Here is a 57671-nt window from a genome sequence, read left to right on the forward strand (position 1 = left end):
TCAGAATTTTCAGCGCAAGCACTTTTTGAATAATTTAATAAAAAAGTCATTCAAACGTCATGTTCACCGAAAGGGTATGTAGTTTTAGACTCATTTTTGATCAAAGGCAAGCAAAGATGGATATTTTTTATCCACCTTTACAATTGATGTCGTATTCGGGGAGATCAAGAAATTTGCTTTTGCTCTTGGCGACGCCTGATTTCGTATACCAATGCCAAAACAATTGTCAGTGCGATCAACACTAACCCCAGCGCATTCACTGCAGGTGTCAGTCCCGTACGAACTTTAGAAGCGATGTAAACCGTTAAAGTAGTGTCGTAACCTTTTACAAACAGCGTGGTGTTGTAATTCTCAAACGATTGTAAGAAGGCAATCGCCGCCGCGGAGTAAATCGCAGGTTTAAGATACGGCAGAAGAATCCGTCTAAAGGTTTGCCATTGATTGGCACCCAAGCTAAGCGCTGCATTTTCCAACGTGCGATCAAATCTTTGTAACCGCGCCAACACCATGAGCATGACATAAGCAGTAATAAAAGTGGTTTGAGCGATTACCGTCAGCAGGATTCCACCATTCACATCTAAGCCGCGCCAGAAAATCAAAGCAGAAATCCCCACAATGACGCCAGGGGTCAACAAGGGGGACATCATCAGCGAATAGGCAAAGGTTTTACCTCGCCCTTGGTAGGTAGACAGAAACAAAGCGCAACAGACACCAATAGGCACAGCAACAATCAATACTCCCATCGCCACAATAAAGCTGTTCCCTAGGGCCTCCCACATAGCGCCATCTTGGGCTAGCGCATCAAACCACTTCAAGGTTACTCCACGCCAAGGGGAAATCGTCGGGAAGCGACTATCATTAAAAGTTGCTAATCCCATCACAATCAAAGGTGTGAATAAGTATAGAAAGAACACGCCAATATAGAGTCGCACGCCATATTTAAAAATCGTCTCAGACTTCATCGTGCAATGTCCCCCAAGCCCACTTTAAATACCTTCATCACCAAACCGATAAAGCCAATACAAATCATCAACAAAAGGAATGCGTAAGCCGCCCCTTGGTTCCAATCGCCTCCTTCAAAGAACCAGTTGTAGATAATTTGCGTAAACCAGCGACTGCCCGGTGAGCCTAGCAATGCCGGAACGGCATAACTTCCGGCCGCAAGCATAAAGGTCATGATGCACCCTGTTGCAATGCCCGGCTTAGCATGTGGCACAATCACGCGATAATGGGTACGTATCCAACCCGCTCCCAAATTGCGCGCTGCTTTGATTTGATTGCTATCGAGACTTTCAATGGCGTTATAGATGGGAAAGATCATAAATAGAATATAGGCATACACCATGCCTATTAGCACACCACCATCGCCGGATAAAAACCGCACAGGTCGGTCAATTAAGCCAAGCCCTAGCAACAGCGCATTCAATGGCCCCTTGTAAGCCAAAATGATGTACCAAGAGAAAGTACGTAGAATCTCATTAATCCAAAACGGAATAATCAGCAACAGCAGACATAGCGCCGATTGCTTCGGTGTAGCCACCTTGGCTAAGTAGAAAGCTAGCGGGTAACTAACCAACAACGTCAGCACTGTCACCAATACACTCGACCAAATCGTTTTAAAGAAGATCGATAAATGGATCGTATTCCCAAACAAGGTTGAATAATTATCTAACGTGTACTGATCTTTCGGGCCACCAATTTCACTCGGCAATAAATTCGGCTTAAACGAGTAATCCACCATCAAGATTTGTGGCAGGATCACCATACCAATTAGCCACACAGCAATAAGCGCCACGATGCCAACCGATAAAGGTCCACCAAAGCGAGCTTTCAGCTGGTTAAACATCGCCCGCCTCCCCCGCCATCACAATGGCATCTTGGGCGCGAAAAGACAGCACTTGGTTACGCCCCGCCACCATATCCTCTTGATACTGATTGGCACGTAATTGAATATTCAACGGCGTTTCGCCCGCTTGACTACTTAGGGTGAGATAAGAGCCTTCAAAGTTCACTTCCAACAAAGTCGTCGCCAACTCAAAATCGGCTCCCGACCCAAGCTGAAGAGATTCTGGACGGACAAATAAGGTTGCTTGTTGACCCACTTCAATGGGACTTAACACTCGCCCTGCCAATTTACCTAATGGACCCGCATCAATAACGGCTTCGCCAGCACGACATTCAATCACTTTACCTGAGATGATATTGTTTTCGCCAACGAAGGACGCCACGAACGGCGTTTGCGGATTTTGGTATAAGGCAATAGGATCGGCGACTTGCTGCAACTTACCCGCTGACATCACCGCCACGCGATCAGACATGGTCAGTGCTTCGCCTTGATCATGAGTGATGTAGATAAAGGTAATGCCGGTTTTGCGCTGAATCTCTTTCAACTCAGTACGCATATGTTGGCGCAGTTTTAGATCCAAAGCGGATAGCGGTTCATCGAGTAACAACACCTGCGGCTCAACCGCTAGCGCGCGAGCGATGGCGATACGTTGTTTTTGACCACCGGAAAGCTCAGAAACCTTTTTATTGCCACTTCCCTCAAGCGCCACCAGCTCAAGCAGTCGGTCCGACGTTTTCTTACGCTCTGCTTTGGAGACACCACGCACCTCCAAGCCAAATTCAATGTTCTCTGCCACACTCATCAAAGGAAACAAGGCGAGATTTTGAAAAATCATCGAGGTTGGGCGTTTATTCGCTGGCACGCCTTTCATGTCATGACCGCCGATGCGCACTGCGCCTGCGCTTGGATCCAAAAAGCCACTGACCATATTTAGAATGGTGGTTTTGCCACAGCCCGATGGCCCTAAGAAACTAAAGAACTCCCCTGATTTGATGTGAAGATCCATTTGCTGCACTGCAGTAAAGTCTCCGAAGCGCATGACGACATTGTCTAAATGAACACTGCTGTCCATAAGCCCTCTCGCATTTTCTCGTTATCATTTTGAAAGACAAAAAGCCCGCTGGCGAACCAGCAGGCTTTTTAAAGACCCAATCGAGTATTACGCTGATAAGTAACGATCTTGATACTCGTTACGCAGCGCCACATACCAAGGCTCTTGGATTGGCCACCACCATAGGTTGGCCAAGTCCTCTTGCGAGTAAGAGTTATTGAAGAAATCTTTGGTGGCTTGCGGCAGCAAGTCCGCAGCGCCTTTCGCCGTCGAGTTATAACCAGTAGCTTTTACGAACATGGCACCCGCTTCAGGTGTGTAGTACCAGTTGATAAACTCGTACACCGCATCAACGTTGTTAGCGTTCTTCGGAATCACAAAGCCTTCCATCCACGCCAAGGCACCTTCTTTTGGTGCGCCGTAAGCAATTGGCTCGCCTTCTTCCGCCAGTTTAAAGGCTGTGCTGTCCCATGTTTGACCGATGACCGCGCCGTTAGTACGGAAGGCACCTTGCGCTTCGTTTTCGGTTGACCAGAACTGTGCAATCATGCCCTTGTGCTGAATCGCTTCTTTTAGGATCACATCAAAGTTGGCACGCATGGCTTTTTCGTTTTTGTACGAGTCCAACAATGGGAACGGTAATTTACCCATCTTTTCTAGCCATAGCCCCAAGCCCACCAGTGCAGAGTGGCCACGCACAGTCACAGCACCGTCATGCTCTGGCTTCCAAAGGTCACCATAGCTCAAATTCTTAGGATCAACGCTTGCTTGTTCCTTGTTATAAGAAATCGCCTCTGTACCCCAGTCCGAAGGAGCGAAGTAACGCTTACCATTGACCACGCCACCAACTTCCGAACCGGACATAGCACTGTCTAAACAGCCATCCCATTTGATTCGAGTGGTATCCAGTGGCTGAACCAAGTCGAAATCCACATAGCCAGGCACACGGTCGACCGTTGGCATGATAATGTCAAAGCCCGTGCCATCGGTGGCACGCAGAGAGTTCATCAACTCATCGTTGGTGCCGTAAGGCGTAAAGGTGGCGTTGATGCCGGTCTTCGCTTTGAAATCCGTAAGCATTTCATCGGTGATATAACCCGCCCAAGCGTAGATTTTAAGCTCTTTGTTGGCCGCAATCGCTTGACTGATTGAGAATGGGGTCGCGGCAACGGCACCCGCGACGGATGCCCCCTTTAGAAACTGACGACGTGAAATTGACATGATGGCTCCTTATATCATTGTGATATTCGCACTTTCTAAAAGAGCGAATGCCGCACACTTTTATTAAATCTGTGTTTAATTATTAAGCGACGAATATGACAATTTAGTGACGAAAAAATGTACAGTCAACATAAACTGAAACATTTGGTCAATTTTTAAGCCTCAGCTATTTCTGAGCGCGAACGACAGTTGGTTACATTTCAACGTCATTTTGATTACAAATCACAACATCTGATCACACAGAAACAAATCTGTCATATTTCCATAATAAAGTAAGCCGCATCTAACACCCACTCTAGCCAATGGAAGTGAGCGGACCTTGAAAATCTCCCATGTTACTCGCGCGACAACCTTTAGTTATTTAGTGATCGCAGCAGCCCTTGCAGCATTGCTACTATGGAGTACCCAGCAATACCGTGCAGCGTTTGAGCAAAGCGATTCCTTCAACCAAGTATGGCAGGCGTCAGCTATTCAGCTTGAGCAACGCATTGAAGGCTACCTTTCTTCTGGTGAAGCATCGCAACTGCAAGATGCGGAAACCTTTATCACTGAACAGATCAAGCCAATGCTTGAGACGCTACCAGTTGCCTTACAAACCTCTTTAAATCAACGTTTAGACGCTGTCCTAGCCAATCTACAATCGGACGTACGTGCGGCGGGCAAGCTATCAGGCAACCCCTATGCGTTGGTGGAGAACAATGCTCGACAAATGCTGTTGTCATTGGATTATCTAAACCAAACGTTAAATTCTGCGACCAATACGGACGCTGAGCTATCGGTCGATTACTTAAAAGCACAAGGCAATATGTACGCGGCGTTGGCAACCTTGCAGCAAGCGTCCAATGATTTTCTAAACAGCCAAACATCAGCTAACCGAGACCTACTGCAAAACGCAAACCAGAATCTCATCGCGCAAGTAGAAGGTTTTATTGCACTGCCCGCTTGGCAAGATGCAAGCAGCTCTGAAAGTGGCGGCGGTGACGACCTTTCAGCCTTAATGGGCTGGGGCGGCAGCGAAGAAAGCAGTACCGCGGCGACCGACACCTTTGAAGAAACCAAAAACGAATTGCACACTTGGGCCAACCGTTACATGAAAGACGTGGACAACAGCCTTTCTGTATTAACACAAGCCGCGACGGCAAAAGCAGGTGTGCGTAAGCTCATCCAGCAATTAAGCCAGGAGCTGAACGAAGGCACTAAGACGATCCATGCAGCCACCGCCGCATCAGAGCGCAACGCCCTGATTGCCTTCGGTATCTTTGTCTTGATCATGGTACTGACGACCATCACCACCCACCTATTTCAAAGCCGTATTGTGGTCAATAGCGCACGTGATCTGTATGACGCGGTCAAAGCTCTTGTTGAGAGTGACAACATTCATCAGTTGTCCGTGAAAAACAACAAGAACGAGCTGACCGATGTAGCGCGTTACCTAAACCGTTATTTGGAACAAATTGCGGTTCAGCGTACGCAACGCGATACCGAGCTTAAGAATATTTCAAGCTCGTTAAATGAAATGCTGAATGCCTTTGGTCAGGTACACGACTTAAGTGTGGCCTCTAAAGAAGCACTTGAGCAAACCGTTGAACAGGCCGCGCATGTGGATACCTTAGCGAATAAAGCCGAAGTACGTGCGAAAGAAGTAGAAAGCTACGCTCATGACACCAGTGAAGCCATGGCGCTAAGTTCTAAGCAAGTATCGACACTTGAGCACGCTAACCAAACCACGGTTGAACGTCTGCAGAACAGTAAAGATGCCTTAGGTAGCCTAGAAAGCTCCGTATCGAACGCCAACTCCATTGTCGGTGGTATTCGTGATATTGCGGAACAAACCAACTTACTGGCTCTTAACGCTGCCATCGAAGCGGCTCGAGCAGGTGAAACTGGTCGTGGCTTTGCAGTGGTAGCAGATGAAGTACGCTCACTATCAGGCCGTACTCAACAGTCATTGGAAGAAATTACTTCTATTTTTGACTCACTGACCCGCTCAACATCAAACTTGCGCAAGAACCTAGAACTGATCGAATCAGCCTCTGCTGAGCAACGTACGCTGACGCTGGAACTGGGCCAATCGGCACAGGAAGTACAAGAAAAGTCACACCAATCAACCGTGTTGTCGCGTAAAGCCTCTGGTTACGCGGAAGACCAAAAGCGTAGCGTCAGTCTATTAACCGAGACGGTAGAAAAAGTCCGCTCACAGGCAGATGAATCAGAGCGTTTCCTCGCGCAAATGACCAAGAACGTGCGCCAGAAGATTGATGACATCACGACAACGCTAGGTATCCGCGCCAACTAATCATTCTTACGCGGATGCAAGGCACTCAATTGAGCAGACACAAAAAAGCCAGTGCGATGGGGGTCACACTGGCTTTTTTCATGTCGGGTACTAGGCGTGTTTAGAACAACACACGCGCCTTAATAGTACCGTCCACTTCTTTAACTTTTTCTAGGGCTAGCTCGCCCATCTCAGCGTCCACTTCCATCACCATGTAACCAATCTTTTCCGTGGTACGAAGAAACTGACCGGAGATGTTAATGTTGTTGTCTGAGAAGATGCCGTTGATCTTAGACAACACACCTGGACGGTTTTCGTGGATATGCAGGATACGGTGCTTATCCGCTTGTGCTGGCAATGCCACTTCAGGGAAGTTCACTGCGGCCGTCGTAGTACCGATATCAGAGTATTGGATCAGTTTCACAGCGACTTCAACACCGATGTTTTCCTGAGCTTCCATGGTCGAACCACCGACATGTGGTGTCAGGATCACATTGTCCAGACCGCGAAGTGGTGATACGAACTCTTCTGCGTTACCTTTAGGCTCCACTGGGAATACGTCGATCGCGGCACCCGCGATGTTGCCCGCTTTGATCGATTCCGCTAGTGCTTCTAGATCCACCACAGTACCGCGCGAAGCGTTTAGGAAGATTGCGCCCTTCTTAATCTGAGCAATCTCTTCGGCACTAATCATCATCTTAGTGCTCGCGGTTTCTGGCACATGCAAGGTAATCACATCACAGGTCGACAGTAGCTCTTCTAGAGATTTCACTTGGCGCGCATTACCTAACGGCAGTTTGGTAATGATGTCATAGAAACACACGTCCATACCCAGTGATTCTGCGAGTACGCTCAACTGAGTACCGATGCTACCGTAACCAACGATACCTAGACGCTTACCACGAGTTTCAAAGGAACCCACCGCAGACTTCATCCAACCACCACGGTGACAGACAGCATTTTTCTCTGGAATGCCACGCAACAGTAGAATCATTTCGCCTAATACTAGCTCAGCCACACTTCGAGTATTCGAGAACGGTGCGTTGAAGACAACGATACCCTTGTTCGATGCCGCCTCAAGATCCACTTGGTTAGTACCGATACAGAAACAGCCAATCGCGACCAGTTTGTTCGCGTGCTCTAACACTTTTGCTGTCAGCTGTGTACGGGAACGAATACCAATAAAGTGCGCATCCGCAATCTTTTCGATCAGCTCGTCTTCCGCTAAAGCGGTTTTATGAAATTCGATGTTTTCGTAACCAGCGGCATTCAACGCCTCAATAGCAGATTGATGCACGCCTTCTAGTAACAAAATTTTGATTTTTGCTTTTTCTAAAGAAGTGTTGCTCATGATTTTCTTAGTATCTCTATGGTTTGGGGGTTGTACAGATCCATGTTAACACACAACCAAAAACCGCAAAGCGAAACCTACTGGAATGTGCTTCATCTTAAGAGGACGAATTCTCAGTTAACGAACAATTTACATTTTAACTGCGTATTTGCACTGGCAAGCCGATGGCTTCAGCACTAGAATGGAGGTGTTTAAAAGATGATCAATGAGGTGAAACATGGCCATTGAAGGTATTAACAACAGCGTAGTAAGCCAAAGTCAGTTTGACAGCCAGCCTACTGTGCCTGCGGTTGCACCCTCAACCGTGAATGGAAGCACACAGTCCAGCGCAAGTGTTGCGCCGCCTTCTGTTGATGTGTCAGTCACCATTTCTCCGGAAGCTCAACAGCTTGCCCAAGATAATATTGCAACGACAACTGTGGCTCAAAGTAACGCGACAGACACGGCTGCCGATACAACTACGGCATCACAGTTTGGCGCTAGTGCGACATCTAATAACTCAAGCGTCGCAGCGGAAGTGAATGGCAGCTCTGGCAACACCTTGAATGCCACACCATCGAATTCCACTCAAAGTGGTAGCGTCGCATCACAGTACAACATCAGCCCAGATTCAGCACTGGGACAAACCATCAATTTCTCGGCTTAATCCCAGCACTTTTAGATAAACGGATTCTAGAACGACTTAGCGTCGCTCTAGAAAGACACCCGCTTCAACGTGGTGTGTATACGGGAATTGGTCAAACATCGCAAAGCGAGTAACTTTATGAGTGCTCGACAAAGCTTCCAAGTTATTTTTCAGCGTTTCCGGATTGCATGAGATATACAAAATCTGATCAATCTTGCGCACTAGTTCAACCGTGCCATCGTCCAAGCCTGCGCGTGGTGGATCCACTAACACTGCGGAAGGATTAAGTGTATCCATCCCTGCTTGTACCAACGCCTTAGGTAGCTCACCCTCGCCATTTAGCGCGGCTGAGACATCTTCACTGGCCATCTTCACCACCTGTACGTTGCTCATACCATTCATAGCAATGTTTAAGCTGGCGGAGTTTACCGATACTTTGGCAATCTCTGTGCCGATCACGCGATCGAAGCGGCGCGCTAAAGGAATCGAAAAATTACCGTTACCACAGTACATTTCCAACAAATCACCAGAACAACCTTGTGTCACATCCAGCGCCCATTCCAACATCTTTTCACTGATGCCTGCATTTGGCTGAGTAAAGCTGTTTTCTACCTGCTGGTAATGGTACTTACGACCATTCACCGTCAGTGTTTCCATGACGAAATCACGAGTCAGGATTTGTTTGCGCTTGCGGCTACGACCAATAAAGTGACAAGCAGGAAACAGCTCATTCAACTCCACAGCAGCGGCATGCCAAGCATCATCAATTGGCTTGTGGTAAAGCATACTGATCAAGGCTTCACCGGTGGTCGTGGTCAAGAAGTCCACTTGGAATAATTTATGTCGCAACACCGGAATATCTTTGATCGCCGCCAACAATTTCGGCATCAATTCGTTAATCAGCGTCGACGCGGCTAGAAATTGGTCGACACGAATCGGTGTACGAGGGTCTGCAGAATCAAACATTGCATAGTAAAGATCCTCCCTTTCATGCCAAATTCGGAACTCTGCACGCATACGGTAGTGACTTGGAGCACTCTCAAACACTTCCATTTCTGGCAGTTCAAGGCCAGCCATCAAAGCGTTCAAGGTCTCTTTCTTAGACTCTAATTGGGCAGAATATTGTTCAGGTTGAATCTGGTCGGGTCTCATGCAGTTATCCGCTAAAGCTGTTCATAGGTGTTGGGCGCGGCATTATACAAAGAGTCTGACTACTTTGCGAACGATGCGTAGGAGGAAACTGGCTTTATAAAAAGCCAGGGCCCAGTAGTACTTCTAATGATGCGGTTAAAGAGAATTCAGATTTATACTCGTTTTCTCGCTCATAAGTCATCTGCGGTTTGAGCTGACCGATTAACCAGTTGTCATGCAACAAGCGCTGATATTCAACAAAGTACAGAAAGCTCTCGGCATGGGGCACACTGCCCTCTTGCAAGTAACTAAATTGATAGCGCATTTTGCTTTTATCAGACAAGCGCTGGTTCAAGAAGATGTTCTCACGCCAGAAAGTATCGTCTTCGACTTCTAAGTAGGTGACACCAAAGTCAGCTCCGAACTGGTAGTCAGGCGAGAATTGACGTAGCGCCTTCACGCCATAACGAGCGCCATAGCCTAAGGTGTAATAACTAAACAAAGACTCTTCTTGGCTAATGCCCCACTCGCCCAGTGCCATATTCTGGTTAAAGGTAACTCGTACAAATGGATCGACTGGCATTTCAACCAATAAACCCATATCAATATTCGCACCCCACTCTTCTTTGAAGAAGCGCAGCATGGTGGCAAAGCGGGTATTTTGTGCAGACTGGAGAATATTCTGCCCAGGATCGTTGTCATACAAACGGTTATCTTGAGTCAGCTGATCAGCATCGGATTCGATAATCAAATCAAGACGGTTTTCAGTGTTTGGCAGATGTAGACGTGCGTCTAAATTGAAGAAACCGGATACCCCATCATTTCCTTCAATAATGGAACCAAACTTCATGCTCACAACACTTTTAGACACCGAATCATGACGTTGCCCAGAGAAAAAGGTATCCAGGCCATTAGACCATTCACCAACCGTATTAGACATATTCTCATGGGTCGACAACCACCATGCTTTATTGGAGGTTTCGGAGGTGGGCGAGATAGACTCAGCCTGAGCAATAGGCGCCAGCATAGCTAAGCAATACAACCCTGTTCGCAATCTCGACACACCCACCTCCAAATCTTCTTGTTATATTTCTTTTAGCATCGCACGAATCATTAAAGAAGAGTTCTGTGCGGCAACGGTTAGATACTCTTCAAAGCTTGCTGGCGATTCTTTATCAGCCACATCCGACAATGAACGCACCACGACAAATGGCACGGCAAACTTATGGCACACTTGCGCCACAGCGGCCGCTTCCATCTCCACCGCCTTGAGCGTTGGGAACGAAGCGCGTACCGCTGCCACTCGTTCAGCCTGGCACATAAACACATCACCGGTGCCGATTAAGCCGACTTTAGCCTTTACTTGACCGACATTCGCCACGGCTTTTTCTGCCAGTGCAATCAGTGACGCATCCGCTTGGAACGTTTCTGGCATGCTGGGCAACTGACCAATAGCATAGCCGAATGCCGTAACATCAACATCATGATGCACTACGGCATCAGAAATGATCACATCACCTACTTCTAATTCAGGATCAAAGCCACCTGCAGAACCAATATTAATCACTGCAGCAGGCTTAAAATTGGCCAGCAGCAGAGTCGTTGATACCGCTGCGTTGACTTTACCAATGCCTGATTTTAGCAACACCACGTCTTTGCCATCCAATTGACCTTGGAAGAACTCACAGCCAGCTACTTCCGTTGCCTGAACGTCCGTCATCCATTCTTTGATCACCGCGACTTCTTCGTCCATGGCTCCGATCAATCCAATCACACTCATAGTAGCTAACCTTTTCGTTTCAATGTTTGTCGTAGCATGTCAATTGCGCCGTCATTTGGCAACTGACCACCAATATCTATAAATGGCATTGTATCAGGTCGCTCTAGAAAATCCTCAAGCACAAACCATTTCGTATTCACCAGCTTAACTAAATGAAGTTTAAGCGCTTTTTGTGCCGTATCTTTATCCAACACCAATATGATCACTGGATTCGTATGACGCAACACCGACACCAAGTTAGCCACATCTTGCTCGCGGCGCGCAATAAAGTCACTTGCGCTAAGCTCTGCTTGCCAAATCACTTGGCTAATATCGCTACCGCCGACAATAATAAAATTCGTCTCATGGGTCGCCCAATCCCCCAGACTAATCGGTGCTAAATCTTTTAGAGAATCCATTTGCTGCGCCAAGCGATAAGGCATCAACTGATGCAATAGCAACGTATGTGGATCAGCCCACAATGACGGTTGTTCGGTTGTGATATAGATAATTGGCAACGCATCTCGACCACTGGATGCTTGAAGTTTCTTCACATTTTCCGATGCTAGCCCGACATCACCTAACGCAACCAGCATGGCATCATAGCGATGTCGATAGGACATGCTGGTGCCAAAAAACTCGGAAAAAGAGGAAAACACATCCATTTTTAGGCTTGCCGCGGCCAACGCATCCACCACTCGCCCGCTTTCAGCGTAGTCATTTTTAATAAAGGCGACCCGCTTATCTAGCATGGATAAAGTTTCCAGCGCAGGATCAGGCGTCAAAGCAGCCGTGAATTGAATCCGACCACTCGGCGCTTGCTCAAAGCGGCCCTTAATCATCTTAGGGGACTCTTTACGTAACCAATCCAGTGCCGGCGTCGTATCCTCAGCACCGTAAACCTTAATGACCAATCCATGTTTATCCCAGCCAATATCGATGTAACGGCCAGAAATGGTGCTGTGGTAGCAGTGCATTAGAGCGATCGAAATCAACGCTCTGTGATCAGAGGTCCAGCAATACTGCTTCTCAGCATCCGCTAGCGACAGTTCAATCTTAAATTGGCAACGCTTGCTATCCAGCAACAAGCGCTTCTCTAAGGCATCTTGCTGCTCACAGACCATTTGACCTAAGGACATTAAGGTCGCTTCCGACTCATCGGCTTTAGCAATGACATCCAGCAGCTGATTAATCGCAACCAACCACTGACTGGCCGCCTGCGGTGCCTGCACTAGCCAAGATGACTGACAGGCCAACTCTTCTATCAGCAAAGAGTACGGCGGCTGTGGACGATCCAAAACATGTTGTGGAAAGCGCTGAGTGAGGTTCCAACGCAAACGGCGCACTTCACTGACATCTTTACCAACCAGCATCACGCTGCGAAATCCATACTCATTGACAAAGGTATGCGTCTGGAATTCATAGACCTTATTTTGCTCCGATAGCGCCAGCTCAAAGCCACCACCATATTCCCCTTTCAGCGCTCTCTGAATCGATTGGTGACAGCCGATAGGCGTCATATCAAACACGGTTTTGGCACGCTCAAAGTTTGGAAAGACCGCTTTAGCCTCATCATTAAGTGAAGTCACTCGCGCCGATTCATCACAAAACAAAATCGCTGACTGTAATGAATTCAGCAGTAGCTCCAAATGCTGGTCACGCACTTTCAGCTGCACTTGAAAATGGTTCATCTGTGCCATCAAGGGCTCAAATTCTTGGAAATTAAGCGTTTCTAAACGACCTAATGCGGGCAACCCAGCAATCGGCACAAACATAATACGTTGGGCATACAGCATCACTAACCAGAACAAGATCGTCATGACCACAATCACGGTCAAGCAACCCACCAATACCCAGCGACTAAAAGACTCTAACAAGGGTCGAGCGTAACGCACCTCAACAGAGAATTTTTCTCCTACATTGGGGAGCGAAATAATCGTTTCGTGACGAATGTAATCCATCTCTTCGTTAAAGCTGCTTAGCTTTTCGACTAATAAAGCCTTGCCTAACACATCATTTATACGCAGATAATCTGCCCCTGCGCTGGTAATTAAATCGCTGGCCAAAGCCAGATTATTGTTAAGTGAAATAAAGCCGTAGAAAAAGCCACTGCCCTTGCCGTCTGGATTGTTCTCTAATGGCTTTTTATAGATCAGCAGCTCACCTTGATCAGTCGAGGTAATATGATGCCAAGCCTCAATTGGTGCGCCACTAATCAAATTGACAAAGGCATCTTGCGTATACAAACGCACCCTAGGATCCTCCATGACCTGACCCGTTTCTTTTTCAATGTAGAAGAAATCTAAACCGCCAAAGAACAACACATCATGCAACTGAAATAAGGCGTCCAGACTTTCGCCATCGCTGACCTGCTCAGCGAGGTATTTCACCTCGAAATTGGCGCGATCTAGATAGGCAGAAAAGCTCATGCGTAAGGCCTGTACACGATGTTGCAAGGCCGCCGCCGCATAATCACGCTGGGTAAAAAAATCCATCACCCATATGACTGCACAGAGAAAGACAGTGAGTACAATGAAGGGGGCTATTGCGTTACGTTTAAAACGCGTACGTAGACTTAACGTGGCCATAGGGACAAAGAATAAGGAACCGCTTGTTGAAAGGTAATCTGACGAGTTTGCTCATCCATTTCCGGCGTCAGCATTTGCGAAGACTCCATGTAAACCCTTGGTAATAAACGCGATTCGATATCGCCTTTAATCGATTCAGCTGCTGCTATAGCCACATTGTCCTTCATCTCTAAAACTGTAACCATGACCACACCTTCCTCACTGGCTTTACCTATCAATTGCTGACCCAACCAAGCATTAGTGGTCGCAGTGCTAGCGCCTCGCTCAGAAATCGCCTGAGCTACTCCTTGGGCGATATTCGGCGTGCACGAAAAAATAAAATGCGCTATGAGCGTGTCCATACTCTGTTCTAGCGCCGCATGAGCTGCATCGTAAGCGCTCTCAGCTTGATCTGATACTTGATATTGAAAGCGCACCTTGCGGCCTAAAAAGGCCAGCTCATTCACAAAAATCTGACAATAGCGCTGATTAAGATACGCGTCCTGAGTCGAAATAATATCTACGACAGACTTTTCTGGTAACACTCGCTCTAGATAACTGGCTAAGCGATGCATCATTTTCGCGCTATCAATACCAATGTATATGAGTGGTGGATGTAAACGCCAAGCGTCAAACGGTGCCAGTGCATTGAGCATCAACACCTTAATCTCATCGCGCTTTAAAATGCGCTCCAACAACGGACGATTATAATCATCGACGCCATCAACAATCAGGTAATCAAAATTCGCAGCTTCGATTTTTTTATAGGTATATAGGGTTGGATAAATACCAGCGCCGCGTTCGGTATGAAAAACATCTAGGCGAAAATCAATATTGAGTTCTTGCATGCGCCGCTTAAAGGCGACAACCCACGCCTGATTGCTGGGCAAATCAGCCGAGCCACGCAACACCACGGCAATCTTTTGCGTATCAGGTTGCGAAGCAGACATGGGAATCGGTTGGGAATGCACACGCACCGAAAGTTGCTCAATCAGCGGTTGCTGGTTGGGGTTGGCGTCTAGGAAGCGCTGTAAGCTGAAGGCCGATTGGCCATAGTTATACGCCCAAGAGTGCGGTATTAGCACCATGGTAAACAGCGTAACTATGGACAAGCGAAACAAGAGCATAATCGGCATAAGTCTTTAAGTGGTAAAGACATTCTAGCGAGAACCGCTCTGAAAGAAACACAATCGTGTCAAAAAGGCATAAAAAAAGCCGAGTCACTAAGTAACTCGGCTTTCTTTAATTTGGTGCGGAAGGAGAGACTCGAACTCTCACGCCGTGAAGCACTGGAACCTAAATCCAGCGTGTCTACCAATTCCACCACTCCCGCTTGGAATGGCGAGCATTATAGGTGAACCAATTTACAGGTCAACACTTTTTTAAAAGAAATTTAAAAAAGTTGCTCGCGCATTCTGTTGATTAGAAACGACGGCCTTTCGAGTACTCACCGTGCTCGTAACGGATCGCCATTTCTTCAAGATCCATGGTATGGATACGTGATGCTTGACCTGCAGAACCAAACGCTTCGTAACGGTCGATACAAACCGCCTTCATTGCTTTGATACTTTCAGTTAAGTATTTACGTGGATCGAAGTTACCTTTGTGCTCTGCTAGGCTGCGACGGATCGCACCCGTTGCCGCTAGACGAAGGTCCGTATCAATGTTGACTTTACGTACGCCGTAACGGATCGCTTTCACGATCTCTTCTACTGGCACACCGTAAGTTTCTGGGATCTCACCACCGAATTCGTTGATGATTTCTAGCCAGTCTTGTGGCACTGACGAAGAACCGTGCAATACGATGTGCGTATTTGGCAATTTTTGCGCAATGCGGTTGATACGCTCGATGTCTAGAATATCGCCGGTTGGTGGACGAGTAAACTTGTACGCACCATGGCTAGTACCGATCGCTACTGCTAGGGCATCGATACCTGTTGCTTCAACGAATTCAAATGCTTCGTCTGGGTCAGTCAACATTTGTGAGTGGTCTAGGATGCCTTCTGCGCCCACGCCATCTTCTTCACCTGCTTGACCAGTTTCTAGAGAACCTAGACAGCCCAATTCACCTTCTACAGAGACGCCACATGCGTGTGCGAACTCTACTGTACGACGTGTCACATCAACGTTGTAATCGTAGCTTGCTGGCGTTTTACCGTCAGCCATCAAAGAGCCGTCCATCATCACTGATGAGAAGCCAAGCTGGATTGAACGTTGACAAATTGCTGGGCTCGTACCGTGATCCTGGTGCATGACTACCGGGATGTGCGGGTAATCTTCGATCGCCGCTGCGATTAGGTGGCGAAGGAAGTGAGAGCCTGCGTACTTACGCGCGCCTGCAGAAGCTTGCATGATAACAGGCGAGTTCACCTCGTCTGCGGCTTCCATGATCGCTTTCACCTGCTCCATGTTGTTCACGTTGAACGCAGGTAAGCCGTAATCATGCTCTGCTGCATGGTCCAGCAATTGACGCATACTAATTAAAGGCATAAAAGTTTCCTCTGACAATGAAGTTGTTTGGTGTCCTTGCCGTCAACAAAGCACCCATTAATGTTTTTTTTCATGCGCATGTGTGTCACATGTAGCGGTACGCCCTGTCCGCCCTATCGTTATATTGTCATTCTGTCTAATGACAGACCGGTCACTCTCTAGTGTTAGTGATTATAGTGATGAGATGGTCTTCATGACACATCTCATCGTGCAGGGTAGTCCCTGTCTTATTCAAGTATAAGCCTTAGGCTTTACACTAATTTTGCGTGCGCGATTCCAACATAGCAACAGCTGGTAGCACTTTTCCTTCAACAAATTCTAGGAAAGCACCGCCACCGGTTGAAATGTAAGACACTTGCTCAGCGATATCGTATTTATCCACTGCTGCTAGCGTATCACCGCCACCAGCAATAGAGAAACCTTCACTATTCGCAATCGCCATTGAAAGTGCTTTAGTGCCTTCACCAAACTGATCGAATTCGAACACACCCACTGGGCCATTCCAAATGATCGTTTGCGCGCTTTCCAATAGGCCTGCAAGTTTCGCTGCCGCTTTCGGACCGATATCCAAAATCATATCGTCCGCCGCCACATCTTTCGCATCTTTAACCGTCGCTTCGGCGTCGGCAGAGAACTCAGTTGCGACAACCACGTCTTCTGGTAGTGGAATATCTACTTTTTCCATCAAGGCTTTCGCTTGTGGAATCAAATCAGCTTCGTACAAAGACTTACCGACTGGGAAGCCTGCCGCCGCTAGGAAGGTATTGGCAATACCGCCGCCGACAATCAGCTGATCCACTTTGTCAGATAGGGACTCAAGCACTGTTAGCTTAGTCGACACTTTCGAACCACCAACAATCGCTGCCATTGGGCGCGCTGGTTTCGCAAGCGCTTTTTCAAGGGCGTCAAGCTCAGCCGCCAGCAATGGGCCAGCACAGGCAACCGGTGCAAACTTACCTACACCGTGCGTTGAGGCTTGCGCGCGGTGCGCCGTACCGAAGGCATCCATCACGTAGATGTCACACAACGCCGCCATTTTCTTAGACAAGGCTTCGTCGTCTTTCTTCTCGCCTTTGTTGAAACGTACGTTTTCAACCAAAACCAGTTGACCCGCTTCTACCTCAACACCGTCCAACCAGTCTTTCACTAGTGGTACGTCTTGACCTAGAAGACCTGCTAGATGATCGGCAACAGGTTGCATTGAGTACTGTTCTTCGTACTCACCTTCTGTTGGGCGGCCCAGGTGAGACATCACAATCACTTTGGCACCCGCTTCTAGAGCAAGCTTAAGCGTTGGTAGCGCCGCACGAATACGCGCATCGCTGGTCACTTTGCCATCTTTTACCGGCACGTTAAGATCTTCACGAATCAACACACGTTTGTTCGAAAGGTCCAAATCGGTCATTTTAATTACGGTCATGCACGATTCCTCGTCGTTTTTAAAATCAGTTAGTGCTCAGCACTATCTTCCAATAATTGTTGCCAATAGCAAGCCACGTCCAACATTCGGTTCGCATAGCCCCATTCGTTATCAAACCAACACAACAGTTTGATCAAGCGGCCATCGACCACCTGCGTTTGGGTGCCATCAATAATCACCGAACGCGGATCATGATTGAAGTCTACCGAAGCATGAGCTTCCTGAGTGTAGCCTAATAAGCCAGCGTATTTAGAAGAGGCCGCCACTTGCAGTGCAGTATTAACCTGCTCAGTAGTCACCTCTTGCTCAGTACGCACCACCATATCGATTAACGAGACATTAATCGTGGGTACGCGTACCGCATTAGAGCTAATCTTGCCCGCCAGTTCCGGCATCATACGGCCAATACCTCGATCCAGTCCGGTATTCACCGGAATAATCGAACTCATAGCCGAGCGGGTTAAACGCAAATCTTTGGTATGGTAAGCATCAATGATCGGCTGGTCATTCATCGCCGAATGAATCGTTTGCGTCGCACCATGCTCCACACCACATAAACTTTGCAGCGTATCCAATACCGGAATCACGCAGTTAGTGGTACAGGATGCCGCCGAAACAATGGTTTGCTCTGCAGCGACCGTTTCATGGTTAAAGCCATAAACGATGGTTGCATCCACATCTGCCGATGCCGGTTGCGACAACAGCACTCGTGGCGCGCCCGCATCAATAAAGCGCTGAATCTGGTCGCGTTCGGTAAACACACCGGAACACTCCAACACCATATCCACGTTTAAAGCGGCCCAATCAAGCTCTTCAGGTGACTGCGCACTGAAGCACTGAATTTCGTCTTCACCAATCAACAGGCTATTGCCTTTAATCGATACTGGCTTAGGGAAACGGCCATGGGTGGTGTCATAGCGCGTCAAATAGCTAATCGTCTCGATGTCAGACAATTCATTAATCGCCACCACATGCAAACGGTCTTGGTAGCCGTTTTCATAGATCGCTCGAAGCACTGATCGGCCAATTCGGCCGTAGCCGTTAATCGCTACTCGCAACATAGTTCTCTTAAATCAAATCAATCCAACAAAAAAGAGGAGCCTGAAGCTCCTCTTTCGTTGTGAAGCCGTTAGGCGTTCAGCAGTTTCTCTGCTGTGGCTACCACGTTTTCAACCGTGAAGCCGAAGTGTTTCAATAGGTCACCACCCGGTGCTGATTCACCGAAGGTACGCATGCCGACCATCGCACCACCAAAGCCAACGTACTTGTACCAGTAGTCAACGTGCGCCGCTTCAATCGCAACGCGCTTGGTAACGCTGCTTGGTAGAACAGATTCTTGGTACGCAGCGTCTTGTGCGTCAAAGGCATCCGTAGACGGCATAGAAACCACACGAACTTTAGTACCTTTCTCAGACAACGCTTTCGCAGAATCTAGCGCTAGGGCCACTTCAGAGCCGGTCGCGATTAGGATTAGCTCTGGTGTGCCTTCGCAATCAGACAGTACGTAAGCACCTTTAGCGATGTCCGCAACTTGAGCCTCGGTACGCGCAAGAGCTGGCAAGTTTTGACGGCTGAATACTAGAGAAGTAGGACCAGAACGACGCTGGATACCCGCAGCCCAAGCTACCGCTGTTTCGGTTGCATCCGCTGGACGCCATACAGACATGTTTGGTGTCATACGCAGGTTAGCAAGCTGTTCAACTGGCTGGTGCGTTGGACCATCTTCACCTTGACCGATGGAGTCGTGGGTGTAAACGAAGATGTTCTGAATGCCCATCAATGCCGACATACGTACCGCGTTACGTGCGTATTCCATGAACATCATGAAGGTCGCGCCGTAGTTGATGAAACCGCCGTGTAGCGACGCACCGTTCATGATGCCGCTCATACCGAACTCACGTACACCGTAGAATACGTAGTTACCCGCAGGATCGTCTTGAATGCCTTTCGAGCCAGACCATAGGGTTAAGTTAGAACCCGCAAGGTCAGCTGAGCCGCCTAGTAGTTCAGGTAGCATCGCACCGAAGAAACCGATCGCGTTTTGAGACGCTTTACGGCTGGCGATGTTTTCACCTTTTTCTTGGCACTCTTTGATGTAAGCTGCCGCTTTTTCAGTGAAGTCTGCTGGCAATTCGCCTTTGATCACTCGGCGTTCAAATTCTGCTGCAAGCTCTGGGTAAGCCGCTTGGTAGGCTTCGAACTTCGCTTCCCACTCAGATTGTGCTGCGGCACCTTTGGCTTTTGCATCCCAACCTTCGTAAACGTCAGCAGGCACTTCGAATGGTGCATGAGACCAACCTAAGAACTCACGTGCTGCGGCGATTTCTTCGTCACCTAGTGGTGCACCGTGACAGTCGTGAGAACCAGATTTGTTTGGTGAACCAAAACCGATGATGGTTTTACAACAGATCAATGTTGGCTTAGACGTTTCCGCTTTCGCCGCTTCAATGGCTGCTTTGATAGCTTCTGGATCGTGACCGTCTACGTTAGCAATGACGTGCCAACCGTAAGATTCGAAACGTTTTGGCGTGTCGTCAGTGAACCAGCCTTCAACGTGACCATCGATTGAGATGCCGTTGTCATCCCAGAATGCGATCAATTTACCTAGGCCAAGCGTACCTGCTAGAGAACATGCCTCGTGCGAGATACCTTCCATCATACAGCCGTCGCCTAGGAAGCAGTATGTGTTGTGATCAACCACGTTGTGGCCTTCACGGTTGAATTGCGCCGCCAGGGTTTTCTCAGCGATCGCCATACCCACCGCGTTACTGATACCAGCACCTAGTGGACCAGTCGTTGTTTCAACGCCTTCCGTATAACCATACTCAGGGTGACCAGGAGTTTTTGAGTGCAGTTGGCGGAATTGCTTCAAATCTTCCATTGACAGGTTGTAGCCTGAAAGATGTAGCAAAGAGTAAATCAACATAGAGCCATGGCCGTTTGAAAGAATAAAACGGTCACGGTCAACCCATTTAGCGTCCGTTGGGTTGTGTTTTAGAAAGTCATTCCAAAGCACTTCAGCAATATCAGCCATGCCCATTGGGGCGCCTGGGTGTCCAGATTTTGCTTTTTGAACCGCGTCCATACTGAGTACGCGAATAGCATTAGCAAGTTGTTTACGAGACGGCATTGATCATCCACTCCTGGTTAATGTACGAAATGTCGCTTCATTCTCCACGCTAACCCTAGCACTTGCAACGGCGTCAGGCTGCGCACACCCAATAAATGAGCAAAGAGAATGAAATTGCATAAAGATGGCAGGGATCATAGCAAAAAAGCCGCCTGCGCGCCCTACCAAATCCACTTAATTGCTTGAATTTTAGTCGCTGTTACGTCATTATTTGCGCCACAGCGTCGATTTGTTTCGGCTTGCGGACGCTATATAAAATCAGCTAAACAGAAGCGGCACAGCCTGTTTAGCAAATCCATCAGCTAAGCGGGTTTTTTTATGCCTGTTTGGCGCTCTTGAGTTACATTGATAGAGGCACAAACATGTCAGAATATTCTCTATTTACCTCAGAATCTGTTTCTGAAGGTCACCCAGATAAAATCGCAGACCAAGTATCCGACGCGATCTTGGATGCCATCCTTAAAGAAGACTCCGAAGCACGTGTTGCCTGTGAAACCCTAGTGAAAACTGGCATGGTTTTAGTAGCAGGTGAAGTACGTACGAACGCGTGGGTCGACATCGAAGAGATCGCCCGTGGCGTAGTTCGTGAAATCGGCTACAACAGTTCAGAAATGGGCTTTGACTGGGAATCTTGTGCGGTTCTTAATGCCATTGGTAAGCAATCAGCAGACATCGCAGTGGGTGTTGACGAAGCTGGCGATCACGAGCAAGGTGCTGGTGACCAAGGCCTAATGTTCGGTTTCGCGACTAACGAAACAGACGTACTGATGCCTGCTCCGATTACTTACTCACACCGCTTGGTTCAACGCCAAGCTGAAGTTCGTAAAAACGGCACCCTAGACTTCCTGCGCCCAGATGCGAAGAGCCAAGTAACGTTCCGCTACGACGAAAATGGCAAGCCATGCGCGATCGATGCCGTCGTTCTATCGACTCAACACAGCGCAGCTGTGAAGCAATCTGACCTGCGTGAAGCAGTGATGGAAGAAATCATCAAGCCAGTGCTTCCAGAAGAGTGGCTATCGAAAGACACTAAATACTTCATCAACCCAACTGGCCAGTTCATCATTGGCGGTCCAGTGGGTGACTGTGGTCTAACAGGTCGTAAGATCATCGTAGACACCTACGGCGGTATGGCGCGTCACGGTGGTGGTGCTTTCTCCGGTAAAGATCCATCCAAAGTAGACCGTTCTGCAGCGTACGCAGGTCGTTACGTAGCGAAAAACATCGTTGCAGCGGGTCTTGCAGACAAGTGTGAGATCCAAGTGTCTTACGCAATCGGTGTCGCTGAACCAACTTCTATCAGTATCAATACTTTCGGTACTGGTAAAGTAAGCGACGCGCTTATCACGCAATTGGTACGTGAGCACTTCGAACTGCGTCCAGCGGGTCTAATCAAGATGCTAGATCTTAAGCGCCCAATCTACCTACCAACAGCGGCTTACGGTCACTTTGGTCGTGAAGAAGCGAACTTCACTTGGGAACGCACCGATAAAGCGGACGCGCTTCGTAAAGCTGCCGGTTTATAATTTCGCGGATTTCCGTTATAAAAGCCCTCTCAACAGAGGGCTTTTTTATTTATGCGCATTCCACGTATCCACGTCGATCTACCACTTGCTGAACACACCACCTTTGATCTGCCTGACGGCGCTTTCCAGCACTGCTGCAAAGTACTGCGCCTAAAAGAAGATCACCCCATCATTCTGTTTAACGGCCAAGGTGGTCAGTACCACGCCAAATTGGTCAACGTAGAAAAGCGCAGCGCACAAATCGCCGTGGAAGACTTTGTCGAATTACACAACGAATCCCCCCTTCTAGTGACCATTGGTCAATCGATCTCTCGTGGCGAGCGTATGGATTACGCCATACAAAAAGCGGTGGAATCTGGGGTGTATAAAATCCAGCCATTGTTCAGTGAGCGCTGTGAAGTACGCCTTAATGACGCTCGCTTAGAGAAACGTGTGCAGCATTGGCAGCAGGTGGCCATCAGCGCCGCTGAGCAATCCGGCCGCGGCGTGGTACCAGAGGTCTGTTTCCCGATTGAATTAGAGGATTGGGTAAAAGAATGTAACGATATGTTAAAGCTGACTTTACATCATCACAGTGCTCGTCCGCTAAATGAGTTTAAACAGCCTAATAATCAGCAAGTTGCACTCTTGATCGGCCCAGAAGGCGGTCTTTCAGAAGCAGAAGTAGCCCATGCCGAAGCACAAGGCTTTGCTGCTATTGCCCTAGGACCAAGGGTCTTGCGTACGGAAACCGCCCCAATTGTGGCGTTAACTGCACTAAATTTACTTTGGGGCGATATTTAATGTTTACGCTTTGTTACATCCAATTTAGGGCGTAACACTAATATCTTGTTAAAGAATTTATTCGTTTTTTAAAACTGCCGCATAAACGCATAATTTCTGCAAAAACTAGACTAAGCTTTTACAAGATCCTTTACATATTAGGTGAAGCCCATGTTCCAACGTACATTCGTTGCTAGCGCGATTGCTTTAGCAACTTCATTTTGTGCTCTGCCAGCGCTAGGCATCACACTGGAAGAAGCAACATACCAAGCTGTTGAAAACAACCCGCGAATTCGACAAGCGATTGCCCTCTTCCGTGAAAGCGTAGAGAACACTGAGGTGTCTCGTCGTAACGGCTTTTACCCTTCTGTTGACCTAAGTGCGGGTATTGGTCGTGAGCGAACTTACGACTACCAAGGCACGGGCGAAGATGTCGAGTTGACGCGCCGTGAGCTGACCCTATCACTGACGCAACCGATCTTTAACGGCTTTAATACCACTTACGACGTTAAACGTTTACACGCCGAAGCAGAAGCCAACCGCTGGAATGCGCTGATTCAAATCGAAAACAAAGCGTTAGAAGTCTCCGAGGCATACACTGACGTATTACGTAATCGCGAGCTTTACCAACTGGCCATTTCTAACCTTGAGACACACAGCCGTATCTATCAACAGATTCGTACCGCCAGTCAGTCAGGCGTTGGACGTCAGTCTGATTTCAGCCAAATCTCGGCACGTTTAGCAAAAGCGGAAGCCAACCGCCTTTCGGCACTGGATAACCTGCGTGCAGCCGAAGCCGCTTACGTCAACGTAGTCGGCGAAATGCCACCAGAAGAAATGATTTACCCAGAAGCGGATCGCTCCATGCTGCCCACTAATTTAGAGGAAGCGGTGAAGCAAGCGGTTGAGAAGAACCCAGCAATTGACTCAGCACGTTGGGATGTTGAAGCTACTGAGCATTATGTCAATCAGACCAAGTCTAACTACTACCCGCAAGTTAACTTCGTAGTAGAACGCTCATGGGACAACAACATCGATGGCCGTGAAGGTGATGACGAAGACCTGATTGCCATGTTGCGTATGAACTACAACCTGTACAACGGTGGCGCCGATAAACGTACTCACCGTGCGGCGATCCAACAAAACGTACAAGCGTCTGAGATCCATCGCAATACCACGCGTGAAGCCGAGTTGACTGCTCGTCTAGCATGGGCCTCTTACGAAGCGTCTCTAGGTTCGAAGTCTTACCTACAACAATACGTAACGGCAACCAAAGAATCGCAAGTAGCGTACGCGCAACAATTTAACTTGGGCCGACGTACACTATTGGACGTATTGGACAGTGAAAACGAGTTATTTGAAGCACGCCAAGACTACGTGAATGCGGATTTTGACGAGCTGTACGCCGAGTTCCGCCTATTGAACAGTAAGGGCGAGCTAATGCGTGCCCTACGCATTTACCAACCTGAAGACCTAAGCGGTGAGCAAACGCTACTACCAAGAGAGCGTACTGAGCCAGTCGCACAGCCAGTATTGCCAGCGAGCCCACTAGAAACGCAAGCAGCAAATGGCGCATCCTCTAATGGCTATGCACCAGCATCAAGCGCTTCGCCAAGCGGTAGTTACCAGATCCCATCTCAATCTGGTAGCGAAGGCAGCGTTATCTTTATTGATGCAAATGAAACCAAGGGAAGTACCGGCGGCTGGTAATTCTCTAGTTGCGGCACAGCCCTTGCTGTGCCGCAATCCCTTAACCGATATTTTCTCACTGCAACCCTTATCTTTCCTGTCTTGAGTCCTTATACTCTTCCCTATCTTTGTATTTTTAAGCTAGGCCTTTTGACGCCTATGCGCCGTAACAGGAAGCGTACACCATGACCATTAAACTCGGCATTGTAATGGATCCCATCTCATCCATTAACTATAAGAAAGACTCGTCACTAGCCATGCTTTGGGCCGCCGCAGACAAAGGTTGGTCTTTGTACTACATGGAGCAAAAAGACCTGTATCTAGACCGAGGTAAAGCGTTTGCGATCGCCAAACCATTGGCAGTACATAGAAACCCAGAGCATTTTTACGATCTAGGTGCAGAAGAAGTCATCGCTATGGGCGACTTGGATGTGGTGTTGATGCGCAAGGATCCACCATTCAACATCCCATTTATGCACACCACTATGATTTTGGATCAGGCCCAGCGTGACGGCGCCATGGTGGTTAACAACCCTAAAGCCTTGCTTGAGTGCAACGAGAAACTGTTCGCCACGCAATTCCCGCAGTGCTGCCCAGAAGTCTTAGTAACGCGTCGTGCCGACCTGTTGAAAGCCTTCCATAAAGAGCATAAAGATGTGATCTTTAAACCGCTGGATGGCATGGGTGGCAGCTCTATCTTCCGCGTCAAAGAAGATGACGCCAACGTCAGCGTCATCATCGAAACCCTCACCGAAATGGGTGCGATGCAGATCATGGCGCAAAAATACATCCCTGAAATCAAAGACGGCGATAAGCGTATCTTGATTGTTGACGGTCAGCCAATCCCTTACGGCCTATCACGTATTCCGGCATCCGGTGAAACCCGTGGCAACCTAGCCGCTGGCGGCCGTGGTGAAGGTCGCGCCCTGACGGATCGTGAACTTTGGATTTGTGATCAGGTGATCCCAACCCTAAAAGAAAAAGATCTGATGTTTGTTGGTTTAGATGTCATCGGCGACTACCTAACAGAAATTAACGTCACCAGCCCAACCTGTATCCGTCAACTAGACGAGCAATTCGGCTTAAATATCGGTATGACCTTAATGGATTCGATTGAAGCCCGCTTAAACGCTCGCTAATCGACTTTCATGCGCACGATCGACCGCTTTTCTATCACCCTATTTATCGCCATCAGTTTGCATTTGGTGGCGCTAACTTTGGTGAATTTTGACTTTTCCATGGGACAGGCCGCACCTAGAAAAGCGCTCGAAGTGACCTTGGTACAGCACCAGTCCGAAGCCCCAAAAGAAGCCGATTTTATTGCGCAAGCCAACCAGCAAGCCAGCGGCACTGAGCTACGTAAACAGAAGCTCACTACCACTGAAACTGCCCAGTTTCGCGCCGATGAGATCCAAGACATCACCCCGCCGGTACAACCCGAATTGGCTTCCGCTGAACCGGTCAAAGATCCTGAGTTAATCGCCAGCCGCAATCAAAGCGATGTATTCCGCGTACTTGACGATCCCGAACAACAAAACAAAACCCTAGAAGAGCAATTCCTCGGTAAAACCCAAGTACCAAGCCGCTTATCCAGCGACATTGCCACCCTAGAAGCCTTACTCGATCAACAACGTCAATCCTACGCCAAGCGCCCACGCATTCGCCGCTTAACATCTGTGTCCGCGAAATCTGCGATCGATGCCAAATACCTTGATGATTGGCGGCGCAAAATTGAACGTATCGGTAATATCCACTACCCGTCTGAAGCCAAGCAAAACCATCTTTATGGCCAGTTGCGTTTGGCGGTTTCCATTATGCCCAATGGCTATGTGGACAGTATTGAAGTGTTGCACTCTTCCGGCATTCGCGTATTAGACGACGCCGCCATGCGTATCGTGCGCCTCGCCGAACCTTTCGATGTCTTCCCTACTGAGCTGAAAAAAGAAGTCGACCAGCTGGAAATCATCCGCACCTGGCAGTTTGTACCGGGCGACCAGCTGCGTAGCCAGTAAGCTTTCTTTAGCTCATTGCTTTACTAGTCCACATACTCGCCACACCTAAGGTGCCCTGAGTATTTCAGATGAGCTCAACACAGCAATCCAATTTGCTTGCGACAGTTTCGTTCCTCAACCCGACAGCGCAAATTAGACGCTGTGCATCACTCTAATAACGCTTGCTGATATACTTTTAAAAAGGATCTCTGCGTCCGATTTGTGCTGACGCGTCGGTGCCGAGGCACGAGGCGAGACATGCGCAAGCAAATTGGATTGCAGAGATCCTTATCACCCAAATACAAAAAAGCCCTCACGATGGAGGGCTTTTTAAGTATTTGGTGGTATGAGCGCTTAGTGGAATTCCGCTTCGCCCATGGCCAGTCGAATTTTCTTCATGGCGTTCTTTTCAAGCTGGCGAATACGCTCTGCCGAAACGCCGTATTCATCGGCTAGGTCATGCAAAGTCGCTTTGTCTTCGTTCAACCAACGCTTGATCAAGATATCACGGCTACGATCGTCTAAGTCCATCATGGCACTTTCAAGGCGACGGTTAGAATCTGCTTCCCAGTTACCGTGCTCAAGCACCAACGCAGGGTCGTAGCTAGAGTCTTCAAGGAAGTTCGCAGGCGCTTGGAAAGCATTGTCATCGTCGTCATCACTGCCCGCGTCAAACGCCATATCAGTGGAGCTCATACGACCTTCCATTTGGCGCACCACTTCTGGCGTCACACCAAGATCGCTGGCAACCGACTCAACCTCAGAGTTGCTTAACCAAGTCAGGCTTTTCTTCGCACTACGAAGGTTGAAGAACATTTTACGTTGCGCTTTGGTAGTCGCCACTTTAACGATACGCCAGTTCTTCAGAATGAACTCGTGAATCTCCGCTTTGATCCAATGCACAGCAAAAGACACCAAGCGTACACCTACTTCTGGGTTAAAACGCTTAACCGCTTTCATCAGACCAACGTTACCCTCTTGGATAAGGTCGCCTTGGTTCAAGCCGTAACCCGAGTAGCTTTTCGCAATATGTACGACAAAACGCAGATGAGACATAACCAACGAACGTGCCGCTTCAAGATCACCTTGATAGTAAAGACGTTCTGCTAGCTCGTTTTCCTCTTCCGCTGACAAAATTGGAATGGTACTAACGGCCTGAACATACGACTCAAGATTTTGTCCTGGAGTCATCATGTCAATTGGCTGGAGAGCTTTACCCATTTCTATTTCACCTCTTCGTGTTCATACTGAGTATGAGCAAATAGTAGCAACAATGTTCGCACTGTGTGTGCGGTAAATGAGGAGAATTTACCGAGATTCGTCAACTCTGACGTGCGTTTTCTTCCCCAATTACTGTAATTCTATATTGCGAATATGACGGCTAACAGCGACCCAAGAGCCGACCACGCCAATCACCGCACTGATAGTTAAACATATAATAATTTCGACTGCACTAAAACTTTGTAGTTCAAATCCCGCATGGTAGAGCTCCACTAAACGCTCTGCCGGTGTGCTCACCCACCAAGATAAAATCAGGATACAAACACTGGCGAACAGGCCACCTAGGATACCAAACCAAAAGCCCATATACAGGAATGGTCGACGAATATAGCTGTTGGTGGCGCCCACCAGCTTCATCACTAATACCTCATCGCGACGGCTTTCTACCGCCATACGGATGGTGTTACCGACAATCAAGAGTACCGCGATGACCAACAATGCCGAGATCGCATAGACAAAACGCTCACCGAAGCTAATCATGGTCGCCAAGCGCTGAAGCCATTCAGCATCCAGTTGGGCTTGCTCCACCTGCGGCAAACTTTGTAGCTGATCGCGCAAGGCCTGCAACTCAGGCAAGGTATTTAGGTCGACAATGGCTTTTGGAATCACCTTTAATACAATCGGTAGCGGGTTTTCCGGCAAGGTCGACATGATCTGCTCATAACCACTGGATTGCTCAAAGTAACGCAGACCTTCTTCCTTAGAGATGTACTCCACCGTTGCCACATCGGCACGACTCGATAGCTGATGCGACAGGGAAAGGGCTTCGGTATCTTCCAAGCTAGGGAATAAGTACAAAGAAATAACCGACTGCTGTTCCCAGCGATCGGTCACCGATTGCACGTTTTTCAGCAAAACAAATAAACCACCCGGTAGCGATAACGAAATCGCAATCACCATGATGGTCATAATGCTGGCCAATGGATGGCCGATTAAACGCGTAAAGCTTTCTATCAGAAAGGCTTGGTGCTGGCGCAAGTACAGTTTGAAATCAAAGCCTTCTGCTCGCCATGCTGCTTTTTGCTGACTCGTGTGAGTTTGACGCGTCGCACCACGCTGAGACGGTCGTGGTGGCGGAGATTGAGGAGGTCTTGCCATTTAAGCAAATCCCCCATCATTAACCATGCGACCTTGATTCAAGGTTAAGACGCGATGACGCATACGCGCCACCAAAGCCAAGTCGTGACTCGCCACCAACACGGTGACACCGACACGATTAAACTCTTGGAACAGATTCATGATCTCGGCAGACAAGCGTGGGTCCAAGTTACCGGTCGGCTCGTCGGCCAACAATAACTGTGGTTTGTTGACCACGGCACGGGCGATACCAATACGTTGCTGCTCACCGCCAGACAGCGCCATTGGGTTGAGTTTTTCTTTACCCAATAGCCCGACTTTATCCAGAGCAGCACGCACTCGTTTACCGGTTTGATCATCATCAGCGCCACTCACTTGCAGTGGTAAAGCCACGTTATGAAAGACACTACGGTCAAACAGCAATTGGTGATTCTGGAACACTACGCCAACACGGCGGCGGTGATAAGGAATGGCGTGTTTACCCAAGGTGCGTAAGTCCACACCATCGACTAGGATTTGGCCGGTGGTTTGACGCTCAATCATCATAATGAGTTTCATCAAGGTACTTTTACCAGCCCCTGAGTGACCAGTGAGAAACGCCATTTCCCCTTGACGCAGGTGAAAGCTCACCTGTGACAGGGCATCGTGTCCGCTCTCGTATTTTTTACCAACTCGCTGAAACTCAATTTCCACGCCGACATCCTCTGTTGTTGACTGCTTTAATCTACCTGTTACTCACTATCAAATAAAGCGTCAACAAACTCCTGGGACTTAAATGGTCGTAGATCATCCGCTTGCTCACCGACACCGATGTAGCGGATCGGCAAACCGAACTGTTTAGCAATCGCAAAGATAATACCGCCCTTGGCCGTACCATCTAGTTTGGTTAGCGTAATACCCGATACGCCCACGGCTTCGGTAAACAGTTTGGCTTGGCTCAAGGCGTTTTGACCCGTCGCCGCATCTAATACCAACATGACTTCATGGGGCGCGTCAACGTCTAGCTTCTTCATTACGCGCACGACTTTTTCAAGCTCGGCCATCAGGTTGGCTTTGTTTTGTAGACGACCAGCGGTGTCGGCAATGACAATATCAACGCCACGTGATTTGGCTGATTCGATAGCATCGTAAATCACAGAAGCGGAATCCGCGCCGGTGTGCTGCGCCACCACAGGGACCTTGTTACGCTCACCCCAGACTTGCAACTGTTCTACCGCGGCTGCACGGAAGGTATCCCCCGCAGCCAACATCACGCTCTTGCCTTCGGCTTGGTATTTCTTCGCTAGCTTACCAATGGTGGTAGTTTTACCGACACCGTTAACACCTACCATTAAGATAACGAACGGACCTTCTTTCGCGACTGGATCGAGCGGCTCTTCCGAATTGACTAAGATGTCTTTTAACTCACCCTTTAGGGTTTTCATCAAAGCATCCGTGTCTTTCAATTCTTTGCGATTTAGTTTTTCCGTTAGGGTATTGATCAGCGATTGGGTGGCATCTACCCCCACGTCCGCCATCAACAGCTGAGTTTCAAGATCCTCTAAAAGATCGTCATCGATCTTTTTACTGCCCATCAACAGTGCCGACAGGCCAAATCCACCACGAGTACGAGCAAGACCCGCCTTGATACGCTGCGACCAAGAAAGGGCTGGCGCTGGCGTCGGTTCTGCAGGCGCTTCTGCTTTAGGAGCTGGCTTAGACTCAGGTTGCGCAGCGAGCTCGGCTTTAACGACTTGTTTTACTTCCACGGCTGGAGCAGGTTTGACTGGCTCAGGTTGCTCTGTTTGTGGCGTGCTATCAGCTTTGGCTTGCACCGGCGCCGACTCAGGCTCAACTTCGGACTCAACCTCTGGCTCGACTATGTCCGGTTGCTCAGTTTTATCTTGCTCAACTGGCTTTTGCTTCGCCGCCTTAATGTCAGCATCCATACTCTTCATCACAGCACGCTTGATAAAGAAGGCAATGATGGCCAACAACACACCTAAACCAATCGGTGCAAAGCGGGCATATTCACCGAAGTACGGCGTTAAATAAGCGATAATTTGATCTACAAATTCCATTCACATCTCTCTAAATTGATCCCAATGGAGGGGTAACTGAGTCGCGACGCGCCAATTTGGCTGAGCCAGGCTGGGCGTAGGTGCGTTAAAAACGCTGATTTTAGCATCATTCCCATTGGCAAAAAGCCCCACTTTCGTGGAAAAATGCACCTTATCTCATTCATTAAGCGACATTTACCATGTTTAATCGCGATAAGCCGTTATTTAGCCGCCCTGTATTAGCGGTTATTATTGTATTGTCGACTTTGGCGGTTTGGTTACTCAACCTCACCAGCCCAAGAACCGAACTCGCTACGCCAAAGATTGAAAGCTGGCAAACCGCCAACGGCATTCCGGTGTATTGGTTGCACCAAGAAGCGTGGCAAGGCAGTGATAAGGTCGAATTGGCAATCGTATTAAACGGCGCTCCTGCAGACGCCTTTCTGACTGAGGCCACGCTGTCACTGTTAACCGGTCCCACACTACCGCTTAGCACCGCCACCATTAACCAGCGTTTGGCACCAATTGCCGCTCAGGTAAACACTTCGTATTCCCCTCAGCAACAGCAGATCAATATCACCTTTAGCAATCGCCCGCAGTTTTTAAGTGCAACCTTGACGCTAGTGGATACCTGGCTTAGCCAAACCCAATTTAAACCTAATGCGCTACGTCGTCGTGAAAACCTTGCCAATCAAGATCTCGGGCAACAGCAGTTGATGTTACAACTGTTTCCATCCACCAACGCCGTCACAACGACTCCCGATCTGAGCGTTGAACAACTGGGCCAACATTTCGTAGCGCTTAAGCAACGGGTGTCACACATTCTGATCAGCGGCGCGCTGGACGATATCGCACAGCAACAATTAGCACAGGGACTGCAACAGATTACCCAATCTATGTCCCCAACCTCTGGCACATTAGCACAATCCCTGGCCAGTCAGTCCGCCACGTCTGAATTAGGAACTGAAACACTCAAAGCCATGTACGGCGCCATTGGCCTCAATCCCCTCACATCGGTGGAAGATTGGCTGGCCCTGCAAATCTGGGCCAAAGATTCCTTGGCGGCACAGAAGCAGCAACTAAATAGTCAAACAGGGCAATGGCAATTGCATTTGGCACCGCCGCAAGCCTTTGTCACCTGGCAATTGCAGGTTCCGCAAGCGGTACTACAAAATGCCGCCACAGAAACTCAGCCGCAAACCAGCTGGATCGCTGCCAATAGCTTGCCGAGCTATCAAGACAAAGCAGCCTTTAATGATCTGAAACAACAGCTGTTAACGCAGCTAGAAAGCTTAAGCCAGAACCCCAGCTGGTGGCGTGCCATCGGCAGCAGTGTCGCCTTACCCAAAGCTCCCTTGAGCCTAGAAGATTTCGCAAAGCGCTACAGTGACACCGCGAACTCTTTTACAATAGAGCAATACCAACAACGGATCGATCAACTCCTGATCCCAACGTCGCGCCAAGAAGTATTGATAAAACTATGAGAAAGACCAACCCGCGTACGCCTAAAGCCGGCGGCAAACCCTCGTCAAAGCTACGTATTATCGGTGGCGAATGGCGTTCACGCCAGCTGCCGATTCTAGACATTGAAGGCTTGCGCCCGACCACCGATCGGGTGCGTGAGACAGTGTTTAACTGGCTCAACTTCGACATCCCTGGAGCGAGCTGCTTGGACCTATTTAGCGGTTCTGGTGCATTAGGGTTTGAAGCGCTCTCTCGCGGTGCAAAAGACTGCACCTTTGTTGAGCTTAATCGCAATGTGGCGCAACAGATCAAACAGAACTTAGCGACCCTGCACTCCCAAGACGGTACCGTCGTCAATAATGATGCCTTATCCTTCTTACGGGGCACCCCACATGCGTTTGATGTGATCTTTCTCGACCCGCCGTTTCGCAAAGGCTTCCTAGAACAAGTTATCCCAATGATTTCAGACAGTTGGCTAAAACCCAATGGCTATATTTATATCGAAAGAGAAAGCGAAGCGAGCTTAGACTGCCTGCCTGAAGATTGGCAATTAATCAAAGAAAAGCGCGCCGGCCAACTGACCTACGCCCTTTATCAAATGGCGAACAAAAATCATACATAAAAACGTGCACGATACTTGCATATTAACCCTCTAATGCTCTATTTTTGCACAAATCTGTAAATAAATGGTTGAGGGTGCTGTATGTTGAACAACCTGTCCTTCCGGGCCAAGCTGATGTTGTTATTAGCTTGTGCCATCGTCGGCTTTATCTTAGTTACCTGGGTGGCAATTCATGGAATGAACGCCCAGCAAAATGCTAACCAGCAATTGCGTACCTATGGCGACATCGGCTCTAGCGTCGACCGAATCAGCCTAGACATTTTGGAAGCGGCAGACCAGCTGCGCAACCTAAACGAAGCCAACTACTCGGCTTACCAAAACAATCTGGCACAGCAGAAAGACAAAGATCTGAAAATTCTCGACGCAAATATCAATGCGTCTGAACATGCAGGGTTAAAAACCAGTTTACAAAGTGCACGTGATTCATTGGTGTATTACGCCGATGCCCTCTTAGCTCTGGCGAGTCAGCGCAATACTATTGGCTTTGATAACCAATCGGGGCTAAAAGGCAAAATCACCCAACTAGGCGGTGAAATTGCGACGGGCATTGAACGCTTAAGCCTATTGCGTCGTGACTTCGTCACGGTACGTAAATTTGAAGCCACCTATTTAAGTGACCCAAGTCCTGAGGTGCTAGCTGAACTGGATGCAAGCTTCGAACGTTTCAATGCCAAAGTGAATGACTTTGGTTTTAAAGACAGTATTGGCCCAATCGTGACCGATTACTACGATAGTTTGTTGGCCTACGGCCCCGCTTTTAACGCCCTGCAACAGAGTGAAGCTACCTTTGACTCGCAGAAACTGGCTTTTACCGATGGCCAAATAAAGTTAGCCGCACAGATCGAAGGCATTGTTGAGCAAGCAGAAGCCATCGCTGACCAGCAATCGAATCAGTCTCTATACACCTTAATCGCTGTCAGCATTGCCGTGGCCATCGCCTCAATCCTACTGATGGTGAGCATTGGCCGTAGTGCACGCAATACACTGATGCAGGTCATTGCCGACCTGACTAAGGTGAAAGAAGGCGACATGACTGCCAAAGCATCGATCAACCGCAAGCGTAACGATGAATTTGATGCCTTGAGCAAGTCTTTGAACGAGATGACTGGCGGTTTAGGCAATGTGTTATCTGAAGTGGTTAACACCACTTCAAATGTGAGCCATATGATCAACGATTTAAACGGCGCTATCAGCAATATCGCGGACAACAACCGCTCGGTGACGCAGCGTACCAGCTCTTTAGCCGTGGCAACCGATGATATTTCGGGACGCATCACTAATTTGTCGAGCACCACAGATGAGCTACGTGAGCACTCCAATGAGACTTACCAATCCGCGAAAGCCGGTGCGAAAACCATTCGCGTGGTGTTGGATAACCTGAAAGGCACTGTTGATGCGGTGAACTTAACCGGCCAACAGCTAGATGAACTGGGCCGTTTATCCTCTGATATCGATAATGTCATTGGCATGATCAATGACTTGGCCAATCAAACCAACCTGCTGGCCTTGAACGCGGCGATTGAAGCAGCCCGTGCTGGTGAAGCCGGTCGTGGCTTCTCTGTGGTCGCCGATGAAGTACGTTCGTTGGCGGAGAAAACCGTCGATGCCACCTCGAAAATCACCGACATCGTCGGCACCATTCAAAACTCAACGCAGATGGCCATCAGTAGTATGGAGCAAGGCCAAGAGCGCTTACGCGTGATTGAGCAAAACGGCGGCGAAGCGGAAGAAGCCATTCGCATGATCGAGAACAATGCACAAACCAGCTCCCAAGCTTCGGATCATATGGCGGCGTCGATCCAAGATGTAGCCAGCACCGCGATTCAGATGAGTACGGAAATGGATCAAATCGCCCAGCAATTGAGCGAAGACAGCCATTCTATCGAACGCATTGTGAACAGTGCCCACCAGATTCACGACATGGCCAGCACGCTGGCGGACAAAACCCGCGTTTTCACCCTGCAATAACATGCCTAAAACAACCCGACCACGCTTTCTTGTGGTCGGGTTTACCGCCATTCTCTTGATGCGCTTTGGCGCAACCGCTAGACTGTGCCTCCGTTTAAAAAGAATTCTATAGGCCGCCGAACGCGCGGTATTTCGCTTACTTTCATCAGGAAACGCACAACCTATGCCGGATACCATTCCTGTCGATTCTGTGGGACTTGTTACGCCACAGGTAGCACAATTCGATACACCATTAGTGCTCGCTTGTGGGCAGACACTGCCGACCTATCAGCTGGTCTATGAAACCTATGGCCAACTGAACGCTGATGCCAGCAACGCCATCTTAATTTGTCATGCTTTAAGTGGTGACCATCATGCGGCCGGCTACCATTCAATGGACGACAAAAAGCCAGGTTGGTGGGACACAGCGATTGGACCAGGCAAACCGATTGATACTAACGTTTACTTTGTGATCAGCTTGAACAACCTAGGTGGTTGTAATGGCAGTACTGGGCCAACCACGGTGAACCCAGAAACCGGCAAGGTCTGGGGCGCAGAGTTTCCAATGGTCACGGTCGAAGATTGGGTCGAGACCCAAGCGCGTCTGGCGGATCGATTCGGCATCAAGAAATTTGCAGCCATCGTCGGTGGCAGCCTTGGTGGTATGCAGGTACTGGAGTGGAGTGTGCGCTACCCAGAACGCCTGTCAGCCGCCGCGATCATTGCCTCGGCGCCGAAGCTGTCGACGCAGAACATTGCCTTCAACGAGGTCGCACGTCAGTCAATTCGTCGTGATCCGGAGTTCTTTGATGGCAACTATCAAGCCCATGACACCATTCCACGCAATGGTTTGGGCCTAGCACGCATGTTGGGCCACATTACTTACTTGTCCGATGACTCCATGGGCAATAAGTTCGGTCGTCAAATGCGCCATGACACCTACCAGTACAACTACGAAGTCGAATTTGAAGTGGAAAGCTACCTGCGCTACCAAGGGGAAGCCTTCACTAAACGTTTTGATGCCAACACCTACATGTTGATGACCAAGGCGTTGGACTACTTTGATCCCGCAGCGCGCGAAGGTGGCGATTTAGCCAAGGTGCTTAGTAAGGCGCAATGTGAATTCCTTGTGGTGTCCTTTACCACTGACTGGCGTTTTTCGCCGGAGCGCAGTGAAGAAATCGTCGATGCATTGGTGCGCTCTGGCAAACACGTGAGCTACACCAAGATTGAAGCGATTGAAGGCCACGATGCCTTCCTATTCCCTCTGCCGCGTTACATGGCCGCATTGCGTGGCTTCTTAAGCCGAGTGAGTAAACGTATCCCGAAGGAGAATGCCTAAATGCGCGCGGATCTTGAATTAATCAGCGACTGGGTCGCAGCAAACTCTCGTGTACTAGACCTTGGTTGTGGTAACGGTGCTCTGCTTGAGTACTTACATGAACATAAGCAGGTGACAGGCTACGGTCTGGAAATTGATGCAGATAACATCACTCAGTGTATTGAGAAAGGCATCCCAGTGCTGGAACAGGACATTGACCAAGGCCTGAAAAACTTTGATGAGCAAGGTTTCGACGTGGTCATTATGGCCCATGCGCTACAGCAGTTCCGTCGCCCTGACTTGTTGCTGGACGAAATGCTACGTATCGGCAAAGAAGCCATTATCACTTTCCCGAACTTCGGTCATTGGCGTAACCGTCTACACTTAGGCATCAAGGGCCATATGCCCGTGTCTGAGTTCCTGCCATACAACTGGTATGACACGCCGAACATCCACTTCTGTACCTTTAGCGATTTTCGCGACCTATGTCAGGCAAAAGGCTTAAAAGTACAACGTTGGGCGGCGGTTGACGGACAATTACGCGATCACTGGTGGACTCGTCTAATGCCTAACCTATTTAGCGAGACTGCCATTTTTAAAGTCAGTCGCTAAACTAGGAGTTAGGTTATGAAATGGTTAATGGGTGTTGTTGCCACTTTAATGATGTCCGCCGTGCAGGCCGATCAAATCACGCAGTTTGGTCAGTATCAGCTGCACTACAACACCTTTGAATCCACTTTTCTAACACCGGATATTGCCCATCACTATGGCCTGACCCGCACTAAGGGTCAGGCATTGCTAAACGTTGCGGTCACTACCCAAGCCGCAGGCGAATTGCCACAATCTCAGCGCGCCATGGTCTCCGCTCAGGTAACCAACCTGTTGGGGCAAATTGTGCCGCTAACGTTTATTACCATCGAAGAAGGTGACTCGATTTACTACCTCGCCCCCTTCACGAAAACCGATGACGACATTTTAAAATTCACGGTCGAAGCCAAAACCAGCGCCGACAGCGCCCCCATGACCGTGAACTTCCAACGCCACTTTTACGTGGACTAAAGGTATTTCCATGAGCCAAACCATAGTGCTTGCTAGTAACAATGCCGGCAAGATCAAAGAATTTAACGCCCTATTGAGCCAGTTTAACTTCGAAGTGAAACCACAAGGTGACTTCCAAGTGGCTGACGCCGATGAAACCGGTCTGACGTTTGTTGAAAACGCCATCCTTAAAGCGCGCCATGCGTGTGCCGAAACGGGCTTACCAGCACTGGCGGACGACTCTGGCATCGAAGTGGATTACTTAAACGGCGCACCTGGCATTTACTCGGCACGCTTTGCTGGCGAACATGGCAATAACGAAGCCAACAACGCATTGCTGCTAGAAAAGCTTGCCGGTGTACCTGAAGCACAGCGCACGGCACGTTTCCACTGTGTATTAGCCTTTATGCGTCATAAAGACGATCCCACCCCCATCATTGCCCATGGTTCATGGGAAGGCCGCATTCTGGAGTCCGCTGAAGGCGTTGAAGGCTTTGGCTACGACCCTATTTTCTTTGTACCAGAAAAAGGCTGCAGCTCGGCAAGCTTGCCCAAAGAAGTCAAAAACCAGCTGAGCCATCGTGCCAAAGCGCTTGCGGAACTGGTTGAGGCGTTTAAAGCCCGTCACATGCTATGAACCAATTGCCGCCTTTAAGCCTCTATATCCATGTACCTTGGTGTGTACGTAAGTGTCCATACTGTGACTTTAACTCGCACCAAGCGGATCGCTTTGAAGAGCACGGCAAGCTGCCCGAGCAAGCCTACCTTGATCAGCTGATCGCTGATTTGGAAGTAGATCTGCCGTTTGTCGCCGACCGCCCGATTCAAACGGCGTTTATTGGTGGCGGCACGCCAAGCTTAATGAGTGCCGATTTCTACTATCAGTTGTTTGATCGCCTGCGCGACAAACTCAACTGGGTCGACAACGCTGAAATCACCATGGAAGCCAACCCTGGTACTTTTGAGCAGGACAAATTCGCCCATTTTCGCCAAGCGGGCATTAACCGTTTGTCGATTGGCATCCAAAGTTTTCAGCCAAACCTGTTGAAAACCCTAGGAAGAATCCACAATCGCGAAGAAGCGATCGCCGCTGTGGATAAGTCTCGTCTAGCAGGCTTTGACAATATCAACCTAGACTTGATGCATGGTTTGCCGGATCAGAGCGTGGAAATGGCTTTAGAAGATCTAAAACTGGCCATTGCGTTGAACCCAGAGCACCTGTCTTGGTATCAATTAACCATCGAGCCCAACACCGAATTTTACCGTCGCCCACCGACATTGCCGGAAGACAACACCCTTTGGAATATCCAAGACGAAGGTCTTGCCCTGCTGGAACAGAGTGGTTACCACCAGTACGAAATCTCTGCCAATGCCAAGCAAGGTCGTCAGGCACAGCACAATTTAAACTACTGGCGTTTTGGCGATTATCTCGGTATTGGCGCTGGCGCTCATGGCAAAATCACGTTAAAAAATGGGGAAATATTTCGTACACGAAAGACTCGTCACCCCAATCATTACCTTAATAACCTACCTCAGGCACTGTCTATTAAAGAAGCAATAGAAGCCGAAGATCTGCCTCTAGAGTTCATGATGAACCGTTTGCGACTGTTCGAGGATTTTGCCCTAAAAGACTACGAAACCTACGCCTATCGTGCTGTTCCGATGAGCCTTAATGACGCTTGTGAGCAAGCAGTCAAACTTGGTTTACTGGATAATCGCGCCTGGCTAAATGGCATTGTAAGCACCAGTGACAAAGGTAAATTGTTTCTTAATGAGCTGCTTGAGCTCTTCCTGGATGAGTAAGCACCGGCCTTACAATTGTTTGACATCTAATTAATGAACTGCCATTCTCGCGGTCGTCATGACATCTGCGTCTCTTTTGACGTAAGTCATGGCGAATTCCGAAGCCATAAGCTCAATCCTTTGAGCACATAATAAAAATATACGATTTGCCTCTTATTAAGCTTCGCAAATCGTGCGCGATAATTGGAATGGCTGCTGATAGAAGTTGTGTTTTTCCTAAGCCGACACACGGCCTTCATTCCAATTGTTACCACCGAAGATCATTTGGGAGAAACAAGATGAACAAAGGACGACCCTCTGCAACGGGTCGAGAAGAGTACTTAACGGACTACAAGGTAGGCCAAGATAACGTACAATTTCTCGGATTAGATGTGCATAACCCTGTGTTTGGCATCACTGCTTTCATTATTTTTGCATTCGTCGTCGGCTCTATTGCCTTTCCTGAAAACGCCCGCGACGTCTTAATGACCGCTCGTGGCTGGTCAATCGATAACTTCGATTGGTTCTTTATGATCGCCGGCAACATCTTTGTTTTATTCTGCTTGGCGCTCATTTTCCTACCTATGGGTAAAATCCGTTTGGGCGGCACCAACGCCAAGCCAGAGCATTCGACATACGCTTGGTTCTGTATGCTGTTTGCCGCTGGTATGGGTATCGGCTTGATGTTCTGGAGTGTCGCTGAGCCAGTGGCCTACTACACAGGTTGGTACGGCACACCACTTAATGTGGAAGCGCGCACCCCAGAAGCGCACTACGTGGCCATGGGAGCCACCATGTTCCACTGGGGTCTTCACCCTTGGGCAATCTATGCTGTGGTTGCCTTAGCATTGGCTTTCTTTGCCTACAACAAAGGCCTACCGCTAACCATGCGTTCTGCCTTCTACCCGCTGTTTGGTGAGCGTGTTTGGGGGGTTTTAGGTCACTTCGTTGATATCCTAGCGGTAATCGCCACCATCTTTGGTTTGGCAACGTCACTTGGTTTTGGTGCACAACAAGCCACCAGTGGTTTGAACTTCCTATTTGGCATCCCAAATACCCTAATCACGCAAATCATTGTGATTGCAGTGGTAACAGGCATTACTATGATCTCGGTTGCACGTGGTCTTGAAGGCGGCGTGAAGATCCTATCCAACCTTAATATGATCATTGCTGCGTTGCTTGCCGCATTCGTATTAATCGTTGGCCACACCGCTGCCATCTTTGGCGTGATGGGCATGACGCTTGTGGGTTACGTAGAAAACATTATCCCGCTAAGTAACTGGATCGGTCGTGATGACCAAACCTTCTACCATGGCTGGACTGTATTCTACTGGGCGTGGTGGATCAGCTGGTCACCATTCGTCGGTATGTTTATCGCCCGTGTATCTCGTGGTCGTACGGTACGTGAGTTCATCATTGCCGTGCTATTAGTACCTACGATTATCTCTGTGATCTGGATGTCGATCTTCGGCGGTTCAGCGATTGAGCAAGTACAGCAAGGTACTGGCGCTTTAGCGGGCGGTATCAGTGAAGTGTCTCTGGCCATGTTCCAAATGTTTGAGCAGCTACCACTGACGTCCATTATCTCGTTGATCTCTATCCTATTGGTATTGGTCTTCTTCGTAACCTCGGCGGACTCAGGTTCCTTGGTAATCGATGGTATTACGGCCGGCGGTAAAACCGATGCCCCAGTCACACAGCGTATTCTTTGGGCCACTCTAGAAGGTATCATTGCGGTAGCCTTGTTGGTCGGTGGTGGCTCTGAAGCCCTAACAGCCATTCAAGCGGCAGCGATTACCATCGGTTTACCGTTTACCCTGCTGATGCTGATCATGTGTCTGGGTCTGTACAAAGGTCTGAAGTCCGATCTTAAGTTTGTGAAGTAGCAAATTTAGAGACAATCGGGCGTATTAAAGGCGGGCTTATCCCGCCTTTATTGTTTTTGTCACAAAGTTTGGTTTATACTGGCGCTCCTCTTAAGGGAGTAATCTTCTTCTTTGATGAAGATCCTTTGTCAACACAATTGAGCCTCAAGCTCATGGCAAAGGAGTCCATAGTTACCAGCTTTGGATTGATGAGACTTAAGACGTACGCTTGTCTCAGGTGGGCACAGGCCGTTCGTCTTATGTTTAATCGCCCACCGTTGGATATAACTAATGGAAGCCGTCCTAACTTCGATTACCACCGTTGCTCTTGCTGAAATGGGTGATAAAACCCAGCTTTTAGCGTTATTTCTTGCTGCGCGTTTCTCCTCAAAGTTCCAAATTGTGCTTGGCATCATTGCCGCCACCATCATTAACCATTTAATCTCTGCGTGGTTTGGCGTACAGATTACCAACTGGGTACCTGCTGCTTGGTTAAACTGGTTGATCGGTGCTAGCTTTATTGCTGTAGGTCTATGGATCCTTATTCCGGATAAGGATGATAGCGAAGACAGTAAATTCATGAAGTCTGGCGCGTTTATCGCCACATTTATCTTGTTTTTCATTGCGGAAGTGGGCGACAAAACCCAGATTGCTACCGTATTATTAGCTGCTAACTATCATTCGGTGCTATGGGTAACCGTTGGCTCAACGATTGGTATGCTGATCGCTAACGTTCCTGTTGTATACGCTGGTCAATGGCTTATGCAACGAATTGATCCCAAGAAAACACGTATCGCGGCATGTGTTTTGTTCGTTGTGATGGGATTAGTAGCCATTCTCTACCCTGCCGTTTAAGCGAGGACACTTATGGACGTCGAACTCTCAGAAATTTTGGATACCCTGTGTGAGTACGCCCCATTTGCGGACTTAAAAGATGAGCCTATCTTGCAAGAGATGGTGAAAGATATCGAGATCCAATACCTGCGAGTCGGGGAATGGGCGATCGCGCCAGAAGCGCGTAACGATAACTTATTTTTTATTCGCTCTGGTGCGATTGAAACAAAGAACAAGAGTGGCAAGTTACTACGTCGCATGCATGAAGGGGATGTGTTTGGCTCCTCTTCGCTGCTACGTGGCGGCCGTTCTTCGCATACTATGCGCGCATTGGAAGATACCCTGCTGTATCGCATTCCAGCACGTTGGTTTATTCAATTTTACAGTGAGTTCGACTCTTTCTCTGACTTCTTTGAGCTATCAAAAGAAGTCCGTCTGAAGACAGCGATGGACAATCAGTCTTCAGATTTATCTTTGATGACCTGCCCAGTGCATTCCTTGCTGCGCCGTCCACCGATTACCGCGAGCCATGATGTGGACATCAAAACCGCTGCAAACATCATGGCCAATGAGCGCGTGTCATCGCTTTTGATCACACAAAATGATGCCTTGGTAGGGATTTTAACCGACCGCGATTTACGTAACCGAGTAGTAGCCAAAGGTCTGCCACTAGACGTGCGCGTCGATATGATCATGACCCAAGACCCAGTGACTGTGGATGCTGGCGACTTTGCCTCAGAAGCCGTACTGAAAATGATGGCCACTAACATTCACCACCTGCCGGTAGTGAAAAATGATCGCCCAGTTGGGGTGATCAGTACCGGTGACTTGGTACAGCGTGAAAGCCATGGCTCAGTGTACGTCATCAGCGATATTTACAAGCAAGAAGACGTGGAAGGCTTGGTGCAAATCAGCAAGAAGATGGACCACGTCTTTACCCAACTGGTGAATGCCGACGCCAACACGCAAATGATTGGTAACGCCATGTCGCACATTGGCGTGGCCTTTGTGAAACGCTTGCTGCAGTTGGCAGAACGCGAATTCGGCCCTGCGCCGATTCCTTACTGTTTCCTAGCGCTTGGTTCTCAGGCCCGGGAAGAGCAAATCATCAGCACCGACCAAGACAACGCGCTGATCTTGCATGACAGTTACGATAAAGCCATCCACGGTGATTACTTCCGCGAGTTGAGTGATTACGTCTGTAAGAACCTAGATCGCTGTGGTTACCCACTGTGTACTGGTGACATCATGGCAATGAACCCACGCTGGCGCCTAAGCCTATCGGATTGGAAGAATACTTTCGCCGAGTGGATTGAAAAGCCGAAAGCCGAAGCGCTGCTACATGTATCGATCTTCTTCGATTTACGTGGCATCTACGGCGATAAGACGCTTGCACGCCAGCTAAACAGCCATATCCGCGAACTTGCGAAAGCCAACAAAGGTTTCTTGTCAGCGCTGGCTCGTAACGCCAACCAACGCACGCCACCATTGGGCTTCTTCCGCCAATTCGTATTGGATGGCGAAGGTAAGCAATCACGCACCTTCAACTTGAAGTCTCGTGGTATTGCTCCAATTGCGGACTTGGTACGCGTGCATGCCCTAGCACTAGGTTCTAACAAGCTGAATACCTTTGAGCGATTAGAAGACATTGAAGAAGCTGGCGTGATGCCCGACGGCCGTGCTCGCGACTTAATCCTAGCGCTTGAGATGATTGGTATGGTGCGCATCAAGAACCAGAAGAATCAGATCGAGAATGGCGATTCACCGAACAACAATGTGAACCCTGAGACCTTGTCCGAATTCGAACGTCGTCACCTGCGTGATGCCTTCAACATCGTTTCTCGTCAACAGGAATTCCTAAAATACCGATACCCAGGAAAAGGCTAGCCGTTGTACATGACCCCGAAGAACGTACCGGAAAACTGGCAGGAAGCTTATGCCAAGCTCGCGCAGGAGTGTCAATCTCCTGCCTTGCGCCGATTTTATGAAGCAGGTGTCCCTGGCTTAGATAAACCGTTAGCAGATACGCCCTTGGTCTCACTGGATATTGAAACCACAGGGCTTGACCCTAGCAAAGACGATGTCATCAGCATTGGTTTAGTGGACTTCAATCTGGAGCTGATTCGCTTAAACAGCGCCCGTTACTGGTTGACGAAACCGCACGGTCCGCTCACACCTGAGTCGGTCACCATTCATGAGATTACCCACTCTGAAATCCAAGACGCACCGCGTCTATCAAGTTTGATGGATGACTTCCTAGAAGCGATTGCCGGTAAAATCGTGGTGGTGCATTGCGCCGCCATCGAGCGTCCTTTTCTTTATGAAGCGGCCATGAAACACTTTGGTGAACCTTTGATGTTCCCGATGCTGGACACCATGGGGATTGAGGCCAACATTATCCATAAGCCTTGGTGGCAACGCTTTGGACGCCAGCCCTCGCTACGCTTAGATGCCTGCCGTCAACGTTATAACTTGCCCCGTTATCGTGCTCATCAGGCACTGATGGATGCGGTTTCCTGTGCCGAGTTGTTTCAGGCTCAGGCAGCCCATCATTTGACGAAAGAGCACCTTACCTCTGAGTACTGCTGCTAAGGTGCTCTCTCAAATAGTTAAGCTAACTTCGCATAGTAGACTTGGTACGCTGGCAGTGTCAGCGTCGAGCCTTCTAAAATTGCGCTAAAACCATGTCCTTCCAACGCCTCTGCCACCGGGAAAGGCAGTTCAGCGGACTGTTGTTGGCCCGTCAGATTGACCACCACCAACACTCGGTCTTCGGCGTAGCTACGAGTAAAGGCCAACAAGTCATCATTTTGCACGTCAGCAAACATCATATCCCCGAGCACTAAAGCGCGCTGTTGCTGGCGCCACTGAATCAGTCGACGCACATGCTGCAACATGGAATCCGGCTGGGCTTCTTGTTGCGCTACACTCAAGGGTAAATGCCTCGCATCCACTGGCAACCAAGGCTCAACGGTCGAGAAACCTGCGAACGCCTGATCGTTCCACACCATCGGCGTACGACAGCCATCACGGCCTTTAAACACTGGCCACAGGGGAATGCCATAGGGGTCTTGAATGCGTTCAAAGGGAACGTCCGCTTCCGGTAGGCCGAGCTCTTCTCCTTGATACAAACACACGCTGCCACGCAAGGAGATGATCAAGGCTAATATCGCCAGTGGATACTGAACGGGATCTTCCTCTGCCCCCCAACGGGTACGCATGCGCACCACATCATGATTGGACACCGCCCAGCAGGGCCAGCCATCACGAACACTGTCATTGGTGGTACGAATCACATGACGCAGAAATTCTGGCGAGCGCAGTTTATTCAGTAGCTCAAAGGTGTAAGCCATATGCAACTTATCGCCACCATCCGTGTATTCCTCCATGCGCTTCAGCGGAAAGTCATCACCGATTTCCCCGACCGTGGTTGAGCCTGGAAATTCATCCATCAAGGCACGTAGTTCTTGGAGAAACGCTAGGTTTTCGGGACGACTGAGATCGTACACATGCCGTTGATAAGTATAAGGATTGTCCTCTGGCGCCCCTTTGGTTTTCGGCTCGCCTGGCGCCAATGGCGGGTTATCTTCTAAGCCTTGGCTATGGAAATAAAAGTTCACCGTGTCCAGGCGGAAACCATCCACCCCAAGCTCGAGCCAAAAACGCATATTGTCCAAATGCACTTTACGCACGTCCGGATTATGGAAGTTAAAGTCTGGCTGGGATTCAAGAAAGTTATGCAAATAATACTGCAAGCGGCGGCTGTCCCATTTCCAAGCACTGCCACCAAAGATCGACAACCAGTTATTTGGCGGTGTGCCGTCGGGCTTAGGATCCGCCCACACGTACCAATCGGCTTTTGCATTGGTACGATCTTGGCGGCTTTCTTCAAACCAAGGATGCAGATCGGAAGAGTGACTAATCACCTGATCGACCATGACTTTTAAGTCCAGCTCATGGGCTCGGGCAATCAGTCGTTTGAAATCCGCTAACGTACCGAACATAGGATCGATGTCACGGTAATCACTGACATCGTAACCAAAGTCTTTCATTGGCGAGGTAAAAATCGGTGACAGCCAGATGGCATTCACACCGAGTGAAGCAACGTAATCCAACTTATCGGTGATACCGGCCAAATCACCAATACCATCGCCATTGGCATCCATAAAACTGCGCGGATAAATCTGATAGATGATTCCGCCTTGCCACCAGTTCAACTCCATCGCTTCACTCCTTTAAGTGTTACACAGCCCTGCTGTGTGATTGTGACTGATTAGAAGGTTGCCAAACGCGCTTGGGCTTGTTCAAGGTTAGGCAAGGATGGGTAGGCCCCTGCCTTGGTCACCGAGTCTGCTCCACATGCCACGGCAAAGCGGATACAGGCTTCTAATTCGGCTTCATTAAATGCTTTGAGTGACTCGCGATCGCCACCACGTTCTGCTAATTGATACAGTAAACCACCGACAAACGCATCCCCTGCTGCCGTAGTATCTTTTACTTCCACTTTTGGCGCGGCGATTTCACCTTGGCCATTGGCGGTAAAGTAACGCACTGGGTTACCCCCATCGGTTAATACGAACAGGGAAACTCCACCGGCCAATAATTCTTGGATCAGATTAAGCGGCTCGTTCGATAAGACCTCTAGCTCTTCTAAGCTGGCTTTGATCACATCCCCTTGGCGCATCCAAGCGATCACGCGATCCGTGTCCACGCGGTGATCTGGCCACAGGTTAATGCGCAGGTTGACATCAATACTGACGATCCAACCGGCTGCCTTGGCCATCACAATACCCGCCATGGTCGCGGACGTAATGTCCGCATCGGTTAATGTGTTAGAGCAGGTATGAAACACCCCCTGTGGTGCGTAAAACCATTCGCTTTTAAAGTCTTCACGGCGAAACAACATATCCGCTGATGGGTTGCGGTAAAACTCAAAACTGCGCTCACCAGTGCTGTCTAAGCTAACAAACGCCAGTGCGGTTTTCGCTTCCTTGGTCATCAGCATGCTGTCGGTCTGCACGCCGTAGCTTTCCAGAGAGTCTTTTAGGAAATGGCCAAAAGCATCGTCGCCGACCTGACCGGCAAAATGGCTATTCCCACCTAAACGGGCCACTGCCACCGCCACGTTGGCGGGCGCTCCACCAGGGAATTTAGTGAAGGACTCCTGTCCATCTAGGCCGGTTTGACCATTGGAAAGGAAATCGATTAGGGCTTCACCGAACGCCATTACTTTTGTCATCATCGTCTTGTCTCTCTGTTATTGTTACTATCAGCCTAGCAGGTCCGCACGGCAAATATGTCTAAAACGCCATGACTAAATACATGTTACTATAGCGCTTACAGACCGTTACCGACTCTATTATCAGTGCCGTTGGTTAACAAACGGTTTCTTGCTAGACTCTTTTCCATATCTGATCATTTATCACCCAGAATAGGTTTTTATGACAAAAGCTAAATGCGTCTTCGTTGTTGATGACGACAATGAGATTCGCTCTCTACTGCAATCTTACCTAGAGAAAAACCAGTATCGCGTTCTTACAGCTGATTCTGGCGAATCATTTTTAGCCGCATTTAAACCGGACTTGGGTGTTGATTTAGTGATTCTGGATGTACGTCTACCAGGAGCCGATGGCTTTTCGGTGTGTCGCACCCTGCGCACCCAATCCAATGTGCCAGTAATCATGCTAACCGCCAACTCAGATGAAATGGACCGTATTATCGGTTTAGAAATCGGCGCTGACGATTACCTTGCCAAGCCCTTTAACCCACGTGAACTACTGGCCCGTATTAAAGCGATCCATCGTCGTATGGAACAAGTGAATGAGGTGCCGGAACAAACGATTAGCGCCCCTCAGGAAACCTATCGTTACTACCGCTTTGCTCAGTTTAAGCTCGATACCTTAACCCGTGAATTGTGGGTCGATGGCGTCAAAGAGTCGTTAAGCGGTGCCGATTACAACCTACTGATGTTGTTTGTCACCAATCCAGGTAATGTCTTGTCACGGGATTACATCGCGGAAAATACTCGCGGCCGTGATACCACACCGCTGGATCGTTTTATCGATGTGCACGTCAGTCGTCTGCGCCAGCGTTTGCGAGAAGATGCCCGTCAGCCGCAACTGATCAAAACCGTGCGTGGCCAAGGTTACATTCTGACCGCCAAGGTTGAAGCCAGCGATCATGACCGCGACGAAGAGAATTAAACGCTGGTTCCAGTCCCTGACTGGGCAAATTGTCTTGATCATGACCTTTGGCGTGGCCGCCATGCAGCTGATCGGTTCTTCCATTTGGTTGCATCAAGTGGAAGCCGACACTCGGGAAAACGTGCTGGAAGTCTCCAAGCATATGGCATTTCGTATTGCCGCCACAGTCAGTTATTTCACTTCCTTGCCGCAAAACTACCGCCATATCGTCATTGATCAACTACAAGACATGGGCGGCACCCGCTTCTTTGTCACCCTTAACCGCGAAGAGATTCTGATCAACCCAATTCCTGATTCGCCGTTAAAAGACATTGTGAAGGACCAAGTGCAAGGCACCTTAGAGAAGCAGCTAGGCATCAGCAATGCCAAGATCGCCTTCTCCAGTCCAGATGATTTGCATGTGATCAACAACCACACGCGCTTGGTGGATTTGCCAGAGCGTTGGGGCCATCACAGTTTGTTAGTCAAACCGCTAACGCCGCCGATTATCGTGATTCAGATTCCGATCAATGACTCGGATTGGTTGTATTTGGCCAGCTTAATGCCCGATCCTTACTTTCTTGAGGAAACCTCACCACTGAGTCGCGATCGCGTCTTTTCTTTGATCGTTTCGGTCACGACTGTGTTGCTGCTGACCTTATTGATCTTACGCCGTACCACACGACCTTTGGCGATTTTGGCCCGTGCCGCAGAACGTTTTGGCCAAGGGGACTTTAAGCCGTTACGTGAAGAAGGCGCTCTCGAAGTACGCCACACGGCCCATGCCTTTAATGATATGCAAGCGCGTATCCAGCGTTACCTAAATGACCGTGAAAAGCTGTTTGCCGCCATCTCTCATGACCTAAAAACCCCAATCACGCGCTTACGTTTACGGGCGGAAATGCTCGATGAAGAAGACGTTCGCGAAGCCATGATTCGTGATCTGGAAGATTTGGATTTGTTAGTAAAAGGCGCAATTCAGAGCGTAAAAGAGACAGATATTCACGAAAATCGCGTTGAAATTGACATTATGCGCTTTCTTCAGGATATCCAGCAAAGCGCTAATCAGCTGACCGATGCGGTCACCATCCAAGGCGAGCTGTTATCGCCCTATATAGGCAAACCCTTAGCCATCCGCCGCTGCCTCGGCAACCTGATCGACAACGCGCTTTACTATGGCCATAAGGCCGATATCCAGATCGAGGACAGCGAAGACGAGCTCTGCATTCACATTTGCGATAACGGCCCAGGCATCCCAGATACCAAGATGGACGATGTGTTTCAGCCCTATACACAACTGGCGGCCTCCGGCAGTGGCCGTACTGGCAGTGTTGGTTTAGGTTTGAGTATTGCGCGCAATATTGCCCGCGCTCACGGCGGTGAAATCACCTTAAGGAACCGTGACCAAGGCGGTTTGGAAGTGCGTCTGTGGCTACCGCGCCACTGACAGTTTTTTCTGTTTGAGCATGTCAAAGATCACATCGTGGGGCTGGGGTTTAGAGAACAAATAACCTTGCCCCTTGTGACACCCCTGCTGAGCCAATTCCAGCGCTTGTGTCTCTGTCTCAATTCCTTCGGCCACCAAATCTAAGCCCAATCCTTCAGACAAAAACACAATCGCTTGGGTAATCATAGGATCTGACAAGGACTCTTCACTGTGGGCCGAGACAAAGCAGCGGTCGATCTTGATGCGGTCAATCGGCAAGCTTTTTAGATAACGCATGGAGGAGTAGCCGGTACCAAAATCATCAATCGCAATGCCCACGCCTGCCTTACGAATTTCTGTCAGGGCATATAAGCTGGCAATACCACTGTCGACAAACACTTCTTCGGTCAACTCCAGCATCAGACAGCCCGCAGGAATCTGGTACTTCTGTACCACTTCTTTGACAATTTCTTCAAAGCCAGCTTGGCGCAAATGGCGTGGCGATACGTTCACCGACATACTCAGCAGTAACCCTTCATCCAACCACAAACGCAGTTGCTTACAGGCAGCTTCCAGCACCCATACCCCCAAGGCTCCAATCAGTCCGACCCGATTGGCCTCTTCAATAAAATCCCCCGGCATCAGCAAATTGCCTTCTGGCAAACGCCAGCGGATTAAGGCTTCCACACCGTGAATACTATGATCATCAAGGGATAAAATCGGTTGGTAATGTAGCTCAAATTCGTCGTTCAACAAGGCTCGATTCAAGCCATTTTCCACGCGCGTTTCTTTGTGCAAGCGCGCCTGCAAACTGTCGCTGAACACCATGAAATGACGCATGCTCTCTTGCTTCTTACATTCATAGAGCGCCATGTCTGCTTTGCGCATCAGTTCAGAGACTGTGCTGCCTTGTTCAGGATACAGAGCAATGCCAAGACTTGCCGACACTTCTAAATGTTTGCAGTCAATGACCGCATGACGTGACACCTGTGCCAGAACTTTACTGGCAATGCCGTTGAGATCGTCTATGTCGTTAATATTATCAAGCAGTAAGGTAAATTCATCGCCACCCACCCGCGCCACGAAATCACTGCCTCGAATGGTTTCTTGAATACGCTTACCCACTAGGGTCAGTAGCATATCGCCCACATGATGCCCTAAGGTATCGTTGACGTTTTTAAAGCGATCTAGATCGAGAAAGGCGATGGCAAGGCGGGTTTTATTACGTTTGGCGCGGGCAATCGCCAGCTCCGCATGCTCTTCAAAAATTAAGCGGTTACCAAGGCCCGTTAACGGATCACGTTTGATCAGTTGTGAGATCTGTTGCTCGGTACGTTTGCGCTCAATCGCATGGCGAATACTACGTTCCAGCAAGGCCGTGGTAAGTTCATCTTTGGGAATAAAATCGGAGGCACCTAATTGCATCAGCACGTCATCCAGTTCCGACTCGGCCACGCCCGTGAGCACCACTATCGGTGTTTCCACACCAATCAGTTTCACATGCTTGAATAAATCGGTCGCGGTATGACCATCGAGGAAGTAGTCACAGAGAATGGCATCGAACTTCTGCTCCACCAAGATTTTGGTCGCTTCATCAAAGTGTGCCACGTGGGTGAGTTCGAAATGCGTGCGCGATGCGTGCGCCAAATAGGTACGCAGGAGAATATAATCCTCGTAATCGTCTTCGATCACTAGTACTGATAAGCTGGTGTTATCCATTCTTCCCTCTAGCCCTTTTTCTCTATCCAACGTCCGTACAAAGCCATTAGCTTATCCGCTAACTCTTTTACGCTATCTGGTTTACCTATATGAGCATTGGCGCCGAGCGCTAAACTTCTCGCTTGCTCTTCTCTCGTGTCCGAAGTGGACAGTACAATGATAATTAACGCATCGTATCGACTGTCCGCCCGCAGCTCTTTAAGCCACTCTAGCCCTGTTTTCACCGGCATATTTAAATCGAGCAATAACATCAGAGGAGCAACCTGCACTTGCTCAGGATACGCCTTTTCTAAGTAGTCTGAAAAAGCCTTACTGGTCTGAAAATGCTCAAATGACCAATTCGCATCGATTCTCTTTAATGCCGTACGCACCAAAAATGCATCTTCTAGATCGTCATCAAGCATCAACAAGCGCGGTTGTGTTGCTTTAACTTCCATCGTTCATTGCCATTTTTTTAGGTAGTTCAATAATCATAGTCGTGCCCACGCCCTCTTCGGATCGAGCCGTAATCGAGCCGCCGTGACGCACCACAATTTTGCGGCAAATTGCCAACCCCATGCCGGTCCCCGAGTAAGATTGCTTATCGTGCAAGCGCTTGAACACATCAAAGATCTGCTCGGCAAACTCTTGGGCAAAACCAATACCATTATCTTTTACTTTCAAGTACACAAAATCATCGTCTTGATTACCCGAAATGGTAATCACAGGCGCCCGATCAGGCGCGCGGTACTTGATGCTATTGCCAATTAAGTTCTGAAACAGCTGACGTATTTGCACCGGATCCCCGTTGATATCCGGCAAGGCCTCGGCGATTTGAATATCCGCTTGGGATTCGTCCACCGACAGCTGCAAGTCTTCTAACACTTCGTCTAACAAAAGGTTCAAGCGCAGCGGTTTAAACGGGTTGGCCTTAGAGGTGACACGGCTGTAGGCTAATAAGTCTGACAATAGGTCTCGCATACGATGCGCCGCATTGACGATATAGCCTGAGAACACCTTACCTTCTTGGTTAAACTCGCCGTATTCCCCTTCTTGTAACAGTGTAGAAAAGGAAATGATTTTACGCAGGGGCTCGCGCAAATCATGAGAGGCAATAAAGGCAAATTCTTGTAGCTCACGGTTCGACAATTCCAGTGCCTCGTTACGCTTATGAATACTCTTTTCATAGGCTTTGCGCTCACTGATATCGACCACGGCGGCCACAATTTCGGTACCACTTTCTAGCTCAACTGGGTGAAGACCCACTTCTAGAGGTACATAAGAGCCATCGAAGCGCGCGCCATATAAATCTCGACGGGCGCCCATCTTGCGCTTCGAGGGATGCGCCTGAAACTCGGAGCGATCCACCACATGTCGTTCACGGAACTCATTCGGTACCAAGCTCTCGACCGACTGGCCGACCAGCTCTTCTGCTTCACAGCGAAAAATAGACGCCACCATACTGTTGGCTTGTGTAATGATTCCATCTCGGTTCACCACCAACATGCCATTAGGTGCCGACTCGAAAATACTGGCCATGCGCTTTTGTGCTTGAGCCGTGGCGTGCACTTCTTGCTCCAGTTTACTTTGGATTTCCTGCAGCTCCTGCGTACGCTGATCCATGGCACTTTCCAACGAATCAGAGAGGCGACGTAGTTCTTCTTCCACTGCTTGGCGCCGCTGCACTTCCTCCTGTAGTCGTTGATTGCTATCGAGCAAATACTGCGAGCGCTTGCGCTCACGCCAACTAAAGCCAAATGACATTACGATTAGAGTAATAACGAAGCCAATCAGAACAACGAGATCAAGCAGAGTGAATACATGAGCCTCCATGACGCCTCCTTGGCGATATTTGTACCCAATAGCCTACCCATTATAGATGAAGATCAGAGGTGCACTTTGTGAAGATTTGCAATCAGGCTCAATCAGAAAAAACTAATAAGCCTCTCAGGGTTGCAAGACTTTGATACATTTGGTTGCTCTACTTTACCACCCGCGTGCATAAGGTTTGCTACATTTGCACTATCTAGGTGCGCATTTTTTATGCTGATGTCCTAGATTAAAAACAACAACGTTAGTTACAGAGATCCATAACAATAAAAAGGGTTACTGACCATGAAGAAAATTGCATTAGGTTTGTCTAGTCTTGCCATTTCTGTTGCTGCGGCAACAGCGCATGCAGGTGAAGTAGAAGTTCTACACTGGTGGACATCCGGTGGTGAAGCCAAGTCAATCAACGTGTTGAAAGAGTTGATGACCGAACAAGGCCACACTTGGAAAGACTTCGCAGTAGCAGGTGGCGGCGGTGAATCTGCAATGACCGTGCTAAAATCTCGCGCCATCGCGGGTAACCCGCCTGCAGCGGCTCAAATCAAAGGCCCTACCATTCAAGAATGGGGCGATCTAGGCTTCCTAACCAATCTGGATTCCGTGGCGGAAAAAGGCCAATGGGATAACGTTCTGCCAAAAGTCGTTAGCAATGTCATGAAATACGACGGCCACTATGTGGCAGCACCGGTAAACGTGCACCGCGTAAACTGGTTATGGGCCAACCCTGAAATCTTCAAAAAAGCGGGCGCTTCTATCCCAACCACTTGGGATCAATTCTTTGAAGCGGCTGACAAAATCAAAGCCGCAGGTTTCACGCCATTGGCTCACGGTGGTCAGGCTTGGCAAGACGCCACTCTGTTTGAAGCCATTGCTTTAGCAAAAGGCTCTAAATTCTACAACGCTGCGTTTGTTGAGCTAGACGATGCCACGCTACGTGGTGCGGACATGGTTGACGTATTCAAAACCTTCAAGAAAACCCACGACTACGTAGACTCAGGTTTCTCTGGCCGTGACTGGAACATCGCTACTTCGATGGTGATCAACGGTGACGCGGCGATGCAAATCATGGGTGACTGGGCTAAAGGTGAATTCACCGCAGCAGGCAAAAAAGCCGGCATTGACTACGTTTGTTACGCGGCGCCAGGCACTAGCGGCCAATTCACGTTCAACATCGACTCCCTAGCCATGTTCCAAGTGGATGACGAAGGTTCGCAAAAAGCACAACAAGACCTTGCGCGCTTGATGCTTGAGCCAACTTTCCAAGAAACCTTCAACCTAAACAAGGGTTCGATTCCAGCACGTTTGAACATGCCACGTGACAAGTTTGATACCTGTGCCCACGCGTCCATGGATGCCTTCCTAGCTAGCTCAACAACCAACGACCTAGTACCAAGTATGGCGCACGGCATGGCCGTTAGCTCAATGGTACAAGGTGCGATCTACGACGTGGTAACGAACTTCTACAACAGCGAATCTATGACTGCTGAAGAAGCCGTTGACCGTCTCGCTCGCGCTGTACAAGCCAGCATGTAATACGCGTTAAAATCGAGGCCAATCATAGGGTTGGCCTCCTTCTCTCCTCTAAAGTAGAAGCGCCCTAATATGAATAATAATGCCGCCAAAGCTGGGTCTGGAGCGACTCAAGCTGGTCGTCCTGCACGCCTAAGTTTGGCCGACTGGATGCCCAAAATCGTCATGGCACCGACCGCTGTTGCAGCGATCGTGTGTATCTACGGCTATATGATATGGACTGCCGTACTCTCTTTTACCAACTCTCGTATGCTGCCAACCTATAAGTTCGTTGGCTTTGAACAATACGAGCGTTTATTTATGAACGACCGCTGGTTAGTGGCGCTGTCCAACCTTGGTGTGTTTGGTGGTTTGTTCATCCTCATCTGTTTGTTCTTGGGCGTGATGCTGGCGATTTTTCTTGATCAGAAAATTCGTGCAGAAGGGGCGATTCGTACCATTTATCTTTACCCAATGGCGATTTCCTTCATCGTTACCGGTACCGCTTGGAAGTGGTTGTTGAACCCAACCAACGGCATTGAAAAAATGATGATCGAATTGGGCTTCGAAGATTTCCGCTTTAACTGGTTATCTGACCCTGACATGGTGGTTTACTGTTTGGTCATCGCGGCCGTATGGCAAGCCTCTGGCTTCGTGATGGCCTTATTCCTAGCGGGCCTTCGTGGCGTTGACAACGAGATGATCAAAGCGGCACAACTAGACGGCGCGAGCATTTTTACCACCTACCGTCGCATTATTTTGCCTTCCCTAAAACCGGTTTTCTTCAGTGCTTTGGTGATCCTATCGCACATTGCGATCAAGAGTTTCGACTTGGTTGCGGCCTTGACCAACGGTGGCCCAGGTTACTCTTCTGATCTACCGGCCAACTTTATGTACGCCCACGCCTTTACCCGTAGCCAGATCGGTCTAGGTGCCGCATCCGCGATGGTGATGTTGGGCTGCGTGCTAGCGATTCTTGTTCCTTACTTGTACTCAGAACTACGAGGTGAGCGCCATGAGTAATCTTGCAAAACGCCAAACCTCAACCCTAGATAAAGTACTACGTGTTGTTCTATACGCAGCATTGCTGACCATGGCCGCAGTGTATCTAGCGCCGTTCGTGGTAATGCTACTCACGTCTTTAAAAGACGTAGAAGAAATTCGTACCGGCACCCTGCTGTCGCTGCCAGGTTCATTGAACTTTGATGCTTGGTCAAAAGCGTGGAGCGGTGCCTGTACAGGCAGCCAATGTGAAGGCATGGCGCCCTACTTCTTAAACTCGTTCCAGATCGTAATTCCTGCGGTGGCGATTTCCACTTTGTTGGGCGCACTTAACGGCTACGTCATTTCCCATTGGAAATTCAAAGGCAGCGATGTGTTCTTCGCAGCCTTGTTGGTGGGCTGTTTCATCCCCTTCCAAGTCATCCTACTGCCTATGGCTCGTACTTTGGGTTGGTTGGGTATCGCTAACACCACTACAGGTTTGGTGATGGTACACGTGATTTACGGTGTGGCGTTCACGACCTTGTTCTTCCGTAACTTCTATCAGTCTATCCCAGGAGAATTGGTGAAAGCTGCGCGTCTAGACGGTGCCGGTTTCTTCACTATCTTCTACCGTATTATCTTGCCGGTATCGACGCCAATCATCGTCGTAACGGTTATTTGGCAGTTCACGCAAATCTGGAACGACTTCCTATTTGGCGTGGCGTTCTCTGGCTTCGACACACAACCTGTGACGGTAGCTCTTAACAACCTTGTCAACACCAGCTTCGGCGGTAAGGAATACAACGTCGATATGGCCGCAGCCATCATCGCTGCCTTACCTACGCTAGTGGTGTACATCTTAGCGGGTAAATACTTCGTACGCGGTCTAACTGCGGGTGCGGTGAAAGGCTAAGGCTTAAAGGTTTATTTAATAAGGTTGACGGCCCGCGACGACATCCGCTGGCCAGTGAAAGAATTTGGAGAAAGAATCATGGCAAGTTTAACGATTGATAATGTAAAAAAACGCTACGGCCAAACGGAAATCCTAAAAGGCATTAATATCTCGATTGAAGCGGGTGAATTCCTAATCTTGGTCGGCCCTTCTGGCTGCGGTAAATCGACTCTGATGAACTCGATTGCCGGCCTAGAAGACGTTTCAGAAGGTCGCATCCTCATCGGCGATAACGACGTTACCTACGCCAGCCCAAAAGACCGTGACATCGCCATGGTGTTCCAGTCTTACGCCCTATACCCAAACATGACGGTGGCTGAAAACATCTCCTTTGGCCTTGAGATGCGTAAAGTGCCAAAAGAAGAGCGTGATGCAGAAGTACAGCGCGTGGCGGAGATGCTACAAATCGGCCATCTGCTAAAGCGTAAGCCAGCGCAACTATCCGGCGGTCAGCGTCAACGTGTGGCCATGGGCCGCGCCCTAGCCCGCCGTCCTAAGATGTACCTATTTGACGAGCCGCTATCGAACCTAGATGCCAAGCTGCGTGTGGAAATGCGTACTGAAATCAAGAAGCTACACCAAAAGCTGGGCACCACCATCGTTTACGTAACCCACGATCAGATCGAAGCCATGACTTTGGCTGATCGTATCGCGGTGATGAAAGACGGTGAAGTACAACAACTGGGCACACCACAGGAAATCTACGACAACCCAACGAACTTGTTCGTCGCAGGCTTTATGGGTTCACCCGCGATGAACTTCGTACCAGCGAAAGTTATCGAGCAAAACGGTACTTACGCCCTAGAACTTCAAGCCAGCAAACCAACCGTGGTGCCATTCCCAAAACCAGACAGCCTAAAAGCCTACGCGGGCAAAGAAATCCTACTGGGCCTACGTCCTGAAATGATCACTGAGCCTCAGCCACACAAAGACGGCAAAGAGTTTGTCGTGACCGCTGAGGTGGATGTGGAAGTGACGGAACCAAT

Annotated in this window: 48 protein-coding genes, 1 tRNA gene and 2 riboswitches (1 of these 51 running past the window's edge); of the genes, 25 read left to right on the forward strand and 24 right to left on the reverse strand. The window is 49.0% G+C overall.

Going from position 1 to position 57671, the window contains the following annotated elements:
• Positions 1-164 precede the first annotated feature (164 nt).
• The 4 genes from ACOSVP_RS11895 to ACOSVP_RS11910 all read right to left on the reverse strand — a co-directional run bounded on the left by ACOSVP_RS11895 (position 165) and on the right by ACOSVP_RS11910 (position 4118).
• Entirely contained in the window at positions 165-962 is a 798-nt protein-coding gene (locus tag ACOSVP_RS11895; protein ID WP_487347726.1) for an ABC transporter permease, read from the reverse strand.
• Positions 959-1846 carry an ABC transporter permease gene (locus ACOSVP_RS11900; protein ID WP_487347727.1) on the reverse strand — a complete coding sequence of 296 codons (888 nt, stop codon included), beginning with the start codon at positions 1844-1846 and terminating at the stop codon, positions 959-961. Before ACOSVP_RS11900 ends, ACOSVP_RS11895 begins: the two co-directional genes overlap by 4 nt.
• The gene (locus ACOSVP_RS11905) at positions 1839-2918 is read right to left on the reverse strand and encodes an ABC transporter ATP-binding protein (protein WP_487347728.1); all 1080 of its coding nucleotides are present in this window, start codon (positions 2916-2918) and stop codon (positions 1839-1841) included. The genes ACOSVP_RS11900 and ACOSVP_RS11905 overlap by 8 nt, the downstream gene beginning before the upstream one ends.
• Positions 2919-3005: 87 nt before the next feature.
• On the reverse strand, positions 3006-4118 hold the full coding sequence (locus tag ACOSVP_RS11910) for an extracellular solute-binding protein (RefSeq protein WP_487347729.1): 1113 nt from the start codon (positions 4116-4118) through the stop codon (positions 3006-3008).
• A gap of 319 nt (positions 4119-4437) precedes the next feature.
• On the opposite strand from ACOSVP_RS11910, the gene ACOSVP_RS11915 reads away from it, so the two are divergent.
• Positions 4438-6414: a methyl-accepting chemotaxis protein gene (locus ACOSVP_RS11915; protein ID WP_487347730.1), complete on the forward strand. Its 1977-nt coding sequence runs from the start codon at positions 4438-4440 to the stop codon at positions 6412-6414.
• Positions 6415-6514: 100 nt separating this feature from the next.
• Here ACOSVP_RS11915 and serA read toward each other — a convergent pair whose 3' ends face one another.
• Positions 6515-7744, reverse strand: coding sequence for a phosphoglycerate dehydrogenase (serA, locus tag ACOSVP_RS11920; RefSeq protein ID WP_487347731.1), 1230 nt, complete (start codon positions 7742-7744; stop codon positions 6515-6517).
• Positions 7745-7961: 217 nt separating this feature from the next.
• Between serA and ACOSVP_RS11925 the strand changes: the two genes are divergently transcribed.
• Entirely contained in the window at positions 7962-8390 is a 429-nt protein-coding gene (locus ACOSVP_RS11925; RefSeq protein ID WP_487347732.1) for a hypothetical protein, read from the forward strand.
• 36 nt (positions 8391-8426) lie between these two features.
• Here the strand turns inward: ACOSVP_RS11925 and trmA are convergent, their stop codons facing one another.
• The 10 genes from trmA to tkt all read right to left on the reverse strand — a co-directional run bounded on the left by trmA (position 8427) and on the right by tkt (position 20866).
• Positions 8427-9521, reverse strand: coding sequence for a tRNA (uridine(54)-C5)-methyltransferase TrmA (gene trmA, locus ACOSVP_RS11930; RefSeq protein ID WP_487347733.1), 1095 nt, complete (start codon positions 9519-9521; stop codon positions 8427-8429).
• A 94-nt stretch (positions 9522-9615) separates the two neighbouring features.
• Positions 9616-10563 carry a hypothetical protein gene (locus ACOSVP_RS11935; RefSeq protein ID WP_487347734.1) on the reverse strand — a complete coding sequence of 316 codons (948 nt, stop codon included), beginning with the start codon at positions 10561-10563 and terminating at the stop codon, positions 9616-9618.
• A gap of 21 nt (positions 10564-10584) precedes the next feature.
• A complete protein-coding gene (gene mtnN, locus ACOSVP_RS11940) occupies positions 10585-11280 on the reverse strand; it encodes a 5'-methylthioadenosine/S-adenosylhomocysteine nucleosidase (RefSeq protein WP_487347735.1) in 696 nt (231 codons plus the stop codon).
• A gap of 5 nt (positions 11281-11285) precedes the next feature.
• Positions 11286-13754, reverse strand: coding sequence for a LuxQ periplasmic sensor domain-containing protein (locus ACOSVP_RS11945; RefSeq protein ID WP_487347736.1), 2469 nt, complete (start codon positions 13752-13754; stop codon positions 11286-11288).
• Between the two features lie 80 nt (positions 13755-13834).
• Positions 13835-14962 carry a type 1 periplasmic-binding domain-containing protein gene (locus ACOSVP_RS11950; protein WP_487347737.1) on the reverse strand — a complete coding sequence of 376 codons (1128 nt, stop codon included), beginning with the start codon at positions 14960-14962 and terminating at the stop codon, positions 13835-13837.
• A 112-nt stretch (positions 14963-15074) separates the two neighbouring features.
• A tRNA-Leu gene (locus ACOSVP_RS11955) sits at positions 15075-15159 on the reverse strand.
• An 89-nt stretch (positions 15160-15248) separates the two neighbouring features.
• The gene (fba, locus tag ACOSVP_RS11960; RefSeq protein WP_487347738.1) at positions 15249-16316 is read right to left on the reverse strand and encodes a class II fructose-bisphosphate aldolase; all 1068 of its coding nucleotides are present in this window, start codon (positions 16314-16316) and stop codon (positions 15249-15251) included.
• Between the two features lie 256 nt (positions 16317-16572).
• Positions 16573-17736 carry a phosphoglycerate kinase gene (locus ACOSVP_RS11965; RefSeq protein ID WP_487347739.1) on the reverse strand — a complete coding sequence of 388 codons (1164 nt, stop codon included), beginning with the start codon at positions 17734-17736 and terminating at the stop codon, positions 16573-16575.
• Between the two features lie 29 nt (positions 17737-17765).
• On the reverse strand, positions 17766-18797 hold the full coding sequence (locus ACOSVP_RS11970) for a type I glyceraldehyde-3-phosphate dehydrogenase (RefSeq protein ID WP_487347740.1): 1032 nt from the start codon (positions 18795-18797) through the stop codon (positions 17766-17768).
• 68 nt (positions 18798-18865) lie between these two features.
• Positions 18866-20866, reverse strand: coding sequence for a transketolase (tkt, locus tag ACOSVP_RS11975; protein WP_487347741.1), 2001 nt, complete (start codon positions 20864-20866; stop codon positions 18866-18868).
• Positions 20867-21077: 211 nt separating this feature from the next.
• Positions 21078-21153: riboswitch (SAM riboswitch) on the forward strand.
• 75 nt (positions 21154-21228) lie between these two features.
• Between tkt and metK the strand changes: the two genes are divergently transcribed.
• From metK to ACOSVP_RS12000, 5 genes are all read left to right on the forward strand, one after another.
• Positions 21229-22392 carry a methionine adenosyltransferase gene (metK, locus tag ACOSVP_RS11980; RefSeq protein ID WP_487347742.1) on the forward strand — a complete coding sequence of 388 codons (1164 nt, stop codon included), beginning with the start codon at positions 21229-21231 and terminating at the stop codon, positions 22390-22392.
• Positions 22393-22443: 51 nt separating this feature from the next.
• Positions 22444-23175: a 16S rRNA (uracil(1498)-N(3))-methyltransferase gene (locus tag ACOSVP_RS11985; RefSeq protein WP_487347743.1), complete on the forward strand. Its 732-nt coding sequence runs from the start codon at positions 22444-22446 to the stop codon at positions 23173-23175.
• A gap of 150 nt (positions 23176-23325) precedes the next feature.
• Entirely contained in the window at positions 23326-24864 is a 1539-nt protein-coding gene (locus ACOSVP_RS11990) for a TolC family outer membrane protein (protein ID WP_487347744.1), read from the forward strand.
• Positions 24865-25028: 164 nt separating this feature from the next.
• The gene (gene gshB, locus ACOSVP_RS11995; protein WP_487347745.1) at positions 25029-25982 is read left to right on the forward strand and encodes a glutathione synthase; all 954 of its coding nucleotides are present in this window, start codon (positions 25029-25031) and stop codon (positions 25980-25982) included.
• A 9-nt stretch (positions 25983-25991) separates the two neighbouring features.
• Positions 25992-26855, forward strand: coding sequence for an energy transducer TonB (locus ACOSVP_RS12000; protein WP_487347746.1), 864 nt, complete (start codon positions 25992-25994; stop codon positions 26853-26855).
• A gap of 333 nt (positions 26856-27188) precedes the next feature.
• Here ACOSVP_RS12000 and rpoH read toward each other — a convergent pair whose 3' ends face one another.
• The 4 genes from rpoH to ftsY all read right to left on the reverse strand — a co-directional run bounded on the left by rpoH (position 27189) and on the right by ftsY (position 31252).
• On the reverse strand, positions 27189-28055 hold the full coding sequence (gene rpoH, locus ACOSVP_RS12005) for an RNA polymerase sigma factor RpoH (RefSeq protein WP_487347747.1): 867 nt from the start codon (positions 28053-28055) through the stop codon (positions 27189-27191).
• 129 nt (positions 28056-28184) lie between these two features.
• Entirely contained in the window at positions 28185-29213 is a 1029-nt protein-coding gene (gene ftsX / locus ACOSVP_RS12010) for a permease-like cell division protein FtsX (protein ID WP_487347748.1), read from the reverse strand.
• A complete protein-coding gene (ftsE, locus tag ACOSVP_RS12015) occupies positions 29214-29885 on the reverse strand; it encodes a cell division ATP-binding protein FtsE (protein ID WP_487347749.1) in 672 nt (223 codons plus the stop codon).
• Between the two features lie 38 nt (positions 29886-29923).
• Positions 29924-31252 carry a signal recognition particle-docking protein FtsY gene (gene ftsY, locus ACOSVP_RS12020; protein ID WP_487347750.1) on the reverse strand — a complete coding sequence of 443 codons (1329 nt, stop codon included), beginning with the start codon at positions 31250-31252 and terminating at the stop codon, positions 29924-29926.
• A 179-nt stretch (positions 31253-31431) separates the two neighbouring features.
• Here ftsY and ACOSVP_RS12025 point away from each other — a divergent pair, with 179 nt between their 5' ends.
• From ACOSVP_RS12025 to ACOSVP_RS12080, 12 genes are all read left to right on the forward strand, one after another.
• Positions 31432-32715, forward strand: coding sequence for a hypothetical protein (locus ACOSVP_RS12025; protein ID WP_487347751.1), 1284 nt, complete (start codon positions 31432-31434; stop codon positions 32713-32715).
• Entirely contained in the window at positions 32712-33317 is a 606-nt protein-coding gene (gene rsmD, locus ACOSVP_RS12030; RefSeq protein WP_487347752.1) for a 16S rRNA (guanine(966)-N(2))-methyltransferase RsmD, read from the forward strand. Before ACOSVP_RS12025 ends, rsmD begins: the two co-directional genes overlap by 4 nt.
• An 81-nt stretch (positions 33318-33398) precedes the next feature.
• A complete protein-coding gene (locus tag ACOSVP_RS12035; protein WP_487347753.1) occupies positions 33399-35285 on the forward strand; it encodes a methyl-accepting chemotaxis protein in 1887 nt (628 codons plus the stop codon).
• Between the two features lie 163 nt (positions 35286-35448).
• Positions 35449-36606 (forward strand): homoserine O-succinyltransferase MetX, encoded by a 1158-nt coding sequence (gene metX, locus ACOSVP_RS12040; protein WP_487347754.1) that lies wholly within the window; start codon positions 35449-35451, stop codon positions 36604-36606.
• Positions 36607-37197 (forward strand): methionine biosynthesis protein MetW, encoded by a 591-nt coding sequence (gene metW / locus ACOSVP_RS12045; protein ID WP_487347755.1) that lies wholly within the window; start codon positions 36607-36609, stop codon positions 37195-37197.
• A gap of 15 nt (positions 37198-37212) precedes the next feature.
• On the forward strand, positions 37213-37644 hold the full coding sequence (locus ACOSVP_RS12050) for a DUF4426 domain-containing protein (protein ID WP_487347756.1): 432 nt from the start codon (positions 37213-37215) through the stop codon (positions 37642-37644).
• Positions 37645-37654: 10 nt separating this feature from the next.
• Positions 37655-38260, forward strand: coding sequence for an RdgB/HAM1 family non-canonical purine NTP pyrophosphatase (gene rdgB / locus ACOSVP_RS12055; RefSeq protein WP_487347757.1), 606 nt, complete (start codon positions 37655-37657; stop codon positions 38258-38260).
• Entirely contained in the window at positions 38257-39426 is a 1170-nt protein-coding gene (gene hemW, locus ACOSVP_RS12060) for a radical SAM family heme chaperone HemW (RefSeq protein WP_487347758.1), read from the forward strand. The genes rdgB and hemW overlap by 4 nt, the downstream gene beginning before the upstream one ends.
• A gap of 278 nt (positions 39427-39704) precedes the next feature.
• Entirely contained in the window at positions 39705-41291 is a 1587-nt protein-coding gene (locus ACOSVP_RS12065; RefSeq protein ID WP_487347759.1) for a BCCT family transporter, read from the forward strand.
• An 89-nt stretch (positions 41292-41380) separates the two neighbouring features.
• Positions 41381-41478, forward strand: a riboswitch (yybP-ykoY riboswitch).
• 83 nt (positions 41479-41561) lie between these two features.
• Positions 41562-42125 carry a TMEM165/GDT1 family protein gene (locus tag ACOSVP_RS12070; protein ID WP_487347760.1) on the forward strand — a complete coding sequence of 188 codons (564 nt, stop codon included), beginning with the start codon at positions 41562-41564 and terminating at the stop codon, positions 42123-42125.
• Positions 42126-42137: 12 nt separating this feature from the next.
• Positions 42138-43991 (forward strand): DUF294 nucleotidyltransferase-like domain-containing protein, encoded by a 1854-nt coding sequence (locus tag ACOSVP_RS12075; RefSeq protein ID WP_487347761.1) that lies wholly within the window; start codon positions 42138-42140, stop codon positions 43989-43991.
• A 9-nt stretch (positions 43992-44000) separates the two neighbouring features.
• On the forward strand, positions 44001-44696 hold the full coding sequence (locus tag ACOSVP_RS12080) for a 3'-5' exonuclease (protein WP_487347762.1): 696 nt from the start codon (positions 44001-44003) through the stop codon (positions 44694-44696).
• Between the two features lie 17 nt (positions 44697-44713).
• Here ACOSVP_RS12080 and ACOSVP_RS12085 read toward each other — a convergent pair whose 3' ends face one another.
• Together ACOSVP_RS12085 and ACOSVP_RS12090 are read right to left on the reverse strand one after the other, a co-directional pair.
• Positions 44714-46327 carry an alpha-glucosidase family protein gene (locus ACOSVP_RS12085; protein ID WP_487347763.1) on the reverse strand — a complete coding sequence of 538 codons (1614 nt, stop codon included), beginning with the start codon at positions 46325-46327 and terminating at the stop codon, positions 44714-44716.
• Positions 46328-46377: 50 nt separating this feature from the next.
• Entirely contained in the window at positions 46378-47346 is a 969-nt protein-coding gene (locus ACOSVP_RS12090; RefSeq protein ID WP_487347764.1) for a carbohydrate kinase family protein, read from the reverse strand.
• Between the two features lie 199 nt (positions 47347-47545).
• Between ACOSVP_RS12090 and ACOSVP_RS12095 the strand changes: the two genes are divergently transcribed.
• Both ACOSVP_RS12095 and ACOSVP_RS12100 read left to right on the forward strand, forming a co-directional pair.
• The gene (locus tag ACOSVP_RS12095) at positions 47546-48307 is read left to right on the forward strand and encodes a response regulator (RefSeq protein WP_487347765.1); all 762 of its coding nucleotides are present in this window, start codon (positions 47546-47548) and stop codon (positions 48305-48307) included.
• Complete coding sequence (locus ACOSVP_RS12100; RefSeq protein WP_487347766.1) at positions 48285-49733, forward strand: ATP-binding protein; 1449 nt, start codon at positions 48285-48287, stop codon at positions 49731-49733. Before ACOSVP_RS12095 ends, ACOSVP_RS12100 begins: the two co-directional genes overlap by 23 nt.
• Here ACOSVP_RS12100 and ACOSVP_RS12105 read toward each other — a convergent pair.
• From ACOSVP_RS12105 to ACOSVP_RS12115, 3 genes are read right to left on the reverse strand one after another with little or no spacing between them, the layout of a single operon-like run.
• Positions 49719-51431, reverse strand: a complete 1713-nt coding sequence (locus ACOSVP_RS12105; protein ID WP_487347767.1) for a putative bifunctional diguanylate cyclase/phosphodiesterase — start codon at positions 51429-51431, stop codon at positions 49719-49721. The genes ACOSVP_RS12100 and ACOSVP_RS12105 overlap by 15 nt on opposite strands.
• A gap of 8 nt (positions 51432-51439) precedes the next feature.
• Positions 51440-51868, reverse strand: a complete 429-nt coding sequence (locus ACOSVP_RS12110) for a response regulator (RefSeq protein WP_487347768.1) — start codon at positions 51866-51868, stop codon at positions 51440-51442.
• A complete protein-coding gene (locus ACOSVP_RS12115) occupies positions 51858-53243 on the reverse strand; it encodes a sensor histidine kinase (RefSeq protein ID WP_487347769.1) in 1386 nt (461 codons plus the stop codon). The genes ACOSVP_RS12110 and ACOSVP_RS12115 overlap by 11 nt, the downstream gene beginning before the upstream one ends.
• Positions 53244-53525: 282 nt before the next feature.
• Between ACOSVP_RS12115 and ACOSVP_RS12120 the strand changes: the two genes are divergently transcribed.
• The 4 genes from ACOSVP_RS12120 to ACOSVP_RS12135 form a co-directional block, all read left to right on the forward strand.
• Positions 53526-54773 carry an ABC transporter substrate-binding protein gene (locus tag ACOSVP_RS12120; RefSeq protein WP_487347770.1) on the forward strand — a complete coding sequence of 416 codons (1248 nt, stop codon included), beginning with the start codon at positions 53526-53528 and terminating at the stop codon, positions 54771-54773.
• Between the two features lie 69 nt (positions 54774-54842).
• Positions 54843-55772, forward strand: coding sequence for a carbohydrate ABC transporter permease (locus ACOSVP_RS12125; protein ID WP_487347771.1), 930 nt, complete (start codon positions 54843-54845; stop codon positions 55770-55772).
• A complete protein-coding gene (locus tag ACOSVP_RS12130) occupies positions 55765-56646 on the forward strand; it encodes a carbohydrate ABC transporter permease (protein ID WP_487347772.1) in 882 nt (293 codons plus the stop codon). The genes ACOSVP_RS12125 and ACOSVP_RS12130 overlap by 8 nt, the downstream gene beginning before the upstream one ends.
• Before the next feature lie 78 nt (positions 56647-56724).
• A protein-coding gene (locus tag ACOSVP_RS12135) for an ABC transporter ATP-binding protein (RefSeq protein WP_487347773.1) crosses the window boundary here: on the forward strand, positions 56725-57671 show its 5' portion. The gene runs 163 nt beyond the window's last position; the window shows 947 of its 1110 coding nt (coding positions 1-947); its start codon is at positions 56725-56727; its stop codon lies beyond the right edge, outside the window.

It is taken from the genome of Marinomonas sp. HM11-D (assembly GCF_057626615.1).

Coding starts and splice junctions, on each gene's coding strand:
- ACOSVP_RS12100 (WP_487347766.1), top strand. CDS start 48,285: ATGACCGCGACGAAGAGAATTAAACGCTGGTTCCAGTCCCTGACTGGG.
- hemW (WP_487347758.1), top strand. CDS start 38,257: ATGAACCAATTGCCGCCTTTAAGCCTCTATATCCATGTACCTTGGTGT.
- ACOSVP_RS11905 (WP_487347728.1), bottom strand. CDS start 2,918: ATGGACAGCAGTGTTCATTTAGACAATGTCGTCATGCGCTTCGGAGAC.
- metW (WP_487347755.1), top strand. CDS start 36,607: ATGCGCGCGGATCTTGAATTAATCAGCGACTGGGTCGCAGCAAACTCT.
- ACOSVP_RS12105 (WP_487347767.1), bottom strand. CDS start 51,431: ATGGATAACACCAGCTTATCAGTACTAGTGATCGAAGACGATTACGAG.
- ACOSVP_RS12090 (WP_487347764.1), bottom strand. CDS start 47,346: ATGATGACAAAAGTAATGGCGTTCGGTGAAGCCCTAATCGATTTCCTT.
- ACOSVP_RS12035 (WP_487347753.1), top strand. CDS start 33,399: ATGTTGAACAACCTGTCCTTCCGGGCCAAGCTGATGTTGTTATTAGCT.
- ACOSVP_RS12125 (WP_487347771.1), top strand. CDS start 54,843: ATGAATAATAATGCCGCCAAAGCTGGGTCTGGAGCGACTCAAGCTGGT.
- ftsX (WP_487347748.1), bottom strand. CDS start 29,213: ATGGCAAGACCTCCTCAATCTCCGCCACCACGACCGTCTCAGCGTGGT.
- ACOSVP_RS12065 (WP_487347759.1), top strand. CDS start 39,705: ATGAACAAAGGACGACCCTCTGCAACGGGTCGAGAAGAGTACTTAACG.
- trmA (WP_487347733.1), bottom strand. CDS start 9,521: ATGAGACCCGACCAGATTCAACCTGAACAATATTCTGCCCAATTAGAG.
- ACOSVP_RS12000 (WP_487347746.1), top strand. CDS start 25,992: ATGCGCACGATCGACCGCTTTTCTATCACCCTATTTATCGCCATCAGT.
- ACOSVP_RS12080 (WP_487347762.1), top strand. CDS start 44,001: ATGACCCCGAAGAACGTACCGGAAAACTGGCAGGAAGCTTATGCCAAG.
- rsmD (WP_487347752.1), top strand. CDS start 32,712: ATGAGAAAGACCAACCCGCGTACGCCTAAAGCCGGCGGCAAACCCTCG.
- rpoH (WP_487347747.1), bottom strand. CDS start 28,055: ATGGGTAAAGCTCTCCAGCCAATTGACATGATGACTCCAGGACAAAAT.
- ACOSVP_RS12050 (WP_487347756.1), top strand. CDS start 37,213: ATGAAATGGTTAATGGGTGTTGTTGCCACTTTAATGATGTCCGCCGTG.
- ACOSVP_RS12095 (WP_487347765.1), top strand. CDS start 47,546: ATGACAAAAGCTAAATGCGTCTTCGTTGTTGATGACGACAATGAGATT.
- ACOSVP_RS11945 (WP_487347736.1), bottom strand. CDS start 13,754: ATGGATTTTTTTACCCAGCGTGATTATGCGGCGGCGGCCTTGCAACAT.
- ftsY (WP_487347750.1), bottom strand. CDS start 31,252: ATGGAATTTGTAGATCAAATTATCGCTTATTTAACGCCGTACTTCGGT.
- ACOSVP_RS12070 (WP_487347760.1), top strand. CDS start 41,562: ATGGAAGCCGTCCTAACTTCGATTACCACCGTTGCTCTTGCTGAAATG.
- ACOSVP_RS11985 (WP_487347743.1), top strand. CDS start 22,444: ATGCGCATTCCACGTATCCACGTCGATCTACCACTTGCTGAACACACC.
- ACOSVP_RS11910 (WP_487347729.1), bottom strand. CDS start 4,118: ATGTCAATTTCACGTCGTCAGTTTCTAAAGGGGGCATCCGTCGCGGGT.
- ACOSVP_RS11965 (WP_487347739.1), bottom strand. CDS start 17,736: ATGACCGTAATTAAAATGACCGATTTGGACCTTTCGAACAAACGTGTG.
- ACOSVP_RS11925 (WP_487347732.1), top strand. CDS start 7,962: ATGGCCATTGAAGGTATTAACAACAGCGTAGTAAGCCAAAGTCAGTTT.
- fba (WP_487347738.1), bottom strand. CDS start 16,316: ATGCCTTTAATTAGTATGCGTCAATTGCTGGACCATGCAGCAGAGCAT.
- ACOSVP_RS11950 (WP_487347737.1), bottom strand. CDS start 14,962: ATGCCGATTATGCTCTTGTTTCGCTTGTCCATAGTTACGCTGTTTACC.
- tkt (WP_487347741.1), bottom strand. CDS start 20,866: ATGCCGTCTCGTAAACAACTTGCTAATGCTATTCGCGTACTCAGTATG.
- ACOSVP_RS12115 (WP_487347769.1), bottom strand. CDS start 53,243: ATGGAGGCTCATGTATTCACTCTGCTTGATCTCGTTGTTCTGATTGGC.
- serA (WP_487347731.1), bottom strand. CDS start 7,744: ATGAGCAACACTTCTTTAGAAAAAGCAAAAATCAAAATTTTGTTACTA.
- ACOSVP_RS11990 (WP_487347744.1), top strand. CDS start 23,326: ATGTTCCAACGTACATTCGTTGCTAGCGCGATTGCTTTAGCAACTTCA.
- ACOSVP_RS12130 (WP_487347772.1), top strand. CDS start 55,765: ATGAGTAATCTTGCAAAACGCCAAACCTCAACCCTAGATAAAGTACTA.
- gshB (WP_487347745.1), top strand. CDS start 25,029: ATGACCATTAAACTCGGCATTGTAATGGATCCCATCTCATCCATTAAC.
- ACOSVP_RS12075 (WP_487347761.1), top strand. CDS start 42,138: ATGGACGTCGAACTCTCAGAAATTTTGGATACCCTGTGTGAGTACGCC.
- ACOSVP_RS12085 (WP_487347763.1), bottom strand. CDS start 46,327: ATGGAGTTGAACTGGTGGCAAGGCGGAATCATCTATCAGATTTATCCG.
- mtnN (WP_487347735.1), bottom strand. CDS start 11,280: ATGAGTGTGATTGGATTGATCGGAGCCATGGACGAAGAAGTCGCGGTG.
- ACOSVP_RS12025 (WP_487347751.1), top strand. CDS start 31,432: ATGTTTAATCGCGATAAGCCGTTATTTAGCCGCCCTGTATTAGCGGTT.
- ACOSVP_RS12110 (WP_487347768.1), bottom strand. CDS start 51,868: ATGGAAGTTAAAGCAACACAACCGCGCTTGTTGATGCTTGATGACGAT.
- metK (WP_487347742.1), top strand. CDS start 21,229: ATGTCAGAATATTCTCTATTTACCTCAGAATCTGTTTCTGAAGGTCAC.
- ACOSVP_RS12120 (WP_487347770.1), top strand. CDS start 53,526: ATGAAGAAAATTGCATTAGGTTTGTCTAGTCTTGCCATTTCTGTTGCT.
- rdgB (WP_487347757.1), top strand. CDS start 37,655: ATGAGCCAAACCATAGTGCTTGCTAGTAACAATGCCGGCAAGATCAAA.
- ACOSVP_RS11970 (WP_487347740.1), bottom strand. CDS start 18,797: ATGTTGCGAGTAGCGATTAACGGCTACGGCCGAATTGGCCGATCAGTG.
- ACOSVP_RS11895 (WP_487347726.1), bottom strand. CDS start 962: ATGAAGTCTGAGACGATTTTTAAATATGGCGTGCGACTCTATATTGGC.
- metX (WP_487347754.1), top strand. CDS start 35,449: ATGCCGGATACCATTCCTGTCGATTCTGTGGGACTTGTTACGCCACAG.
- ACOSVP_RS11900 (WP_487347727.1), bottom strand. CDS start 1,846: ATGTTTAACCAGCTGAAAGCTCGCTTTGGTGGACCTTTATCGGTTGGC.